The sequence below is a fragment of the Mycobacterium sp. 050134 genome, from assembly GCF_036409085.1.
Lineage (GTDB): Bacteria > Actinomycetota > Actinomycetes > Mycobacteriales > Mycobacteriaceae > Mycobacterium.
Genome location: NZ_JAZGLV010000009.1, coordinates 1 through 56,510 on the forward strand (window position 1 = coordinate 1; position 56,510 = coordinate 56,510).

The following is a 56,510-nucleotide window of genomic DNA, read 5'->3' on the forward strand; positions in this document are numbered from 1 at the left end:
AGTCATGGATTCAGACTCAGGCCAGATCGGACAGAGTGTTCTCGGGCCGGGCCCCGTGCAGGTGTAAGTAACCCAAGGTCGTGCCGATAAGCAACATTATGTCAAGTTAAGTACGCCGTATTCATCTGATGAATCATGTGGCACCCGAAGTGTCCTCTCCTGCTGCTTCGGATAGATATGGCCAAATACGGCTTACGGCAGGTGAACGAAATCAGTTTCATTTCACGATGGACCTACACGCACCGCGCACATCAGCGTGGACAGCTTCGGCGTGCTCGTCGCCGGACTCGCTGAAACCCCCCTAATTTTGGAGGCCTCTCCATCCATGGAGCGACGTCGGCGAACTGACCGCCGACTCGGCCACCACTAACCCTGAACTCTTCGATCACCGCTGGGTTGTGCTCACACATCGCAGCGACCTCCATCATGTCGACCCGGAAACCGGTAGCGGCCCAGTTCACGCTGCCGGGATATAGCGAGTCCGGTCATCGCGTTTTCTTCTCCAAGGTGGTACGAACGTCGGCGTGCCCTCCCGCACGCGGTACAGACATGCCAACGAGGGTGTGTTGCTGTCACATCCGGTGCTCGGTCTTGATGAACTGTGCCGCCCGCTCGCCTATTACCACGCAGGGAGCCATGATGTTGCCGCTGGTGATACGCGGCATGATCGATGCGTCGGCGATGCGCAAGTTCTCGGTGCCATAGACCTTCAGGCGTCCGTCGACCACCGACATGGAATCGCGGCCCATTTTCGCCGTCCCCGACTCGTGCCAATAGGTGGTCACCGCGTCACGCAGATAGGCTTCCAGTTCAGCGCCGGACAGGTCGCCCGGCATGACCTCGCGTGCGACGAATTGACGAAGTTCGGCAGAGTTCCCGATCTCGCGCATGGTTTCCACGCAGGCGATCGCCGTCTTGAGGTCGTCGGGATCCGAGAGTGCGTTGGCTTGGATGCGGACGGGATCGGTGGGGTTGGGGCCGGACAACTGCACGCGCCCTCGGCTTTTGGGGTGGGTTGGTGAACCGAACAGAATCCAACTGTTCTCTGGCACTCCGTATTTGGCGGCGTTCTCGGGAGTGGACTTGCCGAAGGGCACCATACAAGCGAACAGGTCTGGTCCTTCAATGCCGGCGCCTGCAGAATCCCAGAACAGCGAAGCGCCTGGCAGAGTGCTGCTCTGCACGGTCTCGGGAAATGCCCACACGCAATCGAATCCGAAGTGGTCCTGCAAGTTATGTCCGACTCCGGGCAAGTGCTGTCGGAGTGTGACTCCCACGCTTCGCAACTCCTCTTCGTCTCCCACGCCGGACTGCATCAATACCTTCGGCGTGTGGATTGCACCAAGCGACAACACGACCTCGGCGTCAGCTTCCACACGATGTACCCGGCCCGCATGCACCACTTCGACTCCGCTGGCCCGATCGCCGTCAAAGACCACGCGAGTGACCAACGCTTGGGGCAACACGGTCAAGTTCGGCTTGTCCAAATAGGGGCCGGCATAGGTGCGAAACACCGACAGTCGTTTCCCGTTGCGGCTCCGCAGATCGATGATCGCGGCGCCGCGGATGTCTTCCATCAGGCGTCCGTTGGGACTTTGGTAGGTCGGGATGCCACAGGCCCGTGCCGCCTCCAGTATCGCCGTCGCGAGCGGATGCACATCTGGTGCCGGTTGCACAAACACCAGTCCTCCCCTGCCCCGATGGTTCGGCTCGCCGACACCATGCCAATCCTCGATCTGCCGATACAACTGCAGGACCGACTGGTAACCCCAGACGGCCTCGCCCGATTGTGATGCGAAGTAGTCCCAGTCGCTACGGTGTCCGCGCGCCCACGCCATCACATTGATACTTGACCCGCCGCCCAGCACTTTGCCCATCGAAAACGGGATCGAGCGCCCACCAAGCTGCGCTTCCGGCTCGGATTCGAAACCCCAATCGCGTTCGCTGCCGAGATTCGACGGCCACTGTGCAGCGTCGAACACGCTGGGGACCTCATCGCTGCCGCCGGCCTCGACGAGTAAGACTTTCACATCAGGGTTTTCGGCCAACCGAGCGGCGACCACCGACCCCGAGGACCCGGCCCCACAGACGATGACGTCATAACGCGACTCCAGCAAAACATTCACGATGGCTTCCCTATCTGGTCTGGACGTAAAATGGTGGCACGCCGAAAGCACTATGGGGCTTGCTGTCATCTGGCGGATCGGCCGTCTGTTTCAGCGCCAGGGTAATCATTGCCACGCCAGACGCCGCTCACGTCATCGGCGTGCTCGAGGAACACGAAATGGTCCAGACCCGCTCGATCGAGTCGGATTGTTCACCAAAACCTCCATATGGTCGGCAGCTCGGCTGAACTGCCGGCCGTATCGTTGGTACGATGATAGCGTAACGATGATAAGTTCTGCAATACGAGAGGTTCAGTGCGAATACGCCCACGCACACCGATCCAGATGCGCGCTTCCAGTCGGCCGAATGGGCGACCGTCATCATCTATCCGGATACCGGCTATGGAATCCTTTTCCGGCACCACGCTCAGTTCGCCGCCGACACCCGCACGCTTCGTCGACCAATGACAAACCAATCAGATGTACAAAGCTTGTTTCGCCATCATGGGGTGCCCAAGCCATCCCAGATTGTCCCGTCAACAGGGCTCGGTTGGAATCGCTCATGACCGAAAGTCGTGACGTCGACACGCAATCCGGGTCTGCGCCCGAGGGATCGCACCCAGCTTCCGTTCCTCGACACGACCCACCGATGACCGAAGCCGGCGGCAATCGGCATCGCATGACGGGCTACCCGGGCGGCTTCCCGCTGTTCTACGCGCTCTTCCCTCGCCTATGTGTGTTGAAGGACTGTTTATGGAGGCGGGAAACGCGACGGCGCGGCGATCGTGGTGTTTCTCGGTTGATGATACGGATCTGCCAGAGACGACCTAGGTCATGAGGCGTGGGATGTCGAGCGAGGGATTGCGACATGGCCGGTACTGGTGGGGGCGACGGGCACGCCCGAACGGATTACCCCCCGTGCGGGTTGTCCGCAGCGGCGATGGTGTCGAGCCATTGGAGCATCAGGTTGGTCTCGGGCGTCGTCAACGGCGTATCACCGCGCCGAATCAACGCCGCAAGCTGTAGCGCAACGGGTTTCGCCGGGCGGGTTCCCCTATGGGTGGATTTTGGCTCGGCGGGGACCGTCACTTCGCGGAGGATCGCGTCTCGAACTCGCGCGGATAAGCCGGGGTCGCTGTAGATCTCGGGTTGGGACAGGACGTTCAGCGCGACGCCGACGCAGGCGGCCATGATGGCCTGGGCGGCCTCGTCTGGAGAGGTCTTCAGCTTGCCCGCTTCCGCACAGCGGATCAGCCGGTCGTAGAGCAGCTGCCGCGTCTCTTTGGCGGCGCCCGGCACCTCCGTCAATTGCGGCGCGTACACCAGGCGGTAGACGGTGGGATTCTCCATCGCGAACGCGACGTGGTTGTCCCAGGCCGTGTACAGGTCGTCGACCGGATCATCCGACGGCGGCTCGGCGCGCTTCTCGCTGAGATACCGCTCGAATGCGTGGTTGATGACCGCGGTCAGCAGTCCGTTCTTGTCCCCGAACAGCCGGTAAAGCACCGGGGACCCGACTCCCACCGCCTCACAGACCTCACGCGTCGAGATGTCGTTCTGCGGTGACGCGGCGAGCTGAGTCTCGGCGGCTTCCAGCATGCGTGCCCGGATATCCATAGCCTCCAGGTTAGCAGTGATATCACAGCAATCATACCGATGCTACGGTAGAGCTGTATCAACGATACGGCTACAGCAGAGCAACGTTACGGAGACCGGTTGTGAAGACACCCACCTATGACGATTCAACGGCGAACTTCGAGTTGGCCGAACGGATTCGCGCCAACCAGCAGCGATGGGCGGCCGACCTGCCGGTCCGGTATGACTTCGTCGTCTGCGGGGCCGGCTCCTCGGGTTCGGTAGTCGCGCGCCGACTCGCCGAGAACCCTGCTGTCAGCGTTCTCCTCCTGGAGGCCGGCGGCAGCGACGACCTCCCCAGCGTGTGGACGGCCGAACTCTGGCACACGAATCTGGGGGGCCCACGGGACTGGGCGTTCCAGAGCGCGCCGGATCCGAACCTGCACGGCCGGACGCTGCCACTGTCGATGGGCAAGGTGCTCGGCGGCAGCTCCAGCATCAACGTGATGATCTGGGCGCGCGGCCATCGCAGCGACTGGGACTTCTTTGCCGCGGAGAGCGGCGACCCCGCATGGGGCTACGAGTCGGTGTTGAACATCTATCGCCGTATCGAGGACTGGCATGGCGATCCCGACCCCCACTATCGGGGCACGGGGGGCCCGGTATTCGTTCAGCCCGCGCCCAATCGCCACCCCCTGGCCCCCGCGGTGGTGGACGCCGCCCGCTCACTGGGCATTCCCACCTTCGAAAGCCCGAACGGGCAGATGATGGAGGCCGCGGCCGGCTCGTCTATCACCGATCTGCGGGTCCGCAGCGATGGTTCACGTGAATCGGTGTTCCGTTCCTACGTTTATCCCTTTATGGATCGCCCGAACTTGACGGTCCTGACCGACGCGGTCGTGAAACAGCTTGTCTGGGAGGGTAACCGGGTCACTGGCGTGACAGTGGCGCACCGCGGCGAGTTCCGTCTGTTCGCCGCAGGCACCGAAGTAGTGGTCTCACTCGGAGCCATCCACACCCCCAAGGTACTGATGCAGTCGGGTGTGGGCGACCAGACGGAATTGCGTCGTGTCGGGTTGCCCGTCCGGCTGCATCTACCGGGCGTCGGCCAGAACTACCACGACCACCTGGGTTTCGACTGCATGTGGGAGTTCAACGAGCCGCCGCCACCTCAGAACTTCAGGTCAGAGGCAACGGTGTTTTGGGCGAGCAGGCCGGAACTCGACAGCCCGGACCTATTCGCCTGCGAGGGTGCCATTCCCAAGACGACGCCGGAGAACGCCGCGCGGTACGGGCTTCCCGACGCCAGTTGGATCCTGTTTGCCGCGCTGTCACATCCGCAGAGCCGCGGGCGAGTCCGGCTGACCGGCGCCGATCCGGACGACGCGGTGGAGGTCAGCGTGAACGCACTCTCGCACCCGGACGATCTACGGGCCGCAATGGCCTGCGTCGAGTTCATCCGCGAAATCGGCAATGCTGCGCCGGTGCGGCCGTTCGCCAAACGGGAAGTCATGCCGGGCAACCTGAAAGGCGCCGCGCTGGAAGAATTCATTCGTAACGCCGCCACAACGTATTGGCATCAGGTCGGCACGGCGAAAATGGGGCGCGACCCGATGTCCGTGGTCGACAGCAGTCTCAAGGTTTACGGCGCGGAGAACCTGCGAGTCGCCGACGGCTCGATCATGCCCCGAATCACCACTGCGAATACGATGGCGCCATGTGTCGTGATTGGGGAGCACGCAGCAGAATCCATCAAGTCCGAGCATGGGATCTGACGGTTGACCGCCAACGAAATTCGGCCCCGTCTTAAGCGCTCACCTGAAGCAACGTGGCATCGATTACCGGCATTGTCCGCCGTCGAGTCTTCCCGCTAAGGGACTGAATAGTGCTGCCTGAGGTTGAATACCCAGGCAGGCGTTCTCGCGCTTCCGCCATCCGAGCCAATGACGTACCAACGTCCCTGAAAATCGAACCTGTAGAGCGGGTTCAGCCGCGGCGCCCCAGATTTCGCCCCGACTGTGTGCAACAACAATCCGGCGCATACCAACAAACAACCCTTCGACGATTGTCCCGTTGTTGTTTCGAAACTGTTGAATCACATCGTCATTGACGGCCGACAAACCGGGTGAACCGCCCACGGCCGACTCTTCGAGTTCGCCAAGGTCGGCCGGCGCCCAGCGGTACACCTCGTCGTTATCGTCGCCGGACACCGAACGCTCCAACTTCTCTAAAATTGCCCATAGTTTGTTAGAACGCGCAACGTGTACTTGCGATTCCCGACTTTTCGATTGAGTGATCCGTCGGCGTCCCGGGAAGTACGAGGCCATCGCCGGACTCATCGTGAGCAGCCTCGACAAAGTCGCCAACCTCGCGACGATCGATCTGCCCAAGGACAACCTGCGTGCGGCATTCGCGGTCTACGCCGACGTACACGCGTCGGCATCCATCCGTCGCTGCTGGTCGACGTGGAACACCCTGTGTACCTTCCTCTACACCGCAGAGCTGCTCGATGCCAACCCCATGCCGCTCATCGGTCATCCGAAAGTGCCGAAATCCCTCCCGAAAAGCTATGCAGCGGACACTGTTACCGAACTGGTGGCAGCCATCGACACCGACCAGGGGTCAGCCCGCCGCAGCGATTGGCCCGAGCGCGATCGCGCGATCGTCTTCACCGCCGTGCAGGCCGGACTGAGGGCAGAAGAACTCGTCAATGCCGACATCGGCGACATCCGCCGAACCGAAAACGGGGGCCGAGAGCGCTATCGGTCACGTCGCTATACGCGGTCGTCGAAATCCGTACTGCGAGAGAGGCCGTCCCATCTCCGAATATCTTCGTCGACGACACGCCTGGCCTCGCCGATCAGCCGGAGGGCATCCGAACCCAGAACCAGGTGCGCTGGCGGATCGGGCATGTCGACTATCTGCAGCACCGCCTTTGGCTGCCTTTTCCGGGTCACCCAGCTGGTGGCCGCTGGCGGCGAGTCGCGCGGCGCGAATGGGATCGAACAACGTGTCGTAGTCAGCGATAGCACGGTCGGCACGCGTCATCGAGCGACCGGCCCAATCGGTACGGAACGACCCCGGTTCGATAGCGGTGACGCGGACCCCGAACCCGGAGACCTCTTTTCGAAGGCTTTCCAACATGCCCTCGACGGCAAACTTGCTCGCACAGTAGGCCGACATCCCGGGAACGGCCACGAGCCCGCCCATCGAGGTCACCGCCATCAGGTGCCCAGCGCGGCGGGCCCGCATGAACGGCAGCGACGCCCGCAACGTTGCCGCGACACCAAAGACGTTGGTGGCGAACTGTGCCCGCCATTGTGAGAGGGGCGTCTCCTCGAAGACCCCTTCGACGCCGTAGCCGGCATTGGCGATGACAACGTCGAGGGGGCCCACCGTCGCTTCGACATCCGCGACCGCCGCAAAGACGGCCGCGTCGTCTGTAACGTCGAGTAAGAAGGCGTGCGCCCGATCCGTCGCGGCAAGATCCTCGAACACCTTTGCGTCCTTGGGCTTACGCACCGTGCCCACCACACGATGTCCCGCCGCCAGTGCAGCGACTGCGAACGCTTGCCCCAGGCCACTACTGACTCCGGTGATCAGGATGGTCTTCATGAAGCCTCTTCGCGAGAGTCAAGGCGTCGCTTGCGTGCACGGGACACGCTCAACCAGATTGCCGACACCAAGAAGTAGAAGGCGCCGAATGCGGCATAGGGCGCGATATCGGCGGCGCTGGGCGACGGCTTTCCAAACGAACGTCACACCGACGATCGCGGACTGCGCACCACTGAGAATCATCGCCCATTGTGCGCCAACATGTTTCCATCGGCGCACAGCGGTTGCCAGCTGCAGCAAGCCCGACAGGGTAGCCCAGACACCGAAGATGCCGAGCACGACGTTCATGCCGGCAGCGAGGCCGAAAGCCACCGCGACGGTGGCCAGGCTGCTGACGGCCGTGTTGAACGTCTGGCTCGAATTCCCGTTCAGGCTACCGTTTTTCCGAGCGTCGATAGCATTGGCGAGCGCATCCCACGCCGGGTAGATCAGCAGTAATGCACCGGCGACTAACGCAGACTTGGATCCGATGGTGAGGACGGCGGCGACCCATACCAGCGAAACCACCGCTCGCACAGTGCAATAGGTCAGCAACCAGTGGTTGGCATCGGTCGACGCGCGAACTTTTTGCAAATTGTTTGACATGTTCTGTCCTTCAGCGATGGTTTTCGGAAGCACCGTTGGGTCCGGGATTGCGGCCCGGCGGTGTCGGCAATCTAAGGGGTGGAGCACCGGCGGCTGACCTGGGCTGAGTTCACTGTGATCAATGCGCCGCGAGCCCGCCAGCTAAGTTTCAGCTGGCGCAACCAACTAGGAGATACCCCTGACCGTCATCCGCGCGCAGCCTCCATTAAGTCCTGAATTGTGACGTCAAGGGCTTCGAGGCGTTCCGAGGAATTCGGTCCGAGCAGTGCCGCCAGGCGTGGTGCGAGTCCATCGCACGCCGCGATCAGCGGCCTGGCAAGCTCGCGCAGTGCCCCCTCCGGCAGTCGCTGGTCGGGTCCGGCGACGGCGATTGACCCGAGCGGAAGGCCGTTGTCCGGGTCGAGTAGGGCGGCACCGATTCCGCTGAAGTGGGGGTGATTTTCGCTGAAAGACAGGGCATAGCCGTCGGCGCGGATCCTATCGAGTTCGCACTGGAGCTCTTTGCGTGACTTGCCGACAGTGTGTGTCGCGACGACCTCGTGGGCTTCTTCGACGGGGAGGTGCGCCAGGATGACCCGGCCGCTGCAGCCGGAGGTGAGCGGCGCCCGCTCCCCGATGTGGACGCCCTGACGCTGCAGCGCCATGTTGTGCTCGGCGCCGAGCACGAGGACCCGGTGCTCGCCGCTGCGAAGATGCATTGTTGCGGTCGCCTGAGCAGTGGCGGCCAGCCTGGACAGCACCGGACGCGCATGTTGCAACAACGCAGGACGCGGGCCCACCAGCGACGCCAGTGCTATCGATCGGCTTCCGATGCGGTACCCACGGCGACCGGCATGGTCGACATAACCCTCGTCCTGTAGGGCGCGCAACACACGGTACGCACCGGCCTTGGACAACCCCACGGCCGACGCGATCGCGAGCAAACTGGCGGGTTGTTCCATCGCTGCAAGCGCTTCGAGCACCCGCAGCGGCCTCCGCAGAAGGTCTGGCTGGGCACGTTGCGCCGTTTGCCGGGGCCTTGTCATCGCACCTCGTTGGTTTCAGCTGACGAAACCAAGTTTGCGCGGTCTTGGGTGCTCTGTCCAGATTGGCATCAAGAGGCCAGCGATGCCAGGGGAACGGAGAGGCCATGAGCAGATACGACGTTTTCAGCGATGCGCAGCGCATCTACGAGACGGTGGCAGCCGGCGGCGCCGTGATTACGCCGAACGACATCGGCTATGGGGTCATCGCCAGCGCCTCCGAGACGTTGCTGCGACTCTTTCGGGCCAAGCGACGGGCAGCGCACAAGCGCAATGCGATGGCGGGCAACTACGAACTTCACCGCGAGGTCCACCAGCTCGGCGGACGTGAACAGGACATCGTGGACGCCGTCGTACTCGACGCGGGTCTTCCACTGGCGGTCGTCGGACCCTACGACGCCTCCCACCCCGTGGTAGCGGCTATCGAGCCCGAGACGCTCGCAGCAAGCACTGTCGGCGACACTCTGGCGATGCTGGTCAACGCTGGCGCGCTTCAGGATGCGGTGGTCCAGATCGCACACCGCAACGGCGTGCCGTTGCTGGGGTCATCAGCGAACCTCACTGGTACCGGACCGAAATTCCGCGTGCAGGACATCGAACAGCCCATCATCGACGCGGTCGATCTGGTCATCGACTATGGCCTGCGCAGGTATCACCTATACCGCCGCTCGTCGACAATGATCGACTTCTCCACCATGGAGGTCGTCCGCATGGGTTCGTGCTACGAGCTGATCAGCGACATCTTCGCCAACCAGTTCGGCATCAACCTTCCCATCGATCCCGGTTGGGATGCGCTGCACTCGGGCCAGCTGCGCGACCAGCCGGTAACGAACTGAACCGCCACGCAGGAGATGCCATGAGTCCCAACTACCTTCGTGACGACCTTGAAGGCAAGGTGGCCATCGTGACGGGTGCCGCCAGCGGAGTAGGCCTAGCCATTGTCCGACAACTCGTCGATTACGGCGTTTCTGTCATCGCCGAGGACATCAACGCCGACGTCGAGGGAATCTTCGACGATGTTGATGCCGTGACGGCGCTCATCGGCGATGTCTCCTGGGAACAGACCGCTATGGAAGCGACACAACTGGCACTCGTCGCTCGAATCGACCGAACCGAGGAAACGCTGATGCACCACGCCCATTGCACGCTTCAGCAAACTAACTTGGCTCGAAACCTCTGCAGGGACTTTCCGGTTGATCCAGCTGCAGCCACTCCGGCAATCAGTGCGTCTCCCCCGCCGCACCTTGAGTGATGCCCTGCGGCGCATGGGGAGGAATACGACCGAATCGAATATGGCGGGTTACCGGCAAACCACTGCATATTGCGCTGCGCCCCAACTGTTTTCATCAGAATTTGACGGTTGGGCGCTTAGGGATCGAGGACGATACGCAGTGCCGCATCAACGCGGCGCATTTCGTCGAAGCTTAGGAATCCAACGCTCTTGCCGAGCCGGCTCGGGTCGACCGCAGCGGTCTGCTCGGCAAGTACCCGGGTGTTCACGCCGCCGATTTCAACCTCGGGACGGAAGCTGGCGGCACGAGCCGACGTGGACGTCGGTGCAACCAGCCAAGTCGACAGCGGCAGTTGATCTGACTGGACTACTACGGCGTATCGGGAACCGGACTGCTCGTGACCATGACTCCCCCGCGGGGCATGCAACCGAAAGACCTCACCACGCACGCAGCGTCTCCATATCGCGCAGCACCTGCATGGCCTCAGCGCGGTCGGACTCGTCTTCAGCAAGCCTTTCTGCCTCGGCGCGAATCGCCGCGTTGGCCTTCCGACGTGCGGCATCGATGAGAGCAGATCGAACGGCTGCGGACACAGCCGTGCCGTCTTTGGTCAGGACTTCCAGCGCCTTCGCTGTGTCCTCGTCCGGCCGGAAGGTAATGGTGTCAGCCATATCAACAGTGTACGACGTTTTGTAAGACAACCGCTGGGTCCGCATGAGCACTTTTTGACCCAGCAGCGGCAACCCAGCAGCGCCTATCCACCGACAAACGGTGTGGCGCCTGTAGCAAACAGAACATGCGCGCCTGGATCGTTCCTCAGTGGAACCCGTGCCACTATAAAGACCACGCCTAGCGCTCGCGTCGGCGCTCGATTCACGTGGAATACGGCGGGATCGAATATGGCGGGTTACCAGTAAACCGCTGCATATTGCATCAGATGAATCATCGTCCGTCCCCCTTGCCGGTTGCCGCACCTCCCGCCGTTTCACCTGCGGCACAGGGCCTTCCGCTCACCGTCCCCATGCGTGAGGGCCATGGCGCGTCGAGTACGCCGCCGACTGCCTGGTCAATAGGGTTACCAGTAAACGCGCGCTAATCGCGCTAGCGGTACTAGCGTATTTTAGGGTACGCTGGTTGCCGTGGAAACGACAGTGACAAGTACTGACGCCAAGAACCGCCTCAATGCCCTGCTGGCCGACGTCGAACGCACCGGCCAGGCGGTGACGATCACCAATCACGGTCGGCCTGTCGCCAAGCTCGTTCCGGTGCAGCCCGTACCGCGCAAATTCGGTCAGCTGCCGAATCTCTTGGTGCCCAACGAGTTTGACGAACCGCTGCCTGAGTCCGAACTCGCACGCTGGGACGGCGCCGATTCGTGAATGTCCTGCTGGACACGCATACGCTGCTGTGGCTGGTGAGCACGCCCTCTGACGTGGATACCTCGGCCTTGGCCATCATCTCCGATCCGAACACAAGCGTCTGGGTGACGGCGGCTTCGGCCTGGGAAATCGCCATCAAGACCCGGCTTGGTCGCCTCGACGGCGAAGCACTGTTGTCAGCGTGGAGCGACATCATCGCTGATATGAGCACGGCCGAGCTGCCCATCGACTCCGCCGATGCCATCCTGGCCGGCCGGCTCCCCTGGGATCACAAAGATCCCTTCGATCGCGTCATTGTGGCCCAGGCGCTGCGCCGGAATCTGACCATCGCGACCCGCGACACCACAATCCTCAAGGCCGCACTCACCCCTACCCTGCAAGTCTGAGCCGCTCCTCCATCGAGGACAACGACGATGAAATGACCGGCGAGCTGCGCGATCACAGCGTCGTCCCTATTTCTGCGACTCGGTACCTACTTGCCGATGGTTCGGTGTCCGCCGTCGTGGCCACCTACCAGGCGAAAATGGGCGACTTGGGCGCCTCTCCTCTTAGCGGGACGGCGGCCGGATCGCTGGCGGCTCTAGAAACCTCGCTGGCTGAGCCAGGATTCGATCTGCACGGCGACCGTTTGCCATCCAGGTTCGATCATCAGCTCATGCCCCATATCGGGGATGAGAACGGCTTCTGTCTGAGCCCATCGAACGAAAATGGCCGATTGGATATTGCGGGTTACCAGTGCACCATATTGCGTTGCTGCCCAACGATTCTCGCCGTCCTCCATTCTAGGTTCAAGTTGTCGGGTTTCGGATAATGATGACAACCTGTCCGGGCAGTGACCTGCCCTACTTTGTTTCGTTCGGGTGACTGGTATGCACCTGCTCCAGGTACACCGTGCGGTCCTCGCCGAAGAACCAGATGCGGGCAGTGCCCTTGAGCGTTGGCTTGTGCTGCCAGCGCTCGTTGGATCTTGCCCCCGCGGGCGATCGTGCCAAGTTCGCCGCGCAGCGGGTAGTTGGTTGGTGTCGTGGCGAGGGGGGTTCGCGTCAGAAAGTCCCAGGCCTCCGCGAGGGGATTGCGGATTGTTGCGGCGAGGTCCTGCCAGCCCTTGGCTGCGTCGGCGCTAGCGTAGCGAATCTCGTACTCGATCTTCTTCGGAGGACGAGGGACCAGTTCGCCGCGCTTGGCGGCCACGGCTACGGCCGCTTCACGACGGCGTCGTCATCGTCCAACCACTCCGGCTCGCCCTTGTTGAGCCCGGCGGCGATGGCGGTCGCGGTCTCCTTCCACGAGGTCAGTTCCGCGAGCACCAGATGAGGCTGGTCAGTGGAGAACGACGCCCGCGCGGCGTCGACGAGGTCCTGGGCGCAGGTGGCCCGGTCGTCGGGTGACAGTGCGAGCATCCATGGAAAGGCCCTGGACATCCGCTCGGCGAGCGGACCGTTGTCGTCCACCGCCACGCCGATGAGCTGCGCGGCGAATTGGAGCATACGGTTGCGACTTTCCGCCTCGCGCTGCGACATGAGCACGAGTGCCTCGCCGTCGCGCCGAGTCACCGTGACCGGGTGGTCCTCGGCCTCGGCGAACACCTCTGCTGAGTGCTTGCTCAGGTCCGAGGAGCGGCGCGTGGTGGCGCGGAGGGCTCTCGTGGTCATATCGACATGATATTCGGAACGTGTTCGGAAGTCTACTGTGCGGCGGACCACATCAACCCCCCGTTGATCGACAGATGCAAGGCCGTCTCTCCCCTAGGGCTGCAGACGAGGATTCTGCGGCTTAGGAGAGCGCCGTTGAGGATTGGCGTTACTGATGCTGCGCGGTGAGATCTGGCAGGTCGACTTGGATCCGGCCCGCGGCAGTGAGGCGAGTAAGCGGCGGCCAGCTGTCATTGTCAGCAACGACAGGGCCAATGCCACCGCGACACGTCTCGGCCGTGGCGTGATCGCAGTTGTCCCAATGACTAGCAACATCGACAACATCTATCCGTTGCAGGTCTTGCTGTCGGCGGCAACCACTGGCCTCAGGGCGTCAGGCGGTGGGGCTGGTCAGCAATCAGCGCCTGTCCCCTGTCGCATTCCTGCGATGCGCTGCTGCGCATCGCAGGAATGCGACCGTCTCGAATGCGGCGAGTGATCGTCTGCTACCGACCCGCAAACGTGCCGGACGGCGCGGCGTTGACGCCCGGGGGCTGGTTCAGGCCGGGCAACCCCGGAGCGCCGCCCAGGCCGGGCAGACCGGGAGCACCGCCCTGCAGCGGAAAAGGCATTTGCCCGTTGGCGAGTGAGGCGATCATTCCCGGGCACTGCGTCTGGATCGCCATGGCGGCGACGACGCCGACGATGCCGGGCGGAAGGCCGGAGTTTCCGGACAATTGCGAGGCGATGGACGCCAGGGTGGCACCCGGCTTGACCAACATCGGACAGATCGACTGCCCGATCGCGGTGAGCGAGCCGGTAGCGGAGCCGGCGGGCGGGTCGGCATGGGCCGGCCCCGCCGCTTTGGCGATGAGTAGGCCCAGCGTCATCGCGAGCGCAGAAACCGTCGCCGGAACGGCGGTGCGTCGGTGCAGGGTCAGTGCTGTCATTTGTCCCCCCTGTAAATGTGAAGAATTGCAGATTGCATTCATTTCACTTCGATAACAATGGAGGACGTTTGTCACGTTTAAGACACGAATTGATCAAGCTTTGTGATCTACCCGTTCCCTTATCGTTGTCTCAAATGCGTTGCGCTTCTTGAGTATTTGCCGAGAGCGCGTCGGCTTTGCTCCCGCGCCGCCACGGCGCGTCCGGTGCGGCGAGAACAGATCGGCCCCCCACCGGGCGCCGGCGTGCCCAGTATTCGAATTCACGGTCGGGGTGTTTACCTGGATATGGGACTCGCGGCACCCGCACCGAATGTTTGCGCCGCGCCGACGCCGAGAAAGCGGCAACGGCCGCTGTCGGTTTTGGGTCTTAATTTTCGAACGCTCAAGCGTCGCGGGCGACGTCGCTAATTTCCTTGCGCTCCACGGCTCGGGCGTTCCCCGCCGAACTGCACACCCGCAAGATGAACGTGGCCAACAAGGTCCCGTACCGCAATGTCGGCAAGCCACCGAACGACACCGTGCCATCCGTGGCCTCCAGTAGCGATCGGCGGACCCTATCAGTGCGAGCTCTCCCCCTTCCGTCACTCGTCCGATCGGACTCTCCGGAACGGGTGGAATATGCACGGATCGGATACGGAGGCGTGCTGGTAGAGGGCGCCGGCTCCCGTCGCGAACCGGGCGCTCGGCTGCGCGTCGTCTACCCGGGTGACGATGCCGCTTGAGGCTGCCCTAGGTGAAAGCCTTGGCCGCATTCGATACCTAGACGAATCAGCGTCTGCAGCTGGCTGGGTGTCTCCACCGCCTCGGCCACCAATTTCGCGTGCAGTTCGGATGCCAGCGCGTTCAGTGCGGTCACCAACGCACGTTTCGCGGGATCGTCGTCGATGCCGGCGATCAGCTCCCCGTCGATCTTGATCATGTCTGGGTGTAACCGCAGCAGTTGGGTAAAGCTGGCATATCCGGCGCCAGCGTCGTCGACTGCCACGCGTATCCCGCGATCACGCAGATGTCTCAGGCCTGCGCCGAGGTGATCGGGAAACGGTTCGTGCTCAGTGATTTCCACGACCAACTGCCGGTCCTGAGCTGTTAGTAGGTCTTGGATCGTTGGTTCGAGGGCGGCGCTCGGGCTCAGGTTGGCGGCGAGTGGACAATCACTGGGGATGTCGCCGGCAGCACTGAGGACGGTGCGCAACGCGGCGTGCTCTAATTCGATACCTCGGCCTAGGCGCCGGGCAACGCTGAACCATTGCGTCGGGGTCAACTCCGAGGATGCGGGAGCGCGCATCAACCCTTCGTAGCCAATCGTCTTACCGCTTGCCAGGTGGACGATGGGTTGGTAGACCGCGCTGAGAGCGTTCGGCTGCTCCAACAGTTCGTCTAGCCGATGTCGCAGACCCTCGGTCTCTACAGCCTCGGGCAACATTACCGAGGCGATGAATCGCGCCGTGAGCGCGCGTTGTCCGCGATCGTCGCTGTCGCTTATCGCGTGGGTCAGCAGTGCGGACAGTTGCGACTGGGCGCCGATCAGCGCGGAAACGAATTCACTGATATCGAGCATCGCATCGACATCTGTGTCAGTGAACGCGCCCGTGGCTCTCGCGGCCAGCATCAGTGAACCGATGGCGTCATCGTTGTACATCAGGGGAATCGCGGCCCACGATCGGGTCCCCCACTGCTTGTTCATCGCGCGAACACGTGCCGACAGTCGTTGATCTACCCAGGCATCGTTTATCAGCTTTGGGGTTTTTTCCCGTGCCGCGAGTCCCTGAATACTGGTCCGCTTGGGCTCTACGAATCCCGGCGTATTTGCCAGCACGCCATGTCCTGATACGGTCACGTACGCGTTATCGGAGGCGCGAAGCAGGGTCACGGCCGCCCCATCGGCTTTCTGCATAAACGCACAAGCCTGCTCAGCAATGCGTCCCATCAAAGACGTTGGGTCCATCGACGCGGCGAGTGCCCGGACCAGGCTCTCCACATTCACCCTCGTTCCCAGCCAGGTGCGGTTTGGGAGCTTTTACGATACGACGGTGTAATCGGACGCGGGCGATTTTCAATGTCGCGATATTGACCGGATGAAACCGATCCGGGATGACACCCAATCGATGGATGTCGAGTCCTGCGCCACCGTAAATCGAGTGGATCGCAATTGGCACGTCCGTCATTGTTGGTCATCAGCTGAATCAATCAGTGCTGCATGCCCGTCGCCTCCCCGCCGGGGGCCGATGGTGTCACCGGTTTCTGAAAGATGACCGCCTTCGGTTCCGCGAAAGTTGACCTCTCTGTGGCGCTCGGTTCGGGAATGTTGGGCGGTTTGGGCCGGCGGACAGTGCGGGGGTGTGCGCGCGACCTGAGTGTTAGTTCCCGAGTAGTGCGTTGAGGAGCGGGGTGAGTGTTCCCTGTTCGGGCGTCACGTCGGTGCGCCAGGCGATGTGTCCGTCGGGGCGCACGAGTAGTGCGCCGGTTTCGGTGAGTGCGCACAGCCTTGCGAACGCGTGCCACTGTTGCTGGGCCGGCAGCGGGTGGTCGTTGATTGGTAGGCCGTGGCGGGCGGCCTGGCTGGTCTCGTGTTGCCAGTGTTGGGCCGCGGTGGGCCCGTGCAGAAGTACGAACCCGATCCCGATTAGATCGAGGGTGGATTGCGCTTGGGCGGATCCGGGCAACCAGATGTGGGGTAGACGTTGGCCGGGATGGGCGCCGGGGGTGTAGCCATCGGGGTTCAGATGTGACCCTGCGCCGGTGTCGGCCGTGATGACGGCTGTTGAGACGTAGGTGGCGCTGAGCAGCAGTTCGTCATCGAAGCGGTAGCCGCCCCGGGCGCGGGCGTTGTCGGTGGCGATATTGATGATCTGAGCGGCGATCGGCCGCCGTTCGGTTTGGTAGGTGTCCAGCAGTGCCGTCTTGGCCTGACCGGAGAGCACGGCGGCTAGTTTCCAGGCGAGATTGTCCGCATCGCCGATACCCAGGTTCATGCCGTGCCCGCCGGTGGGCGGGGTTAGGTGTGCGGCATCCCCGGCCAGTAGCACCTGATCGGCTCGGTAGGTGGTGGCAAGGCAGGCGTCCATGCGCCAATCCATGATGTCGAGCACGGCGACCTCGAGATCATCGATGCCGACCGCGGCGCGGATCAGTGCTATCCACTGGTGCTCGTCAAAGCTGGCGGGGTCTTCGACGGTGGGGTCGAAGGGGTACTGGTAGATCCAGTGGCTGTCGTTATCGATGGCCATGAATCCGCCGCGCGCCGGTGGGGTCAAAAAATAGGAGGCGCTCACCCGATCGGCCACCACCTGGGCCAGCGGAGCGTTAAAGCGCACACTGGTGAAGTGACCCAGGCCGTTCTGTCCGTCCATGGGGACGTTGCAGTTCTGGCGAATGGTGCTGCGAGCCCCGTCGCACCCCACCAGATAACGTGACTCCACTTCCCAGATCTGCTGGTTAGCAGCATCTTTGACCAGTGAACGCACTCCATCGCGATGCTGGTCAAAGCTGAACAGTGTTTGCCCGAACCGGATCTGGTCGCCACCCTCCTGGCGCGCCTTATCGGCAAGAAGGGCTTCCAGAACATCTTGCGAGCAGATCACACCCGGCGACGGGGTGATCACCCGGCGCGGGTCGGCGTCGACGGTGGTGCGCACGAATGCAGGATCGATCAAACTCGCCCCGCGATACATCGCGACGTGGTCGGCGGGTAGCCCCGCTGCGCGGACCTGATCCTCGACCCCGATACGGCGCAGAATCTCCATCGACCGCGCTGAAATTCCGCGAGCTTTGGGATGAGTTGAGGCGTGCAGCCGAGTCTCAAGGAGCAGATGCTCAATTCCAGCTTGGGACAGCAGAATAGAGGCGACCAAGCCGACGGCACCACCACCGGCGATCACGACAGGGGTCTCGCGAGTAGGCACGGCGTCAACTGTGCCATGGCGGCTGAGCACGCTTGCTCTGGCTGCCCTGCGGGCGGCGCACCCTCGATCAATGAGGGTACGCAGCGGTCCGAAAGTGTGCTGCTCCAGCACTCGTCCCATCCGACGAGTACGGTGGGCTCGAATGGCGGGTTGTCGGCAGATCGGCAGGCAGCGCCCACTCTGGTTGGGCATTCCGGCCGCTGGAACAGGAACCCAGTAGATCCACGAATTCGCGGTTACGGTAGGCGTCGCGTGAAATGGTCTCGCGTCGGATAGATGAATGGCCGCCCACGGCTGCCCGGTCCCGTGCCGCCAAACCCTGTCAACGGGATGGTGAAGTCGCCATTGGCTGCAGACCGAGCCGCTTTGATCGCATCGCGTCTCACTTCGCAGGTAGAAGTGACTCTGGCGGTCCCTATACCACCACGGTGTTTCTGCCACCCGGAATCGCGTACTAACCTGTGTGACCGGTTCGCTGCTGAACGAACAACCACACGACGGAACGCTGGAAGGCCTCGCATGTCTGATGACCTATTCGCGACGCATAGCGAACTTTTCGATCTAACCGGGAAGAACGCGCTCGTCACCGGCGGCACCAGGGGGATCGGGAAAATGATAGCCCGCGGCCTTCTCCAGGCAGGCGCCCGCGTCATCATCAGCTCAAGCAACGCAGACGCCTGCGCAGAGGCACAACATCTACTTTCCGAGTTCGGCGAAGTGCGGGCAATCCCTGCCGACCTGTCCAGACGCGACGAGTGTCAGCGTCTCGCCGACCTCGTCAACTTCGACTCCGACCACCTCGACATTCTCGTAAATAATGCTGGAGCGATGTGGCGTGAGCCGCTGGAGACATTCCCCGACGAGGCCTGGGACACTATCATCGACCTCAACCTGAAATCACCGTTCTGGCTGGTGCAGGCGCTGCTACCCGCGCTTCGCAGGGCGGGCACCGCCGACGACCCCGCGCGGATCATCAACATCGGCAGCATCGCTGCCATCCACGTCGCGCAGTCGCCCAACTACTCGTACGCCAGCAGCAAGGCAGCACTGCACCAGCTCACCAGAGTGCTCGCCAGGGAACTGGGCCCGCAGTACGTGACGGTGAATGCGGTAGCGCCAGGGCCATTCCCATCTCAGATGATGGCGACCACACTCGATGCGATGGGCAATACGATCGCGGCGTCGGCCCCCCTGCGCCGGCTCGGCCGCGACGACGACATGGCAGGTGTCGCCGTCTTCCTTGCCAGCAGGGCTGGGGCCTACCTGACGGGAGCCATCGTCCCGGTCGACGGTGGCATAGCCACGACCGCGTCGGGAACTTGAACATGCACGTGGGGCCGGGTACTCGGCGCAACAGGCAACGCAGTTATCGGGGCACCCGCAGGACCTCCCTTCGTTCGCAGAGTTCCCCGACGGTAAGGAAATGGCCCCGACCGATTTGCGCACCGAGGTTCGGGAGTCTCTCACGTCGTGTCGCGCCCGCATCACACCCGAGCAGACGACCCTGCCCGCCTACGGCGGCAACCGCCGGGTCAAAGGTCCACGGCGCGAGGAGGTAGCGCTTCTGGCAGGGATGTCTGTCGATTACTACGTGCGGATGGAGCGGGGCAGCCTCGCGGGCGCCTCCCCCGGCGCGCTCGACTCGGTGGCTTCTGCCTTGCAACTCGACGAGGCGGAGCGCCACCAGCTTTTTGATCTCGCGTTGGTTCACGAATTGTCAATGCGTAGTGAGCTATTCCTGCAGCGGAGGGCATCTCATGATGTGCGTGGTGCGGTCCGGACGCAAGCGTGTGCATCACCCGATCGTGGGCCGGCTCGACCTCGACTATGAGTCCATGGAACTGGCCGTCGAACCCGAATTGCACCTCAACGTCCACACTCCCACCCGGAGCGATCGTGCTTTCACTTGTGGTGAAATCTGTTCCGACGGCTACTGCCGGCTCAACACCGTGATCGGGAGGTGGGCGAAGCCGCGGACGGTGCTGGAGTGCACGCGGACCGATTTGGTCTCGTCTACTTCGTAGCCACGGGCGCGTTTGAACAATTCGTCGAGTGCGATCCGGGCTTCCAATCTGGCGAGATTGGCGCCGAAGCAGAAGTGCACGCCGCTGCCGAAGCTCAGCAGCTTTGTGCCGATGTCTCGATCGATGATGAAGTCGTCTGGCCTGTCGAAAGCGCGCTCGTCACGATGGGCTGAGCCGGGCAGGAGCAACAACATCTCGCCGTCCGGGATTACGGTGTCGTACATAGTTATCCCGCCCTGAACGGTGCGAGCCAGAATCTGAATCGACGTGTCGTAGCGCAGCGTCTCCTCGATCCACTGCGGTATTCGGCTAGCGTCGTGATATAGAGGGGAAATCTGGTCGGGGTTCCTATGGCCCCAGAACACCGCATTCGCAAGCAGTTTCGTGGTCGTTTCGTTCCCTGCGATCATCATCAGAAACAAGAAACCGAGCACTTCGTCGCCGGACATGCGCTCACCGTCGGCATCGGCTTTCAAAAGTGTCGACGTCAGGTCATCGGTGGGCCGCCTGCGCCGCTCCTCAACCATCACCTGGAAATAAGCGATCAAATTGATCGAAGCTTCGATGGCCTCCGTCGGTACGTCGGTGACGCCTGCGTCGCGGTGCATCGAGGCGTCGGCCCAGGCGCGCAGCTGGGCTCGGTCGACCTCCGGTATGCCGATGAGTTCGGATATGACGTCCATGGGCAGCTTCCCTGCAAACTCGTCGACGAAGTCGACCGGTGCGCCCGATGCCGCCTTTTGCAACATGGCCTCGAGATGCTTGACCGCGATTTCGGCGATCCGCGGTTCGAGTTCCCGGCCACGCCTGGGCGTGAATCCCTTGACTACCAGGGCGCGCAAGCGCCGATGGTCTGGATCATCCATCGCCATGAAGCTCATCGTTTTCGCCGCGTGAGGGCCTCGCAATGCCGGATCGGGCGAGACACCGAATTGATTCGACAGCGCCCTGCTGTTGCGGAACCCCATCAGCACATCCTGATGCCGTGAGAGGACCCAGAATCCGAGCTCGTCGTTACGATACAGCGGGGCCTCGTCGCGCAACCGCTTGTAACAGGGATACGGATCCTCGTGGAAGCTGTAGTCGTACGGGTTCAGAACAATGTCCGACGGGGGTTTGCTCATTGCTCCCCAACACCTTTCACCGCGAAATAGTCGCCGTGTTCGAGATCTTCGAGCAGCGTGTAGTGGTTGGGATTCCAGCCGAGGAGCTGGCGGGTGCGTCCACTTAAAACCGGAACATCAGCGGCGAACACAGAGCTCAGCGCCGCGCTCCCGAAATGCGACGGGGCTTCGTCGAATCCGACCGACACGACGGGCAGGTCAAGTGTTCGACCAATCTTCTCGGCGATGTCGCGAAGCGGCACACCGCTTTCGGCAGCTCCGTGAAACGCAGTTCCGGCGGGCGCCTTCTCCAGCGCAAGTCGAAACAGGGTGGCCGCGTCGAGTCGGTGGACCGCAGGCCATCGATTGGCCCCTTCCCCGATGTAGGCTGAGACACCTGTCTTGTGGGCGAGAGCGACCAACATCGCAATGAACCCGTAATCGCCCGGACCGTGCACCGTCGGGGCGAGCCGGATCACACTGGAGCGCACTCCCCGATCGGCGTAGCCCAGGCAGGTCTGCTCGCCGGGAATCCGGTACGCGGCGAGGGAGTCGACGTCGGGCGCGTCGGTCTCGTCGCTCACCCGCCCGGGAGCCATCACCATCGTGCCGGAGGTTGATACGAACGGTTTGCCGGTGCCGGCCAACGCCGATCCCAGGGCGTCGATCGCGTCGACGTCGCGTCTGGTGATTCCGGCCCAATCCCCGGGCTCGCCGCCGGCGGCCATGTGCACCACGCCGTCGGCGGCGGCCGCGCCGTCGCGCAGTCGATCGAGGTCATCGAGCGAACCCGCGAACGGCTTCGCTCCCAGGCGAGCCAGGCGATCAGCCGAGGCGGCCGAGCGAGCCAGCCCGGTAACGCGGTGGCCAGCAGCCAGCAGCTCCGATACGACGGCAGGGCCCGTGAGGCCGGAGCCGCCGGTGATGAAGACATGCATAGCATCCTCCTCGAAACTAACCGGAACGCGTTCCGATTAATCGCCAGGTTACGCAAGCGGAACGCGTTCCGCTAGAGTGGCCCGGTGGGTCAATCTGTGCGCAGCGACGCGGCGCGCAATCGTCAGGCCCTCATCGAGGTCGCCAGCAGGCTGTTCGCCGCGGCCGGTGGCGGCGACGAGCCCTCGCTGCGACAGATCGCCCGCGAGGCGGGTGTCGGCGTCGGCACACTGTTCCGGCACTTTCCCACTCGCGAGGCGTTGGTCGAGGCCGTCTATCAGGACCAAGTACGTCGCCTGACCGAAGGCGCTGACGATCTTCTGGCTACGTACCCGCCCGCGCAGGCCATGCGCCGCTGGATGAATCTATTCACCGAGTGGTTGGCCACTAAGAACGGAATGCTCGGCACTTTGCGGGCGATGATCAACAATGAGCAACTCGGCTCTGGTCACACCCGCGTCGAACTGCTGGCCGCCATCGACAAGATCCTCGCCGCGGGCCGTACCGCCGGTGACATCGGCGCTCATGTCACTTCCGAAGACGTCGCGGCCGGCCTCATCGGCATCTTCTCGGTCGCACCGACCACAGGTAACGGCGAACAGGCCGCACGGCTGCTTGACATCTTCATGAAGGGACTTTCGGCGCCCAGTCGGGGCGAGTGACGGCTCAACGCGATTCGACGGTTCGCATCGCTAGGAATACGGCGGGATCGAATACGGAGAGTGGTTCAGGATCGCGACGTCGGCGGTGCCGGCACTTGGCTGCCCGTGGAACTCGGCCGCGCCGAAGACGAGACCGTCGATCCGCGCCGCCCCGGGATCGACGCCTTCACCGATCGCGTCGACGATTCCGGCGATATCGTGGCCGATCCCGCGCGGCAAGGCTCCCGGCATGTACCCGCGGCATAGTTCCTAGTCCGCGGGATTCAGTCCCGTGGCGAGCACTCGGACCCGGGCGTTGCCGCTGGGGGTTCCGGGACTTCGATGTGCTGCTGTCGCAGGACCGTGAGCGGCTCTCCGTACTCATGGAAACGGGGGGCGCGCGCATGCAGTTCGGATGTCAGCGTGTTCAGCGCTGTCGTCAACGCGCGTTTGGTGGGATCGGAGTCGACGCCCGTGAACAACTCCTCGTCCATCTTGAGACATCGGGGCGCAGCAGCCGCTGGGTGAACTGGCATATCCGGCGCCGGCATCGTCGACTGCCAGGTATGTACCGCGGTCACTCAGACGTGTCGGACCCGCCCACGCGCCGCGTAGCTCCAAACCATTGCGTCGGGGTCAACTTCGGGGATGCCCGAAAACGAGGCAACCGTTCGTACGGCAACTGTCGCCCCGCTCGCAAGATGGATGATGGAAGACCGCGCAGGGGGGGGCGGCTGGATAAGCAAAGTAAGTAAATCGATCTTGTAACCCCTTGGATTAATGCGTACGCCATCGGCGTTGGTCAACGTGTTGTCACTCAAAGCCGCCTTCACGTCATTGGGATCGACGAGCGGTCACCGCTCGGTATCCATTTGCAAACGCTACGGAGTTCGAGCCAGCGCAGGTCTTCCGATAATAGAAGTCGCATCGTTAACATCGCGCGATGCACAATTTGCCCCCGGCGGCCAGCTATGGGCGACTGCGTACGGTTTCACGGCGCGACGCGCTGCGCTACGCCACTGCATTGGCCGGTCTGGGTGGCGCATCGATAGGCTGCCTGATGCCCACGGCGGCGGCCGCTGCTCCTCCCCAACTGATCGACTTCGCCGCGCACCAGATTCCGGCGCAGCAGATCCGAGCCGCCGGCTATAAGGGGGTCGTCAACTACGTCTCGCTGTCACGGCCTGGCGCGTCGTTTGGCGCCAAGCCGATCACTCGTCCTTACGCCGAATCACTAACAGCCGCAGGCTTGGTCATCGTCAGTAACTATCAATATGGCAAGCCGGGCAGTTCGGCACCGTCGGACTTCACGCGGGGCTACGCCGGCGGCATGGCGGACGCGCGCACCGCGTGGCAACTACACACCGCGGCGGGGGGCGGCCAGAGTGCACCGATCTTCTTCACCATCGACGAGGACATCAACCGTGACACCTGGACTCGACTCGCGCTGCAGTGGTTACGCGGAATCAACGCGGTTCTCGGAGTTCAACGCACCGGGATCTATGGAGGCATTAAAGTCTGCGAATGGGCGGCGGCCGATGGCGTTATCGGGTCTTCGAGCACAGCTGGACGCCGGTGGGCCTGGCAAACTCGCGCCTGGTCCGGCAATCAAGTCCATCCCGCCGCTGTCCTCTACCAGCGCGTCGTGAGCACCGCGTCGAATCCCGGCCCGCTGGTAGGAGGATTCGCAGTCGATGTCAACGACGTCCTGGCCCCGGACTGCGGCCAGTGGAACCTCCATGGCGGAAGCCGTCCGTCCGGCGGTGCACTGTAGGGCGGTTGGATGTGGCACTGGCGATGAAGCCGAGATCGGCGATGACGCAGATGTTCCTTCTCCACCGAGGCTATCGGGTGATCGCTCACGACCGGCGCGGGCACGGCCGATCCGATCAGGCCGGCAACGCCAATGACATGGAGCACTGGGTGGCCGATCTAGCCGCGCTGACCGAGCAGCTCGACCTGCGCGAGGCCGTCCATGTCGGGCACTCCACTGGTGGAGCCGAGGTGGCCAGTTATGTTGCGCGCCACCAGGAGCGGGTCGCCAAGGCGGTACTGGTATCGTCCCCGACGCCGAGCATGTTGCAGACCGAGAACAACCCGGGCGGGCAACCCCAAGAGTGGTTTGACGCCGTGCAGGCGGGTGTGTTGGGTAACCGATCGGAATTCTTCCGCACGGTGCCGGAGGGTCCGTTCTACGGATTCAACCGATCGGGGGCGGAGCCGTCCGAGGCGGTCATCGCCAACTGGTGGCGACAGGGCATGTCCGGCAGCGCCCAGGCGCACTACGAGACGGTGTTTTCCTGGCTGCGGGACTACACCGATGATCTGCGCGCGATCACCGTTCCCGTCCTAGTGATGCATGGCGATGACGATCAGATCGTGCCATTCACCAGCGCGGTGCCCCGAGCGGTCGACCTCCTCCAGAACGGCGCGTTGAAGACCTATGCCGGCTACCCGCACGGCATGCTGACCACGCACGCGGATGTTCTCAACCCGGATCTGCTCGCGTTCATCGCGTCCTGACTCTTCCGGCCTCCGTCACCGTTGAGCATCGAAGATCGAGGTGGGGTCTCAAGCCCTCGTCACGAGGGGCAGTCTCGGCAGAAACAAAGTGCTGTCCGTATTCGGGAACCCGGTCGCCGGCCGGAAACCGGGCGCCAGCCCAAGATGCCCGGTCCGGTCGATCCACTCCTCAACCAGCACGCGCAACACCGACCGGACGATGTGTCCGCCACGGCAACGCATAGAGCCCGCGCCCAGACTCCAATGCCGATGCGCCCTAACGCCAATCACAAGGTCGTCGGTAGACAGCGTGTCGCTGCCGTCTCGCTGCACCGCCGCGATACACAACATCACGACCAGGCCAGGCGGCAGCTCTACCCCGCCGACGGTGGTTGGCTGCGTCGTAAAACGTTGGCAGCCCTGCACCATCGGCTCCAACCGGAGGACCTCTTCAACGAACTCGCGTATCAGTTCAGGCTGACGTCGAAGCGCTTCGGACAATTCGGGGCGGCGCGCCAACTCGAACACGTGCCAGCCGGCGTGTTTGGACAAGTTGCGGAACGCCTCGGACAGGACGTGGCCGGACCGCCCGGCCAGGTGCTCGACAGGCAGTAGCCGCAGGCGCGCAACGATGTCGAAAAGGACGCCGGCCATGGGCGTGGTCACCTCAGCCACCGCGTCACCGCCACCGGCGGCGGCAAAACGGTCGATCAATGCGGCGGCGGTCGGACGGGACGCCGCGGCAATGTCATGGGCCGATCTCGGTGCGAATAGCCGCTGGTGAACGTCGAGATCGCTCTCGGGAAGAGCGCGGGCACGATCCAACCTCATATCGTCCAGATGCGCTAACACCTCGTCCCGCCCGACGACAAACACCCAGTTAGCCCCCGGATCTCGCAGAACCGGACCGGCCTCTCGCGCCAGGCGCCAACCCAAGCCGCGGTCTGTGCTCAGGGCGATTCCCGCCTCGACGGGAAAGACTGGACAGTCGGCGAGCTTCACGTGCCCCCTGCTTTTCTGTGCGGCGTGGCGCCTTCGCGCCCAAGAGCGACCGTACCCGTCCGCGACCGCGGACCGTGCGCACCACGAGTTGTCACCAGTCGTACATCCCTCAGGGCGCGTCGTCCACAACGCTGCACCGGTGTCGATGAGGCGACGAGCGATCAACGCCGCGGGCGTCAGAGCATCGCGCGACCCCAGCGCGCCATCGTCAACCCGTGCCTCGACTGGCAAACGGTCCACAGCGAAGACTTCCCGCAGGTGGCGACAATCTCTATGCGCAGGCTCGGCGCGCGATGCCGAGGGAGGTTCCCGACATTGCGATGGAACCGTCCGCTGAACAGGGCTTCGCCAGCATCATGGTCGAGCAGATCACGGCATGAGCGTCGGCAGGTCAGCCGCTCACGCGGAAGCGTTTGAGTCGCGACGTCGCCCCCGAAATCAATTCGACCCTGCTTCTCGGCAATTCGAGGTGAGTCGCCAATAGGCGAGTGACCGCCTCGTTGGCCTTTCCGTCAACCGCTCGCTCGCGGACGTAGATCGTCAGCTCGCCGTCCGGACCGACCTCGACAAGGGGTCCCCTGCGGCTGCCGGGCTTGACCTTGACGACGACGACGTCATTCATGCCGGGTAAGGCTACCGTCACGTTCGCGAACATGATGGAGGTGAGGCGGACAGCCGGATGTTGTGCCCGCCCCTGCATGAGTAGGGCCAGCGGCTTGCCACCGATGGAATCCTCCACTCGAACGGCATGTTCTGCCTTCGGGTCGGCAAGCTCGCCGCACTCGCACGCCACATTCACCGGTGAAAGCTACGCTGCGCGGTCGCGGCTCGGCGAAAGAGTCGAACGTTGTTCATGACGGCTCGACCATCAATCGATGCGGCAGAGAGCTCGACATCAACGCACCGCTGGCTTCGGTTGGCTGCGGACACCTTTGGCGTGGCGCGCAGTCGGAATTTGTCAGTGCGACAAAGCCGCGTGAGGCGGCGTTGCAGCCAGGCTTTCAACATCTTGCCCATCACGGTCGACCCTGCCCACCCAGCGGGGGCTGTCACATACATCCTTGTGATAGTGGCATGCTCACCACGCATGCCGATCGGGTAAATGCCAAGGCGGGCAAGGCGTCCCGTGTTCAGCGCGGGGTCGCCGCATGGCCGACGGCGGAGCACGACATTCCCCGATCGGTCGACTACGGGTGGCTCGTGATGTTGTCGTCGATTCCGCGAACCAGCAAGAAGGCGGCGGTCATCGTGTTCTGCCCGCACGCCCGCACATCCACGACCACATTGCGGCGCGCGCTCATCGAGCGCTCACACTCGCTGCCTTTGTGCTGGGTCGGGTCGGCCGGCAGCAGCACCGTGGTGGCGGTGCCCCCGCTGTCGGTGACCACGGTGACCTTGGCGTGGTCGTCCGGTTGACCGTTGTTGTAGGAGACCGTCACCTCTTTGAGCCGACACCCGTGCCACGCCGACAATTGCTGCTCGTAAAAGCGTTGTGCCGCAGTTGAGTCGGGAAAAGCGACGACCCCTTGAATCACCTTATGACGCCCAGGCTTGGCCTCCTCGAGGCCCTGCGCCGCCATGCCCGTATAACCCGATGTCGCGTAGGTGCTGTCCAAAACGGGTGCAACTGCGCTGCTGCACGCGGCCGGATCCATCGACACCCCCGAGGCGGGGGACGTCTCCACTTCGCGGGCGTTCATGGGCGCGTTGTTGAGCACCTTTCCGACCTGTTCGGCAGTCGCGAGCAGACCCGGCAATGTGCCCGCATCCAGCGCCGGACCGGCCGCCGTGGCGCTCGGTGTCGCTGATGTTTGCGCCGGTCCCGCCGCGGCGGGCGGTTGCGTGATCGACGACGGTCCCGTGCTGGATTTGGTGGCGGCATCGTTCCTGCCCAGCACGTCAAGGGTGAGCACCAGGACCGCGGCGATCACCACCGCCGCGCCCGCGAGCCACCACCGCCACACGGGGCGCCGCGGCGAATGCGGGTGCCCGCCGGGTGGCATCCCCATGCTCCCCGCCATGTAGGGAGAAGGCGGCGGACCGGAGGATCCAGGCCAGGGAGGTGACGGCATGCCCGGCCATGGCGGGCCGGCCGGGTTATGCGGTGGCGGGGCCGGCGACCAGCCGGGCGGCGGCAGCGGTCCCGACGGATATGGGGGCCACGCCGGCCGCGGCGTGTTCATCGCCTCGTCGCCCTGTCCATCCCCCCAACCAGCGCTCATCGCTCAATCCTGCCTCGCCACGGCATCACCGTCGGCGTAATTCTACGAAGGTCGGCGACGCACGACGTAGGTAGTTGTGTGGCAACGTAACTCGCACCGACGGGGCGTCACTCCCGCCACGGTTGCGGGCATCTCTAAGTATGCCGCCGATGAGGCTGGACGGCAGAGCGCTCCTGCCGACGCTATCGATGTGACGACGGTCATGCATCTCCGCGGAATTGCTTCGAGGTCGAAGCGGGTTAGGACGAGCGTAGATGGTTTGAAATCGAAGCAATAACGAGGAGGAAGCCATGAAAGCGATTCGGTACCACGAATACGGCGGTAGCGACGTTCTGCGATACGAGGAGGCCACGCGCCCGGTGCCGGGACCCCAGCAGGTGCTGGTGAGGGTCGCGGCAACCTCGTTCAACCCGGTCGATGCCGGGATCCGCGGTGGCTACCTGGCCGAGGTGTACAAGATCAGCTTCCCGCATACCCCCGGCGTCGACGTCGCGGGGACGATCGTCGAGCTCGGCGAGCAGGTGCGAGGCTGGCACGTCGGGGACGCCGTCGTCGCGTTTCTCCCGTTGGATGCTGACGGTGCGGCCGCCGAGTTCGCCGTCGTGCCGGCCGAGTCGCTGGCCGCCGCCCCGACCTCGGTGCCGTTGGCCGACGCGGCGGCGCTGCCGGAACCCGCGCTCACGGCGTGGCAGGCGCTGTTCGAGATCGCCGGGCTGGCCGCCGGGCAGTCGGTGCTGATCAACGGCGCCTCGGGTGCGGTGGGCGGATATGCCATTCAGTTGGCCAAGCAGGCCGGAGCCGTGGTAACCGCGACCGCCAAGGAGCGTGACGCGCAGCGCCTGCGCGGGCTGGGGGCGGACCAGATCGTCGACTACATCGACTACTCGCAATCGCCAGTCAGGGTCGAGGGTGCCCCGTTCGATGTGGTGCTCAATCTGGTCAGCACCACCGACGAGCAGACCGAGGCGCTGATCGGCGTGGTCGCCGACGGTGGATTCCACGTCGGGACCATGGCCTTCGGGCCGGAGAACCCGGGCCGGGGCATCCGCACCCAGCGCGTGTTTGTTCGCAGCGACGCCGCGCAGCTAGCCGGGCTGGTCGGCCGGGTCGACGACGGACGGCTGCGCATCGAGGTCTCTCGACGCCTCCCGCTGGCGCTGGCCGCGTCCGCGCACGAGGACTCCGACGCCGGCCGCCTGCGCGGCAAGACCCTGCTGATCGCCGCAGGTCAGTAACCCGTTGGTTCGCAACCACAGTCACCGGAAGAGAAGCTCCGTCATGACCACCGCATGCGAGGCGTCGTGCTATCGGGTGGTTCGGCGGGCGGATGGCTGGCGGTCGTCTTCTCCAAGTCGGCCGCCGCCCTGCCGCAAGTCTTCCATGCGGCGACCCATCACATCGCGACCGACTAGAAAACAGACATGCCATCTGCGAAATGGGCTGATTGACATGATCATCCAATCTGTAGTGTGGATGATCATCGCGGGTGCGTGTCGTCGCCTTCAGGACACGAGCAGGAGCGCGGTCGTAACCAGCATGACGGCGGCCGTGACACCGTGGACTCCCCAGGCGATCGACCGCGAGCCACCGTTGCGGAGCACGATGGCCGCGTCCGCGAGCGGAATGACCGTGGCCGCTAGGATGATCCAGCCGACCAGGTGCGTTTGGTTCGCGGCCACGAGGATGATGACGAACAACCCCGTCGCGATGTCACGGATCCCCTTGACGCTCAAGTAGGCACCGACGCCCGGTCGGTCCAGATCCGGCAGCACGCCGTAGCCGGCGGCGGCGACGCGGGGCGCGACGAGGAAGCGTACTCCGATGAAGATGATGCCCGCGGCGAGCAGGCCGGCGAGCGTATAGCCGATGCTGGTGGTCATGTCGAGCACTCCTCTGAGTTCGTTAGTGAAGCGGTGAAAACGATGTGGGGTCAAGCAGTATCGACTGGACGTCGATGAGCTCGTCAACGTCGAAGCCGGCCATGTCGGCGGCGAATTCAGGGCTTGCCATGACGCGCCGGGTGACATCTTCGGGGTCCGCGCCCGGCGGGTAGCGGATCAGGGCGACAAGCCGGTTGGCGTCGCCGCTGCGTTCGGTCCACACCCCGTGGGTGGTGACCCCGAACGTCTCGAAGGTGGGCAGATGGCGCGCCCAGTGAACCGTGGCGTATTCGTGCAAGGCCTCGGGTGATCGCAGGGTGTAGATCCTGAGCTGAAACATGGGTGTTCTCCCTCGTCGAGTCGGTTACCGGCGATCAGACCATCAGCGCGACACACAGTGCGGCCACGGCCAGGCCTTGCAGCGTCGCGCGGGCGTTGATAATCGAGTCCCACTTGGCCTGTAGCGCACGCCCATTCGGGAGCGCACGGCCGGCGTCGGCAGCCGATGTCAACTGTCGATTGATCGGTGCGCTCACCCGTGCATAAAGGCCGGTCCAGGCCAACAGCAGGATGAGCGCGGTGGCCGCCGCGACGGCCTGCGCCCAATGTCCGGACACCGTGGCCAGCACCGCGCTTGCCGCGGCGCCGACGATCCCTAGTACGCCGGGCAGGGCCATGCGCCGGTCTGCGTAGCGATGCACGCCTCCCGTGATCGCGACCAGGGCGCGGTCTTCGACCCGCTCTAGGGCTGGCCTCAGTGCGATCGCACAAAACACGTCGGTGCCATACACCACCGCGGTGCCCAGCACCGCGATCAGCGCGGCGGTGCGGGTGATGACGTTTACGTCCATGTCGGAGCTCCTCTCGCCTCAACCGCTAGCAACGCTAATCTCGCGGCGATGCCGTGTCAATAGCGTCGCTAGCGTTGCTGTCCGTGCTACCATCAGGCATGGCAATTGAGGACCGCCGCGAGCGCGAGCGGGCCGCCAGGCGGCGGCTGATCGTCACCACCGCGCGCAGGTTGGCCGAGGACGAGGGCTGGGACGCCGTCACCACCCGTCGGTTGTCCACCGAGATCGAGTACAGCCAGCCCGTGCTGTACAAGCACTTCACCGGCATGGAACAGATTGCCGATGCCGTCGCCGTTGATGGCTTCGGGGAGCTGGCGGAGGCGATTCATGCCGCTCGATGCGACGTTGACGCGTCCGGTGACGCTCTGAGCCGGATCGCGCAGGCCTATCTCGACTTCGCCCGCGATAACCCGGCGCTCTATGACGCCATGTTCACCAGGGCGACCGGATTGCGGTTTGCCGCCCAGGACACCCCGCCGGAGCTGACGGCGGCCTTCGGCGAGCTGCAGCAGGCGGTCAGCCTCGTCGCCGACGGGCGGGATGCGGACACGCTCACCGAGGTGTTCTGGGCCGCGCTGCACGGACTGGTGACGCTTAGTCGGACTGGGCGGTTACGGCCCGGCCACGACTCCGATCGTCTCGAACTGCTCGTCGCACAGATTACCTGCGGGCGGGAGTCGACGAGCGCCGGCACGCGCTAGTCAACGACGAGATCCGTTCCGTCATCGCCTATCCCACCTCGCGACTCTCCTGCCGGTCGGTCCTGCACCGGCAGCGCGTTCACGCCGGGCAAACGCCTACCCCTCGACGACGTCATCCACGTCGACACATGGTGAACGCCTATGTCGGGGCACCTTATGGGCACATGAACGCGATCGGAGGGCACGGATTCGGCCGGACACCTTCGACGACGGTCCACGCACCGACGTAGTGGTAGTCATGGCAGGTGCCCATGTCCCAATTGATCGGTGCGTCGGAGCGCGGAAGGCTCTGGCCCGGGCACCATTGATGATTACCGAATGCATCGGCCGCGGCGGTCCCCGCACCGACGCCGAGGCTTGTCATCGCGGCGCCGCTGGACAACAGTGCCACGGCCATCAGGCGTTTCAAGGTGGTGCCGGTCATTGAGAAATTTCCTTTCGCTGGCTCTGGGGGGCCGAATCTCGGCGCCGTCACTCGAGTAGAAGGTGTCGGCTCGGCTACCGATCCCAAATCGTGGGCGCTCCCCCGCATCGAGTCTGCGGTGACGGCGCCGGGCCTGGGCGCAGATCGCCATTTGCATGAAGTTGACGGGGTGAGCGCAGGCTCCCTGCAACCAGCGCAGGCTCGGGGTCGGGCGGGCCGCGCCGGTGCTATGCGCCGCGCGTCTGCCGCTCGGCGACGATTTCGGTGCAGATCTGGCCACCCGTCGACACTCCGCTCGCCGATATCTCATTTGCGTCGACACGATCGTCGACAGGGCGGCACAATCGGGACCATGACGGTATGCCTTTGCACCCGCGTCGCGCCGACCGCGCCGCCCCAGCCCGCACGCCGGAACCCGGCGCCTACGTCCCCGCGGCAGGCGTGATGGCGCCCGAGCCGCACCGCCCGCTGAACGGCCTGTCGGATATCCGCGCGTTCTTCCACACCAACAAGGTGCCGCTGTATTTCATCTCGCCGACACCGTTCAACCTGTTGGGCGTTGATCGTTGGATACGAAACTTCTTCTATCTCACCTATTTCGACTCCTTCGAGGGCACACATTCGCGGGTGTTCGTGCCCCGGCGGCGCGACCGCCGCGATTTCGACTCCATGGACGAGGTGTGCAGCCACCTCCTGTCCGATCCCGAAACGCTCGACTTCATCGGGGGCAAGGGCCCCGGTGGCAAGTGCTGCTTTGTGATGATGAACGAGGAAATTCAGGCCCTGGCGAGGTCGGCGGGTCTCGAGGTCATGCATCCGCCGATCGAGCTGCGCCAGCGCCTGGGCTCCAAGATCGTCATGACGCGCCTGGCCAATGACGCGGGTATCCCGAGCGTGCCCAACACGATCGGGCGGGCCGGCTCTTACGACGAATTGCTGACCCTCGCGCAAGACGCCGGCCTAGGCGACGATCTCGTCATCTCGATCGCCTACGGCAACGCCGGCAGCGGGACGTTCTTCGTGCACGGGCAGCGCGACTGGGACGAGCACGCCGGTGACCTGGTCGGGCAGGACCTCAAAGTCATGAAGCGCATCCGCAATGTGGAGGTGTGCCTCGAGGGTGCCGTGACCCGCCACGGCACCGTGGTCGGCCCCGCGATGACCAGCCTCGTCGGCTATTCGGAGCTGACGCCGAGCCGGGGCAGCTGGTGTGGCAATGACATCTGGCACGAGGTGCTGCCGCCCGCCCAGACGCACGCCGCGCGGGAAATGGTGACCAAACTGGGCGACGTCATGCGCCGCGAGGGTTATCTCGGCTACTTCGAGGTGGACCTGCTGCATGACCTGGACTCCGATGAGCTCTACCTCGGCGAGGTGAATCCACGGCTGTCCGGCGCCAGCCCGATGACGAACCTGACCACCGAGGCCTACGCCGACATGCCGTTGTTTCTCTTCCACCTCCTCGAGTACATGGACGTGGAGTACGAGCTCGACGTCGACGAGATCAACGCGCGCTGGGAGCGCGGTTACGGCGAGGACGAGGTCTGGGGCCAGGTGATCATCACCGAGACCTCCCGGGAACTCGAGATCTTCACCGCGACGCCACGCACCGGCGTGTGGCGCATCGATGACGACGGCCGGGTGAGCTTTGCGCGGACCGCCAACGATTGGGCGACGTTGCTCGACGGCTCCGAGGCCTTCTACATGCGCGTGGCGGCGCCCGGCGACTTACGTTCCGAGGGCGCCCAACTCGGTGTGCTCGTCACGCGCTCACATTTGCAGACCGACGACTATCAGCTCAGCGAGCGCTGCCAGCGCTGGGTGAAGGGCATGAAGGCGAAATTCACCTCGACGCCCCTGTCGCCGGCCGCGCCGATCGTCTCGCGGCTCGTCGCACGCGCGTGAGCGCTCCGGCCGGCATCACACTGGGCAACTGGCTGTCGCCGCCGTACTCGCACTGGTCTTTTCAGCACGTCGACGACTTCGTGCGCACGGCGCGGATTTCCCGCGGGACCGGCCCGGTCGCGGAGATACCCGCGGCTCCCGCTCCCCTGGCCGAGGTGCCCGTGACCAACACCAACGGCACGCCGACCACCGTTGCCGCGGTGATGGCCGCCACCGTCACCGACGGGTGGGCCGTCGCCCACCGTGGGTCGATGGTCGCCGAGGAATACCTCGGCGGCATGGAACCGCACACCCGCCACCTGCTGTTCTCAGTGAGCAAGTCGCTGGTGGCATGCGTCGTCGGCGCGTTGCACGAGGCCGGTGCGATCGAGGTCGACGCGCCGGTCACCGCATACGTTCCCGCGCTTGGTGATTGCGGCTACGCCGGCGCAACGGTGCGCCACCTGCTGGACATGAGGTCGGGTATCGCGTTCTCCGAGAACTACGACGACCCCGACGCGCAGATACACCTGCTCGACCAGGCGATGGGGTGGGCACCGAGGAGCCGTCCGGATGCCCCCGCCACCCTGCGGGAGTTCCTCTTGACCTTGCGGCAGAAGTCAGCGCACGGCGGGCCCTTCGAATACCGTTCGTGCGAAACCGACGTCCTCGGCTGGATCTGCGAGGTTGCCGGCGGCCGACGCATGCCCGCCCTGATGTCGGAACTGCTGTGGGGCCGCCTCGGCGCTCGGGACGACGCAACCATCGGCGTCGATATGGAAGGCACCGGGATGTTCAACGGCGGGATCAGCGCCTGCCTCACCGATATGGTCCGGTTCGGGTCGCTGTTCTTGCAGGACGGTGTCTCGCTCACCGGTCATCAAGTGATTCCGGCGGCATGGGTTGCCGATACCCTCGACGGCGGTCCCGACTCGCGTGCGGCGTTCGCGGCCTGCCCCGAGGACACCGAACTGCCCGCCGGGATGTACCGCAACCAGATGTGGTTCCCCTACCCCGGCAGCAACGTGGTGTTATGCCTGGGCATGTGCGGGCAGATGATCTACATCAACCGTGCCGCCGAAATGGTGGCCGCGAAGGTGTCCGCCCAGCCGCACTCGCAGGAGCCGCACATGTTGGACGCGCTGCGCGCATTCGATTCGGTGGCAAGCGAATTGGCCGGAATCGCCAGCTAGTACTTGAGCCGCCGTCCCGGGGCCGACCCTCAATGGGCCCAACTGCCGTGCGGGGACAGAACGAAGCCGGTGTGCACGTCTGCCTCGGCGCGCCGCTCGCGCGCATGGAGCTGCCCATCGGTCTGCGATCACTCGCACGCGGCAACGTCGGCGGACGCTGGGCGCCCTGGCTCAGCCGTTGTCCGGGGCCATCGGCAGCGCACACGATGCTCGGCTGTAGCGTGACGGCCGTGAAGTCTCCCCGGATGTTCCCCGCCGTCGCGCTCGCCGCCTGCGTCGCGGCAACCGTCTGGACGCTAGCCGCGTCGGGCTCGGCCAACGCGGCCGGCTCGTGCCCCACCGCCGCGCCGCCGGCCGGCGGTGCGCCCGAGTGGACGTTGACCGGGGCCACCGGCAGCGTCGCCGTCACCGGGTCCACGGACACCGCGGCCCCGCGGGTGAACGTGACGACACCGTTCAGCGTCGCCCAGACTCAGGTACACACACTGCACGCCGGCGACGGCCCGGTGGTTCCGGCCACCGCCAGGGTTTCGGTGTGCTACATGGGCGTCAACGGGCGTGACGGATCGGTGTTCGACAGCAGCTACGAACGAGGTGTCCCGGTCGACTTCCCGCTTACCGGCGTCGTGCCCGGCTTCCAGAAGGCGATCGCGGGGCAAACCGTCGGGTCCACCGTCGCCGTCGCGATGACGTCCGCGGACGGTTACCCCGACGGTCAACCCAGAGCCGGAATCCGGCCGGGCGACTCGCTCGTCTTCGCGATCAAGATTCTCAGCGCGTCGAGCTGAGCCGCGTCCGGCGAATTCGGCATCCGTTGGTCACACCCGGACGGTGAGCTCCAGGCCCTTGTCGAGGGGCACCGGGGTGCTGATATAGCCGTTGCCCTCCTGGCGTGCGGTCGCTGGTCGGCTTCGGCGACATCCCAGTGCGAGAAGCCAAGCACGCCTTAGCATTGCTTCGTCCGCGCGAACCGGTCGACGAGCTGAGGGTCTGTTGACGCATCGAGGGAAGTTCAAGGTCGTGGTCGTGTGCCTGCTCTGGGGAGCGACGTCGGCGATAGGCGCCGGCTTGCCGGGGTTGTCCCGCGCGGAGCGTGGGGAGTTCCCCTACCAGTTCTCCTGCAGCATGAGCGCGCTGACGGGGGATTTCGCCGGCCGTGACGGGTTGCCGCAAAGCCAGGAGCCGCCGGACACCTGGTACCGCACCGACGCCCAGGGGCACTACCAAAACGGCGGATGGGGGCCGCGGGCGGACGCACTCCCGGCGCCGGGCCTGCCCCAGAACGCGGGCTGTGATGGCACCACCTGGAAGCGGGAACGGATTCTCGCGGTGGCGAGGCGCTACATCTATGCGCCGGATAACCCGTTGGGCCTGCAATACCGCCACCACCACATCCCGGGATGGAACCCCCCTGCCTCGACCTATGCCGTTGCGGCCGTGGAGAATCCCGACCCCGACGCCCCGCAGGCGTCGACAGCCTGGGACCCCGGGCCAGGTTTGGACTGCTCCAACTTCACTGCGTGGGTCTACAACTACGGTTTGGGCATCAAGTTTGGCGGCGACGTCCACCAACAGGCCGACGGCAGCGCGGGACCGATGGGTGCGCACATCCCCGCAGACGGTCCGTTCGAGCCGGGCGATCTGCTTTACCTGCACCCCAACGGAAACGCGAGCGTGGCGTCCCACGTGGTCATCTACATCGATGAGGGACACGTCATCGACAGCCGGGTCAGCGCCCAGAATCGGGTCGGGATCCAGGTGCGCGATCGGGTCGGCTGGTACCGCAGCGCCGTGCTGGGCGCGTGGCGGCCGATCGGCTGACGGTCGGGAACTGGAATTCGCTCCAGGGTCGATCTTTCACCTGCGACCACGAAGTCTCATTTGGCGACAGCGTCGAGATGTGTTCGCACGGCACCGGCCACAGCTTTGGCGCGGCTGGACAAGACGGCGCGCACCCATCGGCTCTGAGCGCCGCGATGCCGTCGCCGTCGAACTCCGCCACCGGCGACCGATCAATCGAATACCACGACCGCCCGCCCAACGATATCGCCGCGCCCTAGCGCTTCCAGGTTGTCGTTGATGTCCTCGAGCTTCACTGGAACGATGTGGTGCTTGATCAGGCCCGCACCGGCTAGGGCGAGTACTTCTCGCAGATCGTTGTGATTGCCCCAGAATGACCCGAAGTAAGATTTCTCCCCGCTGACGAAGGGAAACAACGGCAGGTCCACGCGTTCGCCCATCAGGCCGACCTGAGACAGCGCTCCCTCGGTTTCAAGGATGGAAGTGGCGAGTCTCAGGGATTCGGGAGAGCCGACAGAATCGAGAACAGCATCCACGGTGCGGCGCCCGGTCAGGTCTTCAAGCTCGTCCTGCACCTGTTCGACGCTCTTGTCGCGGACATTGACGGTGTGGTGAGCGCCGTTTTCCCGGGCCATCTCGAGTTTCTCGTCGCTGCGCGCGAATCCGAACACGGTTGCGCCGGCGCCCAGTAGCCGGGCGTACTGGACGGCGTAACTGCCCAGCCCGCCGATGCCGTTGACCACGACGGTACGCCCCGGCCCGAGCTTCTTCGCGTCGCGCAGCTTCTTCATGCCGCGATAGGGCGTGACCCCGGCATCGGTCAGCGGAGCCAGGTACCGCGGGTCCGTTTCGGGCTGATCCGCGACGGAAAGCACGTGATCGTAGGGGGCAACCATGTACTGGGCGAAGCCGCCGTTAGGCCCGAACCCCACCAATTGTCCATTGCTGCACAGTTGTTCGTTGCCTTCGTGGCACTGGCGGCACGTCCCGTCACCCCAATTCGGGTCGACGACGATAAGATCTTCCTCGGAGATGCCGGCGGAATCCGGGACGTCGGCGCCGATCTCGGCTATGGTACCGGCCACCTCGTGCCCCGGGATGAAGGGAAACTCCACCGGCAGGCCCTCCCGGAAATAGCCGTCAACGAGCTGATAGTCGCTGCGGCACATGCCTGTCGCGGCGACTTTGATCAAGACCTGGCCGCGCCCCACGTCGGGGACCTGGACTTCGTCGATCTCAAGTGGCCGGTTGTACCCATGCATGCGAGCCGCCCGCATCTGCATAATGCCCCCTCAAGTGTTTATCCGGACTTCCTAACCGTGTCACCCCGCGCCCCCGGTGTCCATCGGTTGTCGCGCGATTTTGGCCGACCAAGCGGGCGAGCCGCGTTCCGCCGCAGGCATCGAAAGTTGCTGCGACGCGCGCGTTCGATACCTCGACGGAAGCCGTCCCACGATGGCGGCCGGTGCGCTAGCCTCGCGAGGTGATTCGCGACCATGGCGATCCCGGGGATGCGCCCTCCGCGCCGCCGCCGCTTCGCCCGCCGAGTTCGAGCACGCGTCCGTCCGCGGCGGAGCATGCCCGCACCATCGCGGCCGCGGCGAACGCCGCCACCCTCGCGTCGCTGACCTCCGAAGGCGACCCGTGGGCGTCGCTGGTGACGTATGGGCTGCTCGACGGGACGCCCGTGCTGTGCGTGTCCAACCTAGCCGAGCACGGCCGCAACCTAGCCGGCGACCCGCGGGCCAGCCTGTCGGTCGTGGCCTCGGCTACCGACTCCGACCCGCTGGCTGGCAGCCGAATCACCCTGGCCGGGATGGTTATTCGGCCTTCTGATACCGAGCTGGACGCCGCCCGGGCGGTGTATTTGAGCGCGGTGCCCGCCGCGCGTTTCTACGTGGATTTCAGCGACTTCAGCCTGTGGCTGCTGCGGGTCGAGCGCGTGCGCTGGGTGGGCGGATACGGCCGGATGGACTCGGCTACCGGCGATCAGTACGCGGCGGCCGCGCCGGATCCGGTCGCACCTGCCGCGGTCCGGGCGAGCGCCCACCTTAACGCCGACCACGCCGACGCCCTGGCGGCGATGGCCCGGGCGTTCGGCGGCTACCCCGACGCCGATACCGCGGTGTGCACGGGCATCGACCGCTACGGCCTCGACCTGCGGGTGCGTACGCCACGCGGGGTGGCCTACACCCGGGTCGGCTTCCCGGCTCCGCTGGTTTCTGCCGACCAATTACGATCGGCCACAGCCGAATTGGCCCGATCCGCTGAGGATCTGCCCCTAACGTAGGGCCGCCCGCCCGGTGTGTCAGAAGTTCAGGCTCGAAAACATGACACGGCCCGGATCGTACTTTTGCCGCACGGCCGTCAACCGGGCCAAGTTCGGCCCGAAGTACCGGGACGCCGGTTGATTCGCCTCGATGTAGTTGACGTAGCCGCCGGCCGAATATGGTTGCACGGCTTGGTGTGCGGTGCTCAGCCATCTGGTGGCCGCGGCGGGGTCGCCGGTCTCGACGTACCACTGCACCAGTGACGACTGCTGGCGCCACGGGAAGGCGGTGGCGCTGGGGGCCACACTTGCCAGTGCGCCGTCGAGAGCGTGCATGATCGCCAGCATGCGGCCCGCTCCCCGGGGAAAGGCCTCGACCGCCGCGGCGATCCCCTGGGCCGCCCCCGTATTGATGGTGGTGATCACATCGGAGCCGCCGACGTATCCGAGCGGTGAGGGGTTGAGGTTGTTGACGGCCAGATACCGCACCAGATCCAGATAGTTGAACGTGTGATTGTCGGTCGCGGTCGGTTGCACCCCGACGGCAGACACGATGGCGTTGCCCACTTTGCTCCCCGACCCGACCGGGCACGTCGCGAGGATGCGTGGGTGCGTGCCGAACCCGTCGACGGTGTTGTCCGCCAGCGCCCAGCTGTTCCGGTCGGCGGTACGCAGCCAGTTCTGCCACCCGAGCAGCACCTGTGCGAACGACTGCGGCGGGAAATTGAGGTTCACGACGTCGACGTCCTGGGTGGGGAACGTCGCGAACGTCAGCGAGGTCGTCACGCCGAAGTTGCCGCCGCCGCCGCCCCGCAACGCCCAGAACAGGTCGGGGTTGCTCGCGGAGGACGCGGTGACCGCCTGGCCGCCGGGCAGCACCACCGTCGCCGACGTCAGTTGGTCACAGAGCAGGCCGGCGTGGCGGGACTGGGCGCCCAGCCCGCCACCGAGCGCGTGTCCCGCGGCACCGACCGACGGGCAGGTGCCCGTCGGGATCCCCCGGCCGGCCGCGGCCAGCGTCTGGTGCATCTCGTAGAGGCTGGTGGCGGGGGTGACCGTGACATACCCGGTGGACGCGTCGTACTTGACGTCTCCGGGCAGCTGCCGCAGGTCGATCACCATGCTGCCGTTGGCAGTCGACGCCCCGACGTAGGAGTGCCCGCCACTGCGCGGTGCGACCTTGAGGTTGTGTGCCGCGGCGAACGCCATCGCCTTCTGCACGTCGGCCGGCGAGGTTGGCGTGACGACCGCCGCAGGCGTCAGGCTGTTGTAGTTGGTGTTGAAAACCTGTTTTGCCGAACCGAATTGGGGGCTGTCGGGAAGCACCACCTTCCCGCCGAGGGCGGTCGACAGGCCTTCCCAGCCGGACGGATTGGGGGCCGCGGTCGCCCGCACCGATCCGACTCGACCCGATCCGATCAGTGCGCCGGCGGCCAAAGCCCCGGCGGCGCCACGCAGGAACGCCTGGCGCGGGATCTCACGCGCCAACGTCGGACCCCCGCGCTTGCGTCATGTCCCGCATTGTTGTGCAGGAGGTGGGGTAAATCGCCGCGCCGCGGTAGGCGTTGCACGACCGTTAGCGCATCGTCGCCGAAGGATCACCGACGCGGGGCCCAGGCTTCGATGCCGGCGTCGTGGGTAACAACAATGGGAAGGTAACCACTCGGAGGCAAGGAGGGCGCCCTCATGCACTTTGGCCTGTGCTACTTCCCGACCCACTACGGCATGGGGCCCAGTGAGCTTGCGGCGGCCGCCGAGGAGCGCGGCTTCGAGTCCCTGCTGTTCTGCGAGCACACCCACATCCCGGTCAGCAGAAAGTCGCCCTACCCCGGCGGCGGCGAGCTGCCGAAGATGTACGCGCACACCTACGACCCGTTCGTGGCGTGCACCGCCGCCGCCGCGGTGACCGAACGCTTGAAGGTCGGCACCGGGGTCTGTCTCGTCGTGGAGCGAGACCCCATCACGACGGCGAAGGAAGTCGCCAGCGTGGACCGCCTCTCGGGTGGACGCTTCGTGTTCGGGGTGGGAGCGGGATGGAACCGCGAGGAGATGGCCAACCATGGCACCGATGCGCGCGTTCGCATGTCCATACTCCGTGAGCGGGTCGAAGCCATGCGAGAAATTTGGACGGCCGAGGAAGCCGAATACCACGGCGACTACGTCAACTTCGACCCGATCTGGTCCTATCCCAAGCCGATCCAGTCGCCGCTGCCGGTTCTGGTCGGCGGGATGGGCCCGACCGTGGAGGACCGCATCCTTGCCTTCGGGGACGGCTGGCTCGCCCAGGACATCACCAGCGACAATCTCGACGCCTTCGCCGACCGGGTGGCCAAGCTGCAGCGCCGCGCCGCCGAGGACGGGCGCGACCCGATCGAGATCAGCGTCTTCGGCACGTCATCGAAGCAGGACATGGTCGAGCGCTACGTCTCCGCGGGAGTCGACCGGTGCCTGTTCCTCCTACCCGACGGTGACGACTCGGAGGTCACCGGAAAGTTGGACAGGCTCGTCGAGCGGGTGTTCTGACCTCGTCAGCCGGTCATCGCCCGCCCGAAGTCTCGAGCCTGAGCTCGTTGCGCCGAGCCTGCCCCCACAACGTCGTTTCCGCGAAAGCCGCGACCTATGCGCAGGCTCGGTGCCGTCAGCGCAGGCTCGACGGCCGAAGGCTCCCATCGGCCGGGTTGGTGATACCCACGTGCGCCCGGCCGAATGGGCGAGGCCACGAGCGCTGCGCATCAGGCGTGCGGCCCCTCCGAGGGCGGCCAGTGCGAACCGGGCGATGCGTCGCCGGGTTCGGCGTGTTCGCCGCGGGCCAGGGGCACCCACTTCTCTGTCGGGGCGGGCTGCTTCGAAGACGGAAAATCGCGAAGCTTGCCCGTCGGCTTGGCGTCCCACTTGGCGAACGTCAGCGGCGTCTGCAGCCACGAAAGCAGCAGGCAGTAGACCGATTCCAGCGACTGAATGTGCGTGCGCTCCCAGCCGTGACTGCCGTCGACGCCGAACCCGACGAGCGCGGCCCGGGTGCCGGCACCGGCCTCGATCGCCGCAGCGGCGTCGGACCGGTAGTAGCGAAACACGTCCCTCGCGCACGCGATGCCGCGTTCGTCGGCGAGCTTGCAGAGTTTCCGGGTCAGGTGATAGTCGAAGGCGCCGTGCATGTCCGCCATCGGGATCGTCACGCCGTCCTCGATGGAGTGCTGGCCGGGCGCGCACACCGCGTTGTCCACCGAGACCAACTCGGCAACGTCGGCGGGCAGGCCGTGGCTGGCCCCGTGCCCGACCTCCTCGGTGATGGTGACCATGACGATGGTGCGGTGCGGCAACACCACTTTGTTCTCGGCGATGTTCTTGGCCAGCGCCAAGGCGACCGCGACGCCGGCCTTTCCGTCGAGGTGGCGGGAAACGATGAAGCCGTCGGCGGTCAGCTCCGGGCTCGCGATCAACGCGACGAAGTCGCCGATGTTGAGGCCGAGGCGGACCAGGTCGTCGCGGGTCGAGACCTTGCGGTCGACACGGACCTCGACATGCTCCCAGTCGGTCGGCTGGGTGTCGATCTCGTCGCCGAACGCGTGCCCACTGGCCTTGATCGGCAGGATCGTGCCAGTGATGAACTCGTCCGGGTCGTCGGAGAAGATCCGGACGCGGGCGCCGGCGGCGAACCGGGCCGAGAAGGTCCCGACCGGAATGATCTCCAGGCGGCCGTTGTCCTTCAGCCCCCGGACCATGCAGCCGATGGTGTCCGCGTGCACGATCAGTGCGCGGTCGGTGGTGGCCGACTCACCCGGCAGTTCGGCGGTCAGCGCCCCCCGACGGGTCAGCGAGAACCGCACCCCGAGGTCGTCGAAGATGTCGCCGATCGCCTGCATCACCGCGTCCGTGCGTCCCGAGGGGCTCGGGGTCTGGAGCAGCGCGAGCAAGGTGTCGATCATCCACACCCGGTCGGCCTCGGCCATGGCCGCGGTTTGGCGCAACGGTGTCTCCCTTCCCGGTCGGATCGGACCGCGTTCAACCTACCGAAAAGTCGGCCGGGCTCGACCGGACCGGGGTGCAGCGAGCCGGCGGGTGACCGGTCCGGAGACGCGCGTCACAGCTCGTCGATGATCTGCTCCCGCTTGCGGGCGTATTCGGCCTCCGTGACCGCGCCGGTGGCCCGCAGCGTCTCCAGCTCCTGGAGCCGTTCGGCGGTCGACGGCCGCGGGAACGAGGCCTCCGCCGGGTCGGACGAACTGTCCGGGTCGGAAGGATCCGCCGGGTCGGAAGCCTCCTCGGCGTCAGCCCCGACGCCGACGACGCGGACATGGCCGGCGGCGTCGAGAGCGTCGATGAGCTGCTGGCTCGGGGCGTCCTTGGCGACCATGAAGTCCGTCGGCAAGCCCGGCTGACCGGCCTCGGCGGCGGCCCGCACGCCGGCCTGCAGGTACGGATTGCTGGTCGCCTCGATCGGCACCCAGAGCACCAGCAGCTGACGGTCGTCGGGCACGCCCCGCGACACGTTCCACTCCGGGGTGGCGGTGCGAGCCTTGAAGTCCGCCCTGTCCCAGGACCTCAGCACCCGGCCGGCGACGAGGTCCTTGCGGTTGTGCTTGTCCTCGATCACGTGGACCTGGTCCGTCGTGACGGCGAGCACGAAAGTCTCGGGCAGGCCGCCCGTCTCCATCTGCTTCAGCATTCCACCCAGGTTCCCCAGCGTCGGGGCGCGGCCGAAGAACTTCGCCACGCCGCGAGTGAACCGACCCACGCCGGCGGCCTCGGCCACCATGTCCGTCGACGCGTGCTCGCAGCGCGTCGCCGCCTCGACGGGCTCCGACAGCACCGCTGCCGCAACCGTCGCGGCCTGCTGGTTCATCTGCAGTTCGCGCTCGGACAAAGGCTTCATGCATACCGCCACTTGAAGATTCCGCGTTGACCAAACGAGTTTGCCATGAAATTACCGGCCGCCGATCTCGGCACGCTGTGTCCGTGGGCGCTTCGCGTCGGCGAGGATTGTGCGCCAACCGATCCGACCTGACACGTCATCGTGACGAACCCAGCGTGGTGACAAACAGGCCCACGCCTGCGACCAGGAGCACGAGGTCGATGAGCAGGCCGTAGGTGCGGGCGTGGAGGCGGCGCACGAGTGGCCGCGCCAGGAATGGCCCGATCATCAGCGCGGCCCCGATCGCGACGCCGCGGACCAGGACGGAGTGGTTCAGCGCGCCGAATTGGCCGAAGGTGGCCATCTTGGCCAGATAGAGCACCATGGCGCTGGCGGCCTCGGTCCCCAAAAACGAGCCACCGGTCAGTCCGTAGCCGGTGAACACTGGCACGCTGAGGGGGCCGGTGGACAGGATCAATCCCGTCAGGAATCCGACGACGCCGCCCGCACCGCCGAGTTGCCACAGCCGCAAGCGCCATTGACGCACGGCAATGACTCGCCGTATCGGGATCATCAGCAGGAAGAACCCGCCGAGCACGTTCTCCACGACGGCCTGGGGAATGGTGAGCAGGGTATGCGCCCCGAGTACTGCGGCGGGCATACCGGGAACGGCGTAGGCCAGCACCGGTCTCCAGCGAATGTGCTTCCACCAGGCCGCGACTCGGCCCACGTTCGCCATGACGGCGGCGACGGCCATGATCGGCACGGCGACGCGCGGGCCGTACATCGTGACCAGCACCGGCAGCAGCACAAGCGACGACCCGGTGCCGACGAGTCCCCCGAGCGCGCCGGCGGCCAGGGCGATGAGGAACAGCGACGCGTAGGCGAGCATCATGTGGTCTCCCGATGCGGGCCGGGTTTCACCGGGCTCGGTGCGTGTTCAAGGCGCGATCGAGTCGCGCGGCATCGGTCCGCCTGACGCCGTCAGCAGGTTCGCGATGGCGTCGAGGCGGTGCGGCGGGGCGACGAGTTGCGGCCAGGGAAACCGCTCGCCCGTCTGGCGCAGGAAGTCCAGCGCGGCGCTGAGATGGCGCGGCTCGTAGTTGTGCACCCCGGCGATGCACAGTTGACGGCGCACCACCCGCTCCGGGTCCACGCTGATCGGGGCGTCGGGCGCCACGGAGCCGGCGAGCACGGCGACCCCCTGGACGTCGAGCGCGCGTATCCCGGCTTGCAGTGTCGCCGACGAGCCGGAGAATTCCAGCAGCACGTCGCACTCGGCCTCTTCGGGGACCGACGGTTGTACCGAGGTCGCGCCGAAGCGTCGAGCCAGTTCGCGTCTGGCCGGCGCCGGGTCCACGGCCAGCACCGAGGCGGCTCCGGCGCAGGCCGCCGCGGCCACCGCGCCGAGGCCCAGCATCCCCGCACCCACGACCACCACCCGCCGGCCGGACATCGCGCCCGCACGCTCGGCGACCGCCATGACCGTGGCGGTCGCGCACGCCGCCGGCGCCGCGACCGCGTCGGGCAGCTCGTCACCGACGATCGCGATCGGCAAACCGTTCGGCAGGAGCACGTGTTGGGCGTAGCCACCGGAAAGCGGCCATCCGGAATCGAGTGGTTCGTGCCCGGCCTTGCGCACGGTGCGGCACTTCGCCGTCACGCCGGCACGGCACCGGTCGCACGCGCCGCACGGCAGCGTGACCGACCAGATGACGCGCTGCCCCGCCCGCACCGGCCGGCCGTCGACCGCCCGGCGGTCGCCCTCCCCCACCGAGACGATCTCACCGACAGTTTCGTGGCCGAGGATCGACGGACAGGGCTGGCCGCGGCGTCCGCTGACGGTGTGACGGTCGCTGCCGCAGACGGTGGCCAGTCGCACGCGCACCAACACCTCGCCCGGACCCAGCGGCGGCACGGGGATCGGTTGCACGGCGATGTCATGGCCTCCACGCCAGACGGCGGCGAGGGTCCATGCGGTCACGAGTTGCTCAGTGCGCCAACGGGTGCGCCGACGAGAGCCGGCAGGTCCGCCACCGAGGGCAACAGGTGAGTGTGCCTTTGGGTCCCGAGTTCCTCGGCCGTGCCGGCGCCGGAGAGCACCCCGACGACGAAGGCCGCGCCGGCGTTTGTGCCGGCCTCGAGGTCGCGCGGAGTGTCTCCGGCGACGAGAACCCGCGCGACGTCGGTGACCCCGAGGCGTTCCATCGCCCGGAAGATCATGAAGGGGGCGGGTCGCCCGGCCGGCACATCGGTGCCGCACACGACCGCGTCCACAACCGAATCGCCTTGCCAGTCGAGCGCTTTGAGCAACGATTCGGCGATCTCGCGGTCGAAGCCGGTGTTGAGTGCGACCCGAATTCCGGCCCTGCGCAGGTCGGCCAGGGCCTCGGGCACGCCGGGCAGGGGTACCGGCGCGGCGGCGGCGTAGGCCGCCGTCACCCGCGCGTGGAAGTCGGCGACGACGGCCCGCAGCCGCAGGGCGTCCGGCGGGTCACCGCCGGGCGGGGTGAGCAACGCCCGCAGGGCTTCGTGCTTGGCCGCGCCGTGCCAGCGCGCGATGTCGTCGGGGGTGGGCGTGCCACCGTGGGCGGCCGCGGTCTCGGCGAGTACCCGGTACACCTGTTGACCGTCGTCGATGGTGGTGCCCGCCATGTCCAGGACCACGAGTTCGGGTGCGATCATGCGATCCTCCATCAGGGCTTGGCGTTGCGGGCCAAGGCGCAGCGCGCGTCGAGGGTGTTTTCGAGCGTGAAACTGACCAGCCCCGGCAGATAGCGGTCGTCGTGGTATTCGATGACTTCGCCATCGGCGCTGCGGGTGCGGCGTTGTTGGCGCAGCAACGGCGCGCCCTCGGTGACGTTGAGGTTCACCGCGTCGACCGGGTCGGCGGCGATCGCATCGATGACGTGCGAGGCCGTGTGGAACTGGACGCCGCGCGAGAGCAGATACGCCCACAACGACCCTGAGTCGCAATCGAAGTCGAACAGTCGACGTCCGACGTGTTCGACGAAGGTTGCGCGCTCGAGCATGGCCGGCTCGCCGTCGAGGAGCCGTAACCGCAGCATCTGCACCACCGGCACGCCCTCGTCGACTCCGAGTTCGGCCGCCGCGGCGTCGTCGGCCCGGCGCAGCGCCAGCTCCAGGGTGCGCTGTCCGGGCGTGCGACCGATCGAATGGGCCCAGGCCGAATACGAGAGCAGGGTGTCGAACGGCTGGCCGATCGACGACGAGCACACCACCGGCGGCTTTCCACGCCCACCGGCGATGATCCCCTCCGCGCGCAGCGCCGCGAGCGCCTGGCGCACCGGTCCGCGTGAGGCGTTCCAGCGGTCGCACAGCTGCGATTCCGACGGCAGTGCGTCGCCGAGCGCGAGTTCCCCCCGCTGGATCTGTTCGCGCAGGCTGTCGGCGATCATCTCGTGCAACGCCACGGTCATAGACTTGACTATACATGTTTGGGCTGGTCGCGAAAGTTGTATCTCTGACCAAATAGACCGCTGGTTAATGGATTCTGAAATCTGCTTCATATCGGGCCGAGGAGTTGACATGCCGCGTCCGAATGCATGACGGTACTTCTCATGACAAGTTGGCGCGGACGCCGATCTTGGCCCTCGCCCTGACCGCGTCGCATATGCCCACCTCTGTCCGGAGGACTCGATGACCACAGCCGCGGAAGCCGGTGTCGCGAAGTCGATCGACGACGCGAAACTCGGTGTCTTTCACTTCAAGGCGGCGGCGACCGCGGGCGCCGGGTTCTTCACCGACTCCTACGACCTGAACGTGATCGGCACGGTTACGCTGTTGGCCACCAAAGAGTTTCACCTTAACGGCGGCCAGATATCCATGCTGACGAGTTCGACGCTGCTCGCGGTCGCTCTGGGCGCCATCCTCTTCGGGCGGCTCGGCGATGTGTTCGGGCGCCGCCGGGTGTACGGCCTGGAGGCGGTGTTGATGATGACCGGCGCGCTCGTCTCCGCGCTGGCGCCGAATTTCACGATGCTCGTGGTCGGCCGGCTGATCCTCGGGCTGGGCATCGGCGGTGACTACCCCGCCAGCGGGGTGATCATGACGGAGTACGCCAACCGCCGAAATCGCGGCCGGCTGGTCGGACTGACCTTCATCTTCTACGTCTTCGGTCAGGTGTGCGCCTACGTGGTCAGCTTGTTGATCCTCGCCGTGGGCATTCCCGACGGGATGGCGTGGCGGCTGATCCTGGGGTTGGGCGTGCTGCCGTCGCTCCTGGTGCTTTACCAGCGCAGGCACATGCCCGAGTCGCCGCGCTGGACCGCCGAGCGAGGCGATGAGAGGCAAGCGCGCGAGGACTTCGAGTCGTTCTCGGCGCAGTCGCGCAACTCCGCGTTCTCCGCCCCCTCGCCATTGCGTGCGCAGCGCGTCGGCATCCGGTCGGTCCTCGCCAGCCGGCGCGTCTTGATCACCCTCGTGGGCACCGCGGGCAGCTGGTTCTTCTTCAACGTGGCGGTGTACGGCAATGCGGTGAGCCAGCCGCTGTTGATCAAGAGCATCGCGCCGCACGGCACCGTGCTCTCGAACATCGCGCTCAACGCCGTGCTGGTGGTCTGCTTCAGCCTCGGCGGTGGCATCGCGGGTCTGCTCGTCCTGGACCGGATGCCGCGGCGGCGGCTGCAGATCGTGGGGTTCGCCGTGTGCGCCGCGGCGATGTTGGTCATCGGCGTGGTGCCGGGTCTCAGTGCCAGCGTGGTTCCGTTCGCGTTCGTCTTCGGCGTCTCGCTGTTCGGAATCGCGTTCGGTCCCAACTACACCACCATGCTGCTGGCGGCGGAGTCCTATCCGACCTCGATCCGCAGCACCTGCCACGGGGTCTCGGCCGGCGTTGCCAAGGTGGGCGCCTTCCTCGGCGCACTGATCGTGCCGCTGCTGCTCACCGGTGCGGGGCTGCGCTCGGTGATGTTCGTGGCGTTTTGTTGCTACGCCGCCGCCATCGCCGCGACGCTGCTGTTGCGGGAACCGAACGGCCTCCCGCTCGACGAAGTCAGTCAGGACATTCGGTTCGGCGCTCCCGCGCGACCGAGCGGATCGGCGACGTCGCTGCCGCAACCCCTTCAGGCCTGACCCGCCGGGGACCGGGCACGCTCGCCTCGGGGTCGGATGCGGTCCGCGATTTCGACATTCGCCAGTTCAGCCCAAAAATAAGAAAAATAAGATCTGAATGTGCTAATAGTAAGAGCGGTCGATTTGTGCGCGGTTCAGCCGGTGCGGGGAGACTTCGGTGGAGGCGTTCGACGTCGTGGTGGTCGGGGCGCGGTGCGTCGAGTGTGTATCCAGCGCGTCGAGTGTGTATCCAGAGTGTGAAAATATCGAAAATCCCTCCCTCAAAACACAATCGACGCCCTAAATACACACTCGGCTGCCGGACGCTTGGCCGACAGGCCTCGACGTCGTAGCGGCCGACTCCTCGACGCCGACGGCGAATGGCGCGGCCCCATTCGCATCCGCGCCACCGCCGAATCGCCCGAGGCGTAGCGGGACGCTACAATCGTTACAAAATGCTACGGAAGCGAGAAGTGATGGCCGACACCGCCGCGGGTCGCGTGACCCGCTTCGCCGCCGACCTGGTGGACAGCGCAGCCGCCGAAGGTGCCCGGCAGAGCCGCTCCGCCAAGCAGCAACTCGACCATTGGGCGCGCGTGGGTCGCGCGGTCTCCAGCCAGCACACGGCCGCGCGCCGGCGGGTCGAGGCCGCGCTGGCCGGCGATCTCGAGCTGCGCGAACTCAGCGTCGAAGAGGGTGTCGTCTTCAACGCCGAGATCGCCGCGGCTGTCGAGGAAAGCCTCGCCAATACCCATTACGGCGATCGGCTCGCCCAGCGCGGGATCGCGACCGTGGCGCTCAACGACGCCGGGCAGATTGTCGAATACCGCCCCGACGGACGTTCGGTCGTGGTGGCCGCCGGCAGACGGCGCACCCGCCGCGGAAAGTAACGCCACCGGCCGATGAACCGGCTGGACTTGGTCGTCGGGCCCAACGGCGCCGGCAAATCCACCTTCGTCGAATTCACGCTCGCGCCCCTGCTGCCGGGAAGCGCCTTCGTCAACGCCGACGAGATCGCCAAACTCCGCTGGCCGGACGATCCGGCCGCGCATGCCTACGAAGCGGCCCGGGTGGCGGCCGAAACCCGTTCCCGGCTCATCGAACTGCGCCGCTCCTTCATCGCCGAAACCGTGTTCTCCCATCCCTCCAAGCTCGAGCTGATCGACACCGCACGCGCGGCCGGCTACACCGTGGTGCTGCATGTCTTGATCATCCCCGAAGAACTGGCCGTGCAACGGGTCAAGCACCGCGTCGCCGCCGGCGGGCACGACGTGCCCGAGGAGAAAATCCGGCAACGGTTCCAACGTCTTTGGGCGCTGGCGGTCGCCGCGATGCACCGCTGCGACTCGGCCACCGTGTACGACAACAGCGCGCTGAAAGGGCCCCGCATCGTCGCCCAGCTCAGTGGCGGCGAATTGATCGGCGCCGCAAGGTGGCCGGCGTGGGCCCCGCGCGAATTGTCGTCACGGTGGCCGGCGTGACGCTAGGCCGGCCCGAACCACATCGCCAGGGCGTCATGCAGGCCCGGGGCGTCGGCCTGCCCCGCCCAGGCCACGTGTCCGTCGGGCCGGATCAAGACGGCCGCGGGGGACGGCACCGCGCCGACCGCCGGAAGCTCCCACGGGCCCGCGTATTTGGCCTCGACCGATTTGACACGGTTCGACCAACGGCCGATGCCCACGGCGCCCGGCCCGCCCAGGTTGAGCAGCACCGGCCGCGCGTCATGCAGCAGGCTGAACACCCGACCTCCCCCGCCGGTAAGACTCAGATCGGGCATGCGGCGCCCGAGTAGCGGGTGCCCCTCCCCGAGGTCGTAGCGGATGTCCAGCCCGGACATCATCGCGGCGAATCGCTTGCGCGGCTCCTCCATCGCCAGCACGTCGAACATGGTGTCGCGCAACGCTTTGGTGCGGTCATCGGGGCGAAGAAGCGCCATCTGCGCCATCGCGTTGCGCAGCACCCGAGCCCCGACGGGATGGCGCTCGGCGTGATAGGTGTCCAGGAGGCCGTCGGGTGCCGTCCCTTTCACCACCTGCGCCAGCTTCCAGCCCAGGTTCACTGCGTCCTGCACGCCGGTGTTGAGGCCCTGGCCGCCCACCGGATGGTGGATGTGCGCGGCGTCCCCGGCCAACAGCACCCGCCGGTCGCGATAGGCCGCGGCCTGCCGCGCCGCATCGGTGAAGCGGGAAATCCACGCGGGACTGTGGACCCCGAAATCGGAACCGTAGACGGCGGCCAGCGCCTCGCTCAACTCTCCAAGTGTCGCGTCGCCGGCCGGTCCGACCCGCCGCTCGGTGACCATCACCCGAACCGGTCCCCCGCCGTCCGGCTCGCTCAGGGCATGCACACCGAGCGCGTCATGGCGGATACCCCAATCCGGTGCGCCCCCCGGTTCGAAGGACATCTCCACCTCGGCCAGCAGGTAGCTCGTCGTCGGATCCCATCCCGGGAAGTCGATTCCGGCGGCCTTGCGAACCGCGCTGCGTCCGCCGTCGCACCCGACGAGGTAATCGGCACGCAGGGTTGCGCCGTCGGACCGCGTGATCCCGACTCCGTTGTCATCCTGGGCGACCCCCGACACCTCTTGCCCGCGATCGATCGGCACACCCAGCTCCGCGACCCAGTCCGCCAATACCCGCTCGATCTCGTTCTGCCACAACGCAAGGCCATAGGGATGCCGCGTGGGGAAGTCGCTGATGTCCAGCCGGATCTGCGCATAGCCCGCCACCTGGGTCACCTGCCCGCGCGCCAGGAAGCGGTCGGCGATCCCGCGTTGGTCGAGCACCTCGATGGTCCGCGCGTGCAGGCCACCCGCGCGCGAGCCGACCAACCGCTGGTCGGGCCGCCGCTCGACGACGGCGACGTCGACCCCCGCCAGCGCCAACTCCCCCGCCAGCATCAGCCCCGTGGGCCCGGCCCCGGCAATCACCACGGCGTGATCGGCCACTCGGTCTTTCCCTCGCATCCGCAACCCCCGTTCGGCGAATTATGCGTTCGGCCAGCGATTTTGCGGCATCACCCGGGCCTTGCGGCAAGCCCCCCTATCGCCTATAAGTTGAGAGTGGGAGAGGATTTTCCTAGGACGCCGTGTCCATGTCGGAGATGAGCTCGGCCAGGGTGAGGATCCGCTCGGCGTTGCGCACGTGCAGGCTCTCGATCATTCGGCCCTCGACCGTGATGACGCTGCTGCCCGCGGACTGCGCCTCCTGGTAGGCCGCCACGATCTTGCGGGCCTCCGCCAGCTCGTCGGGCGAGGGGCCGAACGCGTCGTTGGCGGGCCCGATCTGGGAAGGGTGGATCAACGTCTTGCCGTCGAAGCCCAGCTCGCGACCCTGCCGCGCCTCGGACCGGAAGCCCGCTTCGTCGGTGATGTCGTTGAACACCCCGTCCAGCACCACCTTCCCGGCCGCCCGCGCCCCCAGCACGGCCATCGCCAGCGCCGCTAGGACGGGAGCGCGGCCCGGCACATGCAGCGCGTGCAGGTCGTTCACGAGGTCGTTGGTGCCGATCACCAGGGCGGCCAGGCGGTCGCCGGCGCCGGCGATCTCCTCGGCCCGCAGGAAGGACCTGGGCGTCTCGATCATGACCCACAGCCGCAAGGATTCTGGCGCCCCGAGGGCGTCGAGTGCGGCGGTCAGCGACTGGACGTGTTCGCCGTGTTCGACCTTCGGGACGAGCACGCCGTCGGCGCCCGAACCGGCGACCGCGGCCAAGTCGTCGTCGTGCCAGTCGGTGCCCAGGCCGTTGACGCGCACCACGAGCTCCCGGGACCTGTAGCCGCCCGACGAGACGGCGTCGCACACCCTGGCCCGCGAGTCGGCCTTCGCGTCGGGACCCACGGCGTCCTCGAGGTCGAAGATCAACACGTCCGCGGACAGCGTCCGCCCCTTCTCGAGCGCGCGCGCCTTGTTGCCCGGCAGGTACAGGGCGGATCGGCGCGGGCGCAGTGTCGGGGCCATGGCCTTATCTTCTCCCAGGCCGGTCCATGTCGACGGCGCCGGGATCACCGATCGCCCGCGGCGTCGATCGCCCGGTAGATCCGCTGCTCGCTGACCGGGCGCGGGGTGCCGAGCTGCTGGGCCCACAGGCTCACCCGGAGCTCTTCGATCTGCCGGGCGATGTCGCGCACGTCGGCCGCTGCGGCCCGAGCGGCCGGAAGCGCATGCACGAGTTCGTCGTAGGCGTCCTGCACCGCGTGCACCCGCCGCATTCGCTCCCGGTCGGCCTCGATCGCGTGGGGCAGCCGCTCGAGGCGCCGGTGGATGGCGGTGAGGTAGCGGGCGAGGTCGGCGAGGTGCGCGCGGCCGGTGGCGGTGACGAAGCCGGCTGGCAGGAGCCGGTCCAGCTGGGCGCGGACGTCGGCGATCGCCTCGGCCTGCGCGGGCGGCGGCCGGGTGGGCAGCAGGACTCGGGCGTCCTGCGCGGCGGACAGTACGCGCTGCACCCGGCCGACGATGTCGACGGTCGTCGCCCGCAGCCCTTCGCCGACCCGGTCGCGCAGGGCCGCGAACTCCTCGCGCGTCCACACCGGCGCCGGCGCCAGCGCGTCCACCGCGGCGTCGGCGCAATCCTCCAGCAGGGCCACCAGCGATCCATCCGGGTTCACGCCGAGCGCCAGCCGGATGCGCGGATCAAGCTGCCGCTCAACCTCTTTCACCGGTGACGCGACACCCAGGCGCAGCAGGCGGCGCAGGCCGGGGCCCAGCGCGGCGGTCTGCTCGGCCGACGTGGCGAACACCCGCACGCCGACCGCGGAGCCCGCGTCGACGAACGCGGGAAACGCTCGCACGCTGCGCCCGTCGACCGAGCGCTCGACGAATCGCGGTAGCTCGTCCAGGTCGTCAGGCCAGCCCCGCAGCCCGCGTCGCTCCAGGCCGCCGACCGCGTCGGCCACGGCTCGGCGGGCCGGCGCGGCCAGCTGTTCCTGCAGTGCGGGCAGGTCCTTGCCGCGGGCGACCTCTCGGCCGTCGGGCGACTCGACGGCGAACGTCACCCGCAGATGCGGCGGCAGCTTGCCCAGGTCGAACGCATCGATCGGCACCAAAACTCCGGTGCGCCGGCGCAATTCACGCTGCAGCGCCGGCAGCACGGGCTCGCCGGCCGGATCGATCGCCGTCAGCACCGCCCGGGCGGTGTCGGGCGCGGGAACGAAGTTGCGGCGCAAGTCTTTCGGGAGCGAGCGGATGAGCGCGGTCACCAGCTCCTCGCGCAGCGCCGGCACCTGCCAGGCGAAGTCGTCACCGCCCAGCCGCGCCAGCACGTCGATCGGCACATGCACCGTCACACCGTCGTCGGCAGCGCCGGGCTCGAACCGGTAGGTCAGCGGCAGCGCGACGTCACCCGTCCGCCACGTGCTCGGCCGGTCCGCGTCGGCGGTGTCCGCGGTCCGCAGCAGGTCGTCACGGGTGAACGTCAGAAGGCCAGGTGTCTTGTGCCGCTGCCGTTTCCACCACGCATCGAAATGCCGCGCCGAGACGACGTTGGCGGGAATGCGGGCGTCGTAGAGCGCGTAGACGTCGTCGTCGCCGACCAGCAGGTCGCGGCGCCGCGCCCGCTCCTCGAGCTCCTCGAGTTCGGCCCGCAGCCGCGCGTTGTCGCGAAAGAAGTGATGCCGCGTCTGCCAGTCGCCCTCCACGAGCGCATGCCGGATGAACAATTCGCGCGCGAGTTCGGGCTCCACCCGGGCGTAGCCGACCCGGCGGCGCGCCACCAGCGGCAGCCCGTACAGCGTCACCCGCTCGAAGGCGACCACCTCGCCGCGCTTGGCCTCCCAGTGCGGCTCACTGTACGTGCGCTGCACCAGGTCACCGGCGACTCGCTCGACCGCCTCGGGCTGGACGCGCGCGGCGATCCGCCCGTAGAGGCGGCTGGTCTCGACTAGCTCGGCCACCACCACCCAGCGTGGCGGCTGTTTGGCGAGCGCCGAGCCCGGCGCGAGGACGAACCGCGAATTGCGCGCCCCCAGGTACTCGCGCGCGTCCTCGCGGCGCATCCCGACGTGTGAGAGCAGCCCCGCGAGCAGCGCGGCGTGGATGCGGGCGGCGTCGGCGGGCGCCCCGGCGTCGGAGGACTCGACGATGCCGAGATCCCGGGCGATGCCGCGCAGCTGTCCGACGAGGTCCTGCCACTCGCGGATGCGCAGGTAGTGCAGGAACTCCGTCCGGCACATGCGCCGGAACTGGTTGCCCGACAATTCCTTCCGCTGTTCACGCAGATAGTTCCACAGGTTGAGGTAGGACACGAAGTCGGAGTCGTCGGCGGCGAACCGGGCATGTTTCTGGCGGGCTGCCTCCTCGCGGTCGGCGGGCCGCTCGCGCGGGTCGGGAATCGTCAGCGCCGCGGCCAGCACCAGCACCTCCCGCACGCATCCCTCGGAGTCGGCCTGCAGGATCATCCGGCCCAGCCGCGGGTCCAGCGGGAGGCGCGCGAGCCGCTGGCCGAGGTCGGTGATCGCCCCCCGGGCGTCGAACGCGCCGAGTTCCTGGAGGAGCTGCACGCCGTCGCGGACGCTGCGCCGGTCCGGCGGGTCGAGGAATGGGAACTTTTCGACGTCGCCGAGCTGTAGCGCCGCCATCTGCAACAGCACCGCGGCAAGGTTCGTCCGCAGGATCTCGGGGTCGGTGTAGCGCGGGCGCGCCGCGAAGTCGTCCTCGGAGTACAGCCGGATGCACACGCCGGGCGCGAGACGGCCGCACCGGCCGGCGCGCTGCGCGGCGGACGCCTGCGAGATCGGCTCGATGGGCAACCGCTGCACCTTCAGGCGGCGGCTGAAGCGCGAGATGCGGGCCGTGCCCGGGTCCACGACGTAGCGGATGCCCGGCACGGTCAGCGACGTCTCGGCGACGTTGGTCGCCAGCACGACGCGACGCCCGGTGTGCGGCGCGAACACCTTCTGCTGCTCGGCGGTCGGCAGCCGGGCGTAGAGCGGGAGGACCTCGGTATGCCGCAGCCCCGCCAGGGCTTCGGCGGTGTCGCGGATCTCGCGCTCGCCGGACAGGAATACCAGGACGTCGCCGGGTGGCTCGGCCTCCAGCTCACCGATGGCGTCGACGATCGCTTCGACCTCGTCGCGGGTCTCGGTGCGCACGATTTCGTGGTCGGGGTCGTCCGGGTCCTCGTCGGTGCCGGCCGGGACCGGAAGTTCCAGTGGCCGGTAC

At 66.0% G+C, this 56,510-nt stretch carries 55 protein-coding genes and 2 pseudogenes (1 of these 57 running past the window's edge); 24 read left to right on the top strand and 33 right to left on the bottom strand.

The window, feature by feature from the left end; all coding sequences use genetic code 11:
* Positions 1-572 precede the first annotated feature (572 nt).
* Both SKC42_RS12175 and SKC42_RS12180 read right to left on the bottom strand, forming a co-directional pair.
* Positions 573-2,126, bottom strand: coding sequence for a GMC family oxidoreductase (locus SKC42_RS12175; protein ID WP_330964562.1), 1,554 nt, complete (start codon positions 2,124-2,126; stop codon positions 573-575).
* Between the two features lie 888 nt (positions 2,127-3,014).
* Positions 3,015-3,722, bottom strand: a complete 708-nt coding sequence (locus tag SKC42_RS12180) for a TetR/AcrR family transcriptional regulator (protein WP_330964563.1) — start codon at positions 3,720-3,722, stop codon at positions 3,015-3,017.
* Positions 3,723-3,877: 155 nt separating this feature from the next.
* Between SKC42_RS12180 and SKC42_RS12185 the strand changes: the two genes are divergently transcribed.
* Positions 3,878-5,455 carry a GMC family oxidoreductase gene (locus tag SKC42_RS12185; protein ID WP_330964784.1) on the top strand — a complete coding sequence of 526 codons (1,578 nt, stop codon included), beginning with the start codon at positions 3,878-3,880 and terminating at the stop codon, positions 5,453-5,455.
* A 63-nt stretch (positions 5,456-5,518) separates the two neighbouring features.
* On the opposite strand, the gene SKC42_RS12190 is transcribed toward SKC42_RS12185, so the two are convergent.
* From SKC42_RS12190 to SKC42_RS12205, 4 genes are all read right to left on the bottom strand, one after another.
* Positions 5,519-6,019, bottom strand: a complete 501-nt coding sequence (locus tag SKC42_RS12190) for a hypothetical protein (RefSeq protein WP_330964564.1) — start codon at positions 6,017-6,019, stop codon at positions 5,519-5,521.
* A gap of 427 nt (positions 6,020-6,446) precedes the next feature.
* Complete coding sequence (locus SKC42_RS12195) at positions 6,447-7,295, bottom strand: oxidoreductase (protein ID WP_442932107.1); 849 nt, start codon at positions 7,293-7,295, stop codon at positions 6,447-6,449.
* A gap of 18 nt (positions 7,296-7,313) precedes the next feature.
* Entirely contained in the window at positions 7,314-7,880 is a 567-nt protein-coding gene (locus SKC42_RS12200; RefSeq protein ID WP_330964565.1) for a DUF308 domain-containing protein, read from the bottom strand.
* Between the two features lie 185 nt (positions 7,881-8,065).
* Positions 8,066-8,905 (bottom strand): IclR family transcriptional regulator, encoded by an 840-nt coding sequence (locus tag SKC42_RS12205; protein WP_330964566.1) that lies wholly within the window; start codon positions 8,903-8,905, stop codon positions 8,066-8,068.
* A 104-nt stretch (positions 8,906-9,009) separates the two neighbouring features.
* Here SKC42_RS12205 and SKC42_RS12210 point away from each other — a divergent pair, with 104 nt between their 5' ends.
* Together SKC42_RS12210 and SKC42_RS12215 are read left to right on the top strand one after the other, a co-directional pair.
* Complete coding sequence (locus SKC42_RS12210; protein WP_330964567.1) at positions 9,010-9,738, top strand: Sua5/YciO/YrdC/YwlC family protein; 729 nt, start codon at positions 9,010-9,012, stop codon at positions 9,736-9,738.
* 20 nt (positions 9,739-9,758) lie between these two features.
* Positions 9,759-10,154 (top strand): SDR family NAD(P)-dependent oxidoreductase, encoded by a 396-nt coding sequence (locus SKC42_RS12215; RefSeq protein WP_330964568.1) that lies wholly within the window; start codon positions 9,759-9,761, stop codon positions 10,152-10,154.
* Positions 10,155-10,270: 116 nt separating this feature from the next.
* On the opposite strand, the gene SKC42_RS12220 is transcribed toward SKC42_RS12215, so the two are convergent.
* Positions 10,271-10,582, bottom strand: coding sequence for a type II toxin-antitoxin system PemK/MazF family toxin (locus tag SKC42_RS12220; RefSeq protein ID WP_330964569.1), 312 nt, complete (start codon positions 10,580-10,582; stop codon positions 10,271-10,273).
* Complete coding sequence (locus SKC42_RS12225; protein WP_330964570.1) at positions 10,572-10,805, bottom strand: hypothetical protein; 234 nt, start codon at positions 10,803-10,805, stop codon at positions 10,572-10,574. The genes SKC42_RS12220 and SKC42_RS12225 overlap by 11 nt, the downstream gene beginning before the upstream one ends.
* Before the next feature lie 480 nt (positions 10,806-11,285).
* On the opposite strand from SKC42_RS12225, the gene SKC42_RS12230 reads away from it, so the two are divergent.
* The 3 genes from SKC42_RS12230 to SKC42_RS12240 are packed head-to-tail and all read left to right on the top strand — an operon-like array spanning position 11,286 to position 12,324.
* Entirely contained in the window at positions 11,286-11,513 is a 228-nt protein-coding gene (locus SKC42_RS12230; protein ID WP_330964571.1) for a type II toxin-antitoxin system Phd/YefM family antitoxin, read from the top strand.
* Positions 11,510-11,899: a type II toxin-antitoxin system VapC family toxin gene (locus tag SKC42_RS12235; protein ID WP_330964572.1), complete on the top strand. Its 390-nt coding sequence runs from the start codon at positions 11,510-11,512 to the stop codon at positions 11,897-11,899. Before SKC42_RS12230 ends, SKC42_RS12235 begins: the two co-directional genes overlap by 4 nt.
* 32 nt (positions 11,900-11,931) lie before the next feature.
* Positions 11,932-12,324, top strand: coding sequence for a hypothetical protein (locus tag SKC42_RS12240; protein ID WP_330964573.1), 393 nt, complete (start codon positions 11,932-11,934; stop codon positions 12,322-12,324).
* Positions 12,325-12,706: 382 nt separating this feature from the next.
* Here SKC42_RS12240 and SKC42_RS12250 read toward each other — a convergent pair whose 3' ends face one another.
* Positions 12,707-13,165, bottom strand: a complete 459-nt coding sequence (locus SKC42_RS12250) for a prevent-host-death protein (protein ID WP_330964574.1) — start codon at positions 13,163-13,165, stop codon at positions 12,707-12,709.
* A 151-nt stretch (positions 13,166-13,316) separates the two neighbouring features.
* Here SKC42_RS12250 and SKC42_RS12255 point away from each other — a divergent pair.
* Positions 13,317-13,562, top strand: a pseudogene (locus SKC42_RS12255) (type II toxin-antitoxin system PemK/MazF family toxin); the annotation flags it as partial.
* Positions 13,563-13,650: 88 nt separating this feature from the next.
* Here SKC42_RS12255 and SKC42_RS12260 read toward each other — a convergent pair.
* From SKC42_RS12260 to SKC42_RS12270, 3 genes are all read right to left on the bottom strand, one after another.
* Positions 13,651-14,094 (bottom strand): DUF732 domain-containing protein, encoded by a 444-nt coding sequence (locus tag SKC42_RS12260; protein WP_330964575.1) that lies wholly within the window; start codon positions 14,092-14,094, stop codon positions 13,651-13,653.
* 697 nt (positions 14,095-14,791) lie between these two features.
* Positions 14,792-16,072 (bottom strand): sensor domain-containing phosphodiesterase, encoded by a 1,281-nt coding sequence (locus tag SKC42_RS12265; RefSeq protein ID WP_330964576.1) that lies wholly within the window; start codon positions 16,070-16,072, stop codon positions 14,792-14,794.
* A 379-nt stretch (positions 16,073-16,451) separates the two neighbouring features.
* A complete protein-coding gene (locus tag SKC42_RS12270) occupies positions 16,452-17,996 on the bottom strand; it encodes an FAD-dependent monooxygenase (protein WP_330964577.1) in 1,545 nt (514 codons plus the stop codon).
* A gap of 519 nt (positions 17,997-18,515) precedes the next feature.
* Here SKC42_RS12270 and SKC42_RS12275 point away from each other — a divergent pair.
* Both SKC42_RS12275 and SKC42_RS12280 read left to right on the top strand, forming a co-directional pair.
* On the top strand, positions 18,516-19,319 hold the full coding sequence (locus SKC42_RS12275) for an SDR family oxidoreductase (protein WP_330964578.1): 804 nt from the start codon (positions 18,516-18,518) through the stop codon (positions 19,317-19,319).
* Positions 19,320-19,419: 100 nt separating this feature from the next.
* Positions 19,420-19,876 (top strand): annotated as a pseudogene (locus SKC42_RS12280) (MmyB family transcriptional regulator); the annotation flags it as partial.
* Positions 19,877-19,926: 50 nt separating this feature from the next.
* Here SKC42_RS12280 and SKC42_RS12285 read toward each other — a convergent pair.
* Both SKC42_RS12285 and SKC42_RS12290 read right to left on the bottom strand, forming a co-directional pair.
* Complete coding sequence (locus SKC42_RS12285; protein ID WP_330964579.1) at positions 19,927-21,144, bottom strand: cytochrome P450; 1,218 nt, start codon at positions 21,142-21,144, stop codon at positions 19,927-19,929.
* Complete coding sequence (locus tag SKC42_RS12290; RefSeq protein ID WP_330964580.1) at positions 21,141-22,061, bottom strand: SDR family oxidoreductase; 921 nt, start codon at positions 22,059-22,061, stop codon at positions 21,141-21,143. The genes SKC42_RS12285 and SKC42_RS12290 overlap by 4 nt, the downstream gene beginning before the upstream one ends.
* 84 nt (positions 22,062-22,145) lie before the next feature.
* Here SKC42_RS12290 and SKC42_RS12295 point away from each other — a divergent pair, with 84 nt between their 5' ends.
* Entirely contained in the window at positions 22,146-22,721 is a 576-nt protein-coding gene (locus SKC42_RS12295; protein ID WP_330964581.1) for a TetR/AcrR family transcriptional regulator, read from the top strand.
* Positions 22,722-22,751: 30 nt separating this feature from the next.
* Here the strand turns inward: SKC42_RS12295 and SKC42_RS12300 are convergent, their stop codons facing one another.
* Positions 22,752-22,940, bottom strand: coding sequence for a hypothetical protein (locus SKC42_RS12300; protein ID WP_330964582.1), 189 nt, complete (start codon positions 22,938-22,940; stop codon positions 22,752-22,754).
* Between the two features lie 703 nt (positions 22,941-23,643).
* On the opposite strand from SKC42_RS12300, the gene SKC42_RS12305 reads away from it, so the two are divergent.
* A complete protein-coding gene (locus SKC42_RS12305; protein WP_330964583.1) occupies positions 23,644-24,474 on the top strand; it encodes a DUF1906 domain-containing protein in 831 nt (276 codons plus the stop codon).
* A gap of 23 nt (positions 24,475-24,497) precedes the next feature.
* On the top strand, positions 24,498-25,223 hold the full coding sequence (locus tag SKC42_RS12310) for an alpha/beta fold hydrolase (RefSeq protein WP_330964785.1): 726 nt from the start codon (positions 24,498-24,500) through the stop codon (positions 25,221-25,223).
* 48 nt (positions 25,224-25,271) lie between these two features.
* On the opposite strand, the gene SKC42_RS12315 is transcribed toward SKC42_RS12310, so the two are convergent.
* The 3 genes from SKC42_RS12315 to SKC42_RS12325 all read right to left on the bottom strand — a co-directional run bounded on the left by SKC42_RS12315 (position 25,272) and on the right by SKC42_RS12325 (position 28,213).
* On the bottom strand, positions 25,272-26,204 hold the full coding sequence (locus tag SKC42_RS12315) for a cytochrome P450 (RefSeq protein ID WP_330964584.1): 933 nt from the start codon (positions 26,202-26,204) through the stop codon (positions 25,272-25,274).
* Positions 26,205-26,595: 391 nt separating this feature from the next.
* On the bottom strand, positions 26,596-26,826 hold the full coding sequence (locus tag SKC42_RS12320; protein ID WP_330964786.1) for a DUF167 domain-containing protein: 231 nt from the start codon (positions 26,824-26,826) through the stop codon (positions 26,596-26,598).
* Positions 26,827-27,391: 565 nt separating this feature from the next.
* Positions 27,392-28,213: a sensor domain-containing protein gene (locus tag SKC42_RS12325; protein WP_330964585.1), complete on the bottom strand. Its 822-nt coding sequence runs from the start codon at positions 28,211-28,213 to the stop codon at positions 27,392-27,394.
* Positions 28,214-28,716: 503 nt separating this feature from the next.
* Here SKC42_RS12325 and SKC42_RS12330 point away from each other — a divergent pair.
* A complete protein-coding gene (locus tag SKC42_RS12330; RefSeq protein WP_330964586.1) occupies positions 28,717-29,661 on the top strand; it encodes an NADP-dependent oxidoreductase in 945 nt (314 codons plus the stop codon).
* 54 nt (positions 29,662-29,715) lie between these two features.
* The gene (locus tag SKC42_RS12335; RefSeq protein WP_330964587.1) at positions 29,716-29,838 is read left to right on the top strand and encodes a hypothetical protein; all 123 of its coding nucleotides are present in this window, start codon (positions 29,716-29,718) and stop codon (positions 29,836-29,838) included.
* A gap of 90 nt (positions 29,839-29,928) precedes the next feature.
* Here the strand turns inward: SKC42_RS12335 and SKC42_RS12340 are convergent, their stop codons facing one another.
* Genes SKC42_RS12340 through SKC42_RS12350 form a run of 3 tightly spaced genes read right to left on the bottom strand, consistent with a single transcriptional unit; the run spans position 29,929 to position 31,157 of the window.
* Positions 29,929-30,306, bottom strand: a complete 378-nt coding sequence (locus SKC42_RS12340) for a DUF4267 domain-containing protein (RefSeq protein WP_330964588.1) — start codon at positions 30,304-30,306, stop codon at positions 29,929-29,931.
* A gap of 22 nt (positions 30,307-30,328) precedes the next feature.
* A complete protein-coding gene (locus SKC42_RS12345) occupies positions 30,329-30,646 on the bottom strand; it encodes an NIPSNAP family protein (protein WP_330964589.1) in 318 nt (105 codons plus the stop codon).
* A 34-nt stretch (positions 30,647-30,680) separates the two neighbouring features.
* Complete coding sequence (locus tag SKC42_RS12350; protein WP_330964590.1) at positions 30,681-31,157, bottom strand: DUF1772 domain-containing protein; 477 nt, start codon at positions 31,155-31,157, stop codon at positions 30,681-30,683.
* Between the two features lie 98 nt (positions 31,158-31,255).
* Between SKC42_RS12350 and SKC42_RS12355 the strand changes: the two genes are divergently transcribed.
* On the top strand, positions 31,256-31,858 hold the full coding sequence (locus tag SKC42_RS12355) for a TetR/AcrR family transcriptional regulator (protein ID WP_330964591.1): 603 nt from the start codon (positions 31,256-31,258) through the stop codon (positions 31,856-31,858).
* A gap of 154 nt (positions 31,859-32,012) precedes the next feature.
* Here the strand turns inward: SKC42_RS12355 and SKC42_RS12360 are convergent, their stop codons facing one another.
* Positions 32,013-32,282 (bottom strand): hypothetical protein, encoded by a 270-nt coding sequence (locus SKC42_RS12360; RefSeq protein ID WP_330964592.1) that lies wholly within the window; start codon positions 32,280-32,282, stop codon positions 32,013-32,015.
* A gap of 360 nt (positions 32,283-32,642) precedes the next feature.
* Here SKC42_RS12360 and SKC42_RS12365 point away from each other — a divergent pair, with 360 nt between their 5' ends.
* From SKC42_RS12365 to SKC42_RS12380, 4 genes are all read left to right on the top strand, one after another.
* Entirely contained in the window at positions 32,643-34,187 is a 1,545-nt protein-coding gene (locus tag SKC42_RS12365) for a biotin carboxylase (RefSeq protein WP_442932108.1), read from the top strand.
* Complete coding sequence (locus SKC42_RS12370; RefSeq protein ID WP_330964593.1) at positions 34,184-35,359, top strand: serine hydrolase domain-containing protein; 1,176 nt, start codon at positions 34,184-34,186, stop codon at positions 35,357-35,359. The genes SKC42_RS12365 and SKC42_RS12370 overlap by 4 nt, the downstream gene beginning before the upstream one ends.
* A gap of 230 nt (positions 35,360-35,589) precedes the next feature.
* Positions 35,590-36,147 carry an FKBP-type peptidyl-prolyl cis-trans isomerase gene (locus SKC42_RS12375; RefSeq protein WP_330964594.1) on the top strand — a complete coding sequence of 186 codons (558 nt, stop codon included), beginning with the start codon at positions 35,590-35,592 and terminating at the stop codon, positions 36,145-36,147.
* Positions 36,148-36,352: 205 nt separating this feature from the next.
* Positions 36,353-37,180: an NlpC/P60 family protein gene (locus tag SKC42_RS12380; protein WP_330964595.1), complete on the top strand. Its 828-nt coding sequence runs from the start codon at positions 36,353-36,355 to the stop codon at positions 37,178-37,180.
* 191 nt (positions 37,181-37,371) lie between these two features.
* Here the strand turns inward: SKC42_RS12380 and SKC42_RS12385 are convergent, their stop codons facing one another.
* Positions 37,372-38,442: an NAD(P)-dependent alcohol dehydrogenase gene (locus SKC42_RS12385; RefSeq protein WP_330964596.1), complete on the bottom strand. Its 1,071-nt coding sequence runs from the start codon at positions 38,440-38,442 to the stop codon at positions 37,372-37,374.
* 200 nt (positions 38,443-38,642) lie between these two features.
* Between SKC42_RS12385 and SKC42_RS12390 the strand changes: the two genes are divergently transcribed.
* Positions 38,643-39,449 (top strand): HugZ family pyridoxamine 5'-phosphate oxidase, encoded by an 807-nt coding sequence (locus SKC42_RS12390; RefSeq protein WP_330964597.1) that lies wholly within the window; start codon positions 38,643-38,645, stop codon positions 39,447-39,449.
* 18 nt (positions 39,450-39,467) lie between these two features.
* On the opposite strand, the gene SKC42_RS12395 is transcribed toward SKC42_RS12390, so the two are convergent.
* Positions 39,468-40,916, bottom strand: coding sequence for an FAD-binding oxidoreductase (locus tag SKC42_RS12395; protein WP_330964598.1), 1,449 nt, complete (start codon positions 40,914-40,916; stop codon positions 39,468-39,470).
* A 198-nt stretch (positions 40,917-41,114) separates the two neighbouring features.
* On the opposite strand from SKC42_RS12395, the gene SKC42_RS12400 reads away from it, so the two are divergent.
* Entirely contained in the window at positions 41,115-41,951 is an 837-nt protein-coding gene (locus SKC42_RS12400; RefSeq protein WP_330964599.1) for an LLM class F420-dependent oxidoreductase, read from the top strand.
* A gap of 209 nt (positions 41,952-42,160) precedes the next feature.
* Here SKC42_RS12400 and SKC42_RS12405 read toward each other — a convergent pair whose 3' ends face one another.
* From SKC42_RS12405 to SKC42_RS12430, 6 genes are all read right to left on the bottom strand, one after another.
* Positions 42,161-43,396, bottom strand: coding sequence for an osmoprotectant NAGGN system M42 family peptidase (locus SKC42_RS12405; protein ID WP_330964600.1), 1,236 nt, complete (start codon positions 43,394-43,396; stop codon positions 42,161-42,163).
* 113 nt (positions 43,397-43,509) lie between these two features.
* Positions 43,510-44,301: a hypothetical protein gene (locus SKC42_RS12410; RefSeq protein WP_330964601.1), complete on the bottom strand. Its 792-nt coding sequence runs from the start codon at positions 44,299-44,301 to the stop codon at positions 43,510-43,512.
* 136 nt (positions 44,302-44,437) lie between these two features.
* Entirely contained in the window at positions 44,438-45,172 is a 735-nt protein-coding gene (locus tag SKC42_RS12415; RefSeq protein WP_330964788.1) for a sulfite exporter TauE/SafE family protein, read from the bottom strand.
* Positions 45,173-45,220: 48 nt separating this feature from the next.
* A complete protein-coding gene (locus SKC42_RS12420; protein ID WP_330964602.1) occupies positions 45,221-46,264 on the bottom strand; it encodes a zinc-binding dehydrogenase in 1,044 nt (347 codons plus the stop codon).
* Positions 46,261-46,965 (bottom strand): phosphonatase-like hydrolase, encoded by a 705-nt coding sequence (locus SKC42_RS12425; RefSeq protein WP_330964603.1) that lies wholly within the window; start codon positions 46,963-46,965, stop codon positions 46,261-46,263. The genes SKC42_RS12420 and SKC42_RS12425 overlap by 4 nt, the downstream gene beginning before the upstream one ends.
* Positions 46,966-46,976: 11 nt before the next feature.
* On the bottom strand, positions 46,977-47,720 hold the full coding sequence (locus SKC42_RS12430) for a GntR family transcriptional regulator (protein WP_330964604.1): 744 nt from the start codon (positions 47,718-47,720) through the stop codon (positions 46,977-46,979).
* Positions 47,721-47,940: 220 nt separating this feature from the next.
* Here SKC42_RS12430 and SKC42_RS12435 point away from each other — a divergent pair, with 220 nt between their 5' ends.
* From SKC42_RS12435 to SKC42_RS12445, 3 genes are all read left to right on the top strand, one after another.
* The gene (locus tag SKC42_RS12435; RefSeq protein WP_330964605.1) at positions 47,941-49,374 is read left to right on the top strand and encodes an MFS transporter; all 1,434 of its coding nucleotides are present in this window, start codon (positions 47,941-47,943) and stop codon (positions 49,372-49,374) included.
* A 455-nt stretch (positions 49,375-49,829) separates the two neighbouring features.
* Complete coding sequence (locus tag SKC42_RS12440; protein WP_330964606.1) at positions 49,830-50,243, top strand: TA system antitoxin ParD family protein; 414 nt, start codon at positions 49,830-49,832, stop codon at positions 50,241-50,243.
* A gap of 12 nt (positions 50,244-50,255) precedes the next feature.
* Positions 50,256-50,834 carry a zeta toxin family protein gene (locus SKC42_RS12445; RefSeq protein WP_330964607.1) on the top strand — a complete coding sequence of 193 codons (579 nt, stop codon included), beginning with the start codon at positions 50,256-50,258 and terminating at the stop codon, positions 50,832-50,834.
* A 2-nt stretch (positions 50,835-50,836) separates the two neighbouring features.
* Here the strand turns inward: SKC42_RS12445 and SKC42_RS12450 are convergent, their stop codons facing one another.
* The 3 genes from SKC42_RS12450 to hrpA all read right to left on the bottom strand — a co-directional run.
* Positions 50,837-52,300, bottom strand: a complete 1,464-nt coding sequence (locus SKC42_RS12450; protein ID WP_442932110.1) for an FAD-dependent monooxygenase — start codon at positions 52,298-52,300, stop codon at positions 50,837-50,839.
* 130 nt (positions 52,301-52,430) lie between these two features.
* Positions 52,431-53,312, bottom strand: coding sequence for an HpcH/HpaI aldolase/citrate lyase family protein (locus tag SKC42_RS12455; protein WP_330964609.1), 882 nt, complete (start codon positions 53,310-53,312; stop codon positions 52,431-52,433).
* A gap of 44 nt (positions 53,313-53,356) precedes the next feature.
* A protein-coding gene (hrpA, locus tag SKC42_RS12460; RefSeq protein WP_330964789.1) for an ATP-dependent RNA helicase HrpA crosses the window boundary here: on the bottom strand, positions 53,357-56,510 show its 3' portion. It continues 770 nt past the right edge of the window; the window shows 3,154 of its 3,924 coding nt (coding positions 771-3,924); its start codon lies beyond the right edge, outside the window; the stop codon is at positions 53,357-53,359.

Coding starts and splice junctions, on each gene's coding strand:
- SKC42_RS12330 (WP_330964586.1), top strand. CDS start 28,717: ATGAAAGCGATTCGGTACCACGAATACGGCGGTAGCGACGTTCTGCGA.
- SKC42_RS12445 (WP_330964607.1), top strand. CDS start 50,256: ATGAACCGGCTGGACTTGGTCGTCGGGCCCAACGGCGCCGGCAAATCC.
- SKC42_RS12415 (WP_330964788.1), bottom strand. CDS start 45,172: ATGCTCGCCTACGCGTCGCTGTTCCTCATCGCCCTGGCCGCCGGCGCG.
- SKC42_RS12215 (WP_330964568.1), top strand. CDS start 9,759: ATGAGTCCCAACTACCTTCGTGACGACCTTGAAGGCAAGGTGGCCATC.
- SKC42_RS12250 (WP_330964574.1), bottom strand. CDS start 13,165: ATGACCACGAGAGCCCTCCGCGCCACCACGCGCCGCTCCTCGGACCTG.
- SKC42_RS12340 (WP_330964588.1), bottom strand. CDS start 30,306: ATGACCACCAGCATCGGCTATACGCTCGCCGGCCTGCTCGCCGCGGGC.
- SKC42_RS12425 (WP_330964603.1), bottom strand. CDS start 46,965: ATGATCGCACCCGAACTCGTGGTCCTGGACATGGCGGGCACCACCATC.
- SKC42_RS12385 (WP_330964596.1), bottom strand. CDS start 38,442: ATGCAGATGCGGGCGGCTCGCATGCATGGGTACAACCGGCCACTTGAG.
- SKC42_RS12195 (WP_442932107.1), bottom strand. CDS start 7,295: ATGAAGACCATCCTGATCACCGGAGTCAGTAGTGGCCTGGGGCAAGCG.
- SKC42_RS12325 (WP_330964585.1), bottom strand. CDS start 28,213: ATGGGGATGCCACCCGGCGGGCACCCGCATTCGCCGCGGCGCCCCGTG.
- SKC42_RS12430 (WP_330964604.1), bottom strand. CDS start 47,720: ATGACCGTGGCGTTGCACGAGATGATCGCCGACAGCCTGCGCGAACAG.
- SKC42_RS12225 (WP_330964570.1), bottom strand. CDS start 10,805: ATGGCTGACACCATTACCTTCCGGCCGGACGAGGACACAGCGAAGGCG.
- SKC42_RS12335 (WP_330964587.1), top strand. CDS start 29,716: ATGCGAGGCGTCGTGCTATCGGGTGGTTCGGCGGGCGGATGGCTGGCG.
- SKC42_RS12365 (WP_442932108.1), top strand. CDS start 32,643: ATGCCTTTGCACCCGCGTCGCGCCGACCGCGCCGCCCCAGCCCGCACG.
- SKC42_RS12345 (WP_330964589.1), bottom strand. CDS start 30,646: ATGTTTCAGCTCAGGATCTACACCCTGCGATCACCCGAGGCCTTGCAC.
- SKC42_RS12350 (WP_330964590.1), bottom strand. CDS start 31,157: ATGGACGTAAACGTCATCACCCGCACCGCCGCGCTGATCGCGGTGCTG.
- SKC42_RS12180 (WP_330964563.1), bottom strand. CDS start 3,722: ATGGATATCCGGGCACGCATGCTGGAAGCCGCCGAGACTCAGCTCGCC.
- SKC42_RS12210 (WP_330964567.1), top strand. CDS start 9,010: ATGAGCAGATACGACGTTTTCAGCGATGCGCAGCGCATCTACGAGACG.
- SKC42_RS12320 (WP_330964786.1), bottom strand. CDS start 26,826: ATGAATGACGTCGTCGTCGTCAAGGTCAAGCCCGGCAGCCGCAGGGGA.
- SKC42_RS12260 (WP_330964575.1), bottom strand. CDS start 14,094: ATGACAGCACTGACCCTGCACCGACGCACCGCCGTTCCGGCGACGGTT.
- SKC42_RS12200 (WP_330964565.1), bottom strand. CDS start 7,880: ATGTCAAACAATTTGCAAAAAGTTCGCGCGTCGACCGATGCCAACCAC.
- SKC42_RS12355 (WP_330964591.1), top strand. CDS start 31,256: ATGGCAATTGAGGACCGCCGCGAGCGCGAGCGGGCCGCCAGGCGGCGG.
- SKC42_RS12205 (WP_330964566.1), bottom strand. CDS start 8,905: ATGACAAGGCCCCGGCAAACGGCGCAACGTGCCCAGCCAGACCTTCTG.
- SKC42_RS12400 (WP_330964599.1), top strand. CDS start 41,115: ATGCACTTTGGCCTGTGCTACTTCCCGACCCACTACGGCATGGGGCCC.
- SKC42_RS12310 (WP_330964785.1), top strand. CDS start 24,498: ATGAAGCCGAGATCGGCGATGACGCAGATGTTCCTTCTCCACCGAGGC.
- SKC42_RS12190 (WP_330964564.1), bottom strand. CDS start 6,019: ATGAGTCCGGCGATGGCCTCGTACTTCCCGGGACGCCGACGGATCACT.
- SKC42_RS12410 (WP_330964601.1), bottom strand. CDS start 44,301: ATGAAGCCTTTGTCCGAGCGCGAACTGCAGATGAACCAGCAGGCCGCG.
- SKC42_RS12290 (WP_330964580.1), bottom strand. CDS start 22,061: ATGCATGTCTTCATCACCGGCGGCTCCGGCCTCACGGGCCCTGCCGTC.
- SKC42_RS12440 (WP_330964606.1), top strand. CDS start 49,830: ATGGCCGACACCGCCGCGGGTCGCGTGACCCGCTTCGCCGCCGACCTG.
- SKC42_RS12305 (WP_330964583.1), top strand. CDS start 23,644: ATGCACAATTTGCCCCCGGCGGCCAGCTATGGGCGACTGCGTACGGTT.
- SKC42_RS12285 (WP_330964579.1), bottom strand. CDS start 21,144: ATGAGCAAACCCCCGTCGGACATTGTTCTGAACCCGTACGACTACAGC.
- SKC42_RS12275 (WP_330964578.1), top strand. CDS start 18,516: ATGTCTGATGACCTATTCGCGACGCATAGCGAACTTTTCGATCTAACC.
- SKC42_RS12240 (WP_330964573.1), top strand. CDS start 11,932: ATGACCGGCGAGCTGCGCGATCACAGCGTCGTCCCTATTTCTGCGACT.
- SKC42_RS12360 (WP_330964592.1), bottom strand. CDS start 32,282: ATGACCGGCACCACCTTGAAACGCCTGATGGCCGTGGCACTGTTGTCC.
- SKC42_RS12455 (WP_330964609.1), bottom strand. CDS start 53,312: ATGGCCCCGACACTGCGCCCGCGCCGATCCGCCCTGTACCTGCCGGGC.
- SKC42_RS12435 (WP_330964605.1), top strand. CDS start 47,941: ATGACCACAGCCGCGGAAGCCGGTGTCGCGAAGTCGATCGACGACGCG.